At 71.5% G+C, this 51,582-nt stretch carries 49 protein-coding genes (1 of these 49 cut by a window edge); 22 read left to right on the top strand and 27 right to left on the bottom strand.

The genetic code is table 11. The features are described 5' to 3' along the window. Positions 1-211 precede the first annotated feature (211 nt). On the top strand, positions 212-754 hold the full coding sequence (locus AB7F12_RS11255) for a GNAT family N-acetyltransferase (RefSeq protein ID WP_428501455.1): 543 nt from the start codon (positions 212-214) through the stop codon (positions 752-754). 83 nt (positions 755-837) lie between these two features. On the opposite strand, the gene AB7F12_RS11250 is transcribed toward AB7F12_RS11255, so the two are convergent. The 13 genes from AB7F12_RS11250 to AB7F12_RS11190 form a co-directional block, all read right to left on the bottom strand. Next, positions 838-2,799, bottom strand: coding sequence for a flavin-containing monooxygenase (locus AB7F12_RS11250; protein ID WP_428501454.1), 1,962 nt, complete (start codon positions 2,797-2,799; stop codon positions 838-840). 105 nt (positions 2,800-2,904) lie between these two features. Next, positions 2,905-3,507 (bottom strand): TetR/AcrR family transcriptional regulator, encoded by a 603-nt coding sequence (locus AB7F12_RS11245; protein ID WP_428501453.1) that lies wholly within the window; start codon positions 3,505-3,507, stop codon positions 2,905-2,907. A 9-nt stretch (positions 3,508-3,516) separates the two neighbouring features. Next, the gene (locus AB7F12_RS11240) at positions 3,517-5,067 is read right to left on the bottom strand and encodes an AMP-binding protein (protein WP_428501452.1); all 1,551 of its coding nucleotides are present in this window, start codon (positions 5,065-5,067) and stop codon (positions 3,517-3,519) included. A 25-nt stretch (positions 5,068-5,092) separates the two neighbouring features. Next, entirely contained in the window at positions 5,093-5,545 is a 453-nt protein-coding gene (locus AB7F12_RS11235; protein WP_428501451.1) for a MaoC/PaaZ C-terminal domain-containing protein, read from the bottom strand. Then, a complete protein-coding gene (locus AB7F12_RS11230) occupies positions 5,542-6,051 on the bottom strand; it encodes an FAS1-like dehydratase domain-containing protein (RefSeq protein ID WP_428501450.1) in 510 nt (169 codons plus the stop codon). The genes AB7F12_RS11235 and AB7F12_RS11230 overlap by 4 nt, the downstream gene beginning before the upstream one ends. Next, a complete protein-coding gene (locus AB7F12_RS11225; protein ID WP_428501449.1) occupies positions 6,048-7,385 on the bottom strand; it encodes an MmgE/PrpD family protein in 1,338 nt (445 codons plus the stop codon). The genes AB7F12_RS11230 and AB7F12_RS11225 overlap by 4 nt, the downstream gene beginning before the upstream one ends. Before the next feature lie 17 nt (positions 7,386-7,402). Further along, positions 7,403-8,461, bottom strand: a complete 1,059-nt coding sequence (locus AB7F12_RS11220) for a zinc-binding dehydrogenase (protein WP_428501448.1) — start codon at positions 8,459-8,461, stop codon at positions 7,403-7,405. Further along, positions 8,458-9,273 carry an enoyl-CoA hydratase/isomerase family protein gene (locus AB7F12_RS11215; RefSeq protein ID WP_428501447.1) on the bottom strand — a complete coding sequence of 272 codons (816 nt, stop codon included), beginning with the start codon at positions 9,271-9,273 and terminating at the stop codon, positions 8,458-8,460. Before AB7F12_RS11215 ends, AB7F12_RS11220 begins: the two co-directional genes overlap by 4 nt. Next, complete coding sequence (locus AB7F12_RS11210) at positions 9,270-10,136, bottom strand: branched-chain amino acid ABC transporter permease (RefSeq protein WP_428501446.1); 867 nt, start codon at positions 10,134-10,136, stop codon at positions 9,270-9,272. Before AB7F12_RS11210 ends, AB7F12_RS11215 begins: the two co-directional genes overlap by 4 nt. 4 nt (positions 10,137-10,140) lie before the next feature. Then, complete coding sequence (locus AB7F12_RS11205) at positions 10,141-10,848, bottom strand: ABC transporter ATP-binding protein (protein WP_428501445.1); 708 nt, start codon at positions 10,846-10,848, stop codon at positions 10,141-10,143. Then, positions 10,845-11,615: an ABC transporter ATP-binding protein gene (locus AB7F12_RS11200; RefSeq protein ID WP_428501444.1), complete on the bottom strand. Its 771-nt coding sequence runs from the start codon at positions 11,613-11,615 to the stop codon at positions 10,845-10,847. Before AB7F12_RS11200 ends, AB7F12_RS11205 begins: the two co-directional genes overlap by 4 nt. Continuing rightward, the gene (locus AB7F12_RS11195; protein ID WP_428501443.1) at positions 11,612-12,685 is read right to left on the bottom strand and encodes a branched-chain amino acid ABC transporter permease; all 1,074 of its coding nucleotides are present in this window, start codon (positions 12,683-12,685) and stop codon (positions 11,612-11,614) included. The genes AB7F12_RS11200 and AB7F12_RS11195 overlap by 4 nt, the downstream gene beginning before the upstream one ends. 80 nt (positions 12,686-12,765) lie before the next feature. Beyond that, entirely contained in the window at positions 12,766-13,929 is a 1,164-nt protein-coding gene (locus tag AB7F12_RS11190; protein WP_428501442.1) for an ABC transporter substrate-binding protein, read from the bottom strand. 212 nt (positions 13,930-14,141) lie between these two features. Here AB7F12_RS11190 and AB7F12_RS11185 point away from each other — a divergent pair, with 212 nt between their 5' ends. Further along, the gene (locus AB7F12_RS11185; protein ID WP_428501441.1) at positions 14,142-14,828 is read left to right on the top strand and encodes an enoyl-CoA hydratase/isomerase family protein; all 687 of its coding nucleotides are present in this window, start codon (positions 14,142-14,144) and stop codon (positions 14,826-14,828) included. Continuing rightward, on the top strand, positions 14,825-15,472 hold the full coding sequence (locus AB7F12_RS11180) for an enoyl-CoA hydratase/isomerase family protein (RefSeq protein WP_428501440.1): 648 nt from the start codon (positions 14,825-14,827) through the stop codon (positions 15,470-15,472). The genes AB7F12_RS11185 and AB7F12_RS11180 overlap by 4 nt, the downstream gene beginning before the upstream one ends. A gap of 241 nt (positions 15,473-15,713) precedes the next feature. Here the strand turns inward: AB7F12_RS11180 and AB7F12_RS11175 are convergent, their stop codons facing one another. Further along, entirely contained in the window at positions 15,714-16,928 is a 1,215-nt protein-coding gene (locus AB7F12_RS11175; protein WP_428501439.1) for a methionine synthase, read from the bottom strand. Between the two features lie 457 nt (positions 16,929-17,385). On the opposite strand from AB7F12_RS11175, the gene AB7F12_RS11170 reads away from it, so the two are divergent. The 3 genes from AB7F12_RS11170 to AB7F12_RS11160 are packed head-to-tail and all read left to right on the top strand — an operon-like array spanning position 17,386 to position 21,550. Beyond that, the gene (locus AB7F12_RS11170) at positions 17,386-18,651 is read left to right on the top strand and encodes a cytochrome P450 (RefSeq protein ID WP_428501438.1); all 1,266 of its coding nucleotides are present in this window, start codon (positions 17,386-17,388) and stop codon (positions 18,649-18,651) included. Between the two features lie 46 nt (positions 18,652-18,697). Beyond that, positions 18,698-19,828: a 5-methyltetrahydropteroyltriglutamate--homocysteine S-methyltransferase gene (locus AB7F12_RS11165; protein ID WP_428501437.1), complete on the top strand. Its 1,131-nt coding sequence runs from the start codon at positions 18,698-18,700 to the stop codon at positions 19,826-19,828. Between the two features lie 51 nt (positions 19,829-19,879). Beyond that, positions 19,880-21,550 carry an FAD-dependent monooxygenase gene (locus AB7F12_RS11160; protein WP_428516841.1) on the top strand — a complete coding sequence of 557 codons (1,671 nt, stop codon included), beginning with the start codon at positions 19,880-19,882 and terminating at the stop codon, positions 21,548-21,550. An 82-nt stretch (positions 21,551-21,632) separates the two neighbouring features. On the opposite strand, the gene AB7F12_RS11155 is transcribed toward AB7F12_RS11160, so the two are convergent. Both AB7F12_RS11155 and AB7F12_RS11150 read right to left on the bottom strand, forming a co-directional pair. Beyond that, a complete protein-coding gene (locus AB7F12_RS11155) occupies positions 21,633-22,493 on the bottom strand; it encodes a response regulator transcription factor (RefSeq protein ID WP_428502123.1) in 861 nt (286 codons plus the stop codon). A 213-nt stretch (positions 22,494-22,706) separates the two neighbouring features. Continuing rightward, positions 22,707-23,489 carry an IclR family transcriptional regulator gene (locus AB7F12_RS11150; protein ID WP_428502124.1) on the bottom strand — a complete coding sequence of 261 codons (783 nt, stop codon included), beginning with the start codon at positions 23,487-23,489 and terminating at the stop codon, positions 22,707-22,709. A 568-nt stretch (positions 23,490-24,057) separates the two neighbouring features. On the opposite strand from AB7F12_RS11150, the gene AB7F12_RS11145 reads away from it, so the two are divergent. From AB7F12_RS11145 to AB7F12_RS11120, 6 genes are read left to right on the top strand one after another with little or no spacing between them, the layout of a single operon-like run. Then, on the top strand, positions 24,058-25,452 hold the full coding sequence (locus AB7F12_RS11145) for an ABC transporter substrate-binding protein (RefSeq protein WP_428516839.1): 1,395 nt from the start codon (positions 24,058-24,060) through the stop codon (positions 25,450-25,452). Positions 25,453-25,458: 6 nt separating this feature from the next. Beyond that, entirely contained in the window at positions 25,459-26,349 is an 891-nt protein-coding gene (locus AB7F12_RS11140; protein ID WP_428502126.1) for a branched-chain amino acid ABC transporter permease, read from the top strand. A 5-nt stretch (positions 26,350-26,354) separates the two neighbouring features. After that, on the top strand, positions 26,355-28,172 hold the full coding sequence (locus AB7F12_RS11135; RefSeq protein WP_428502127.1) for an ATP-binding cassette domain-containing protein: 1,818 nt from the start codon (positions 26,355-26,357) through the stop codon (positions 28,170-28,172). Then, complete coding sequence (locus AB7F12_RS11130) at positions 28,120-28,824, top strand: ABC transporter ATP-binding protein (protein WP_428502128.1); 705 nt, start codon at positions 28,120-28,122, stop codon at positions 28,822-28,824. The genes AB7F12_RS11135 and AB7F12_RS11130 overlap by 53 nt, the downstream gene beginning before the upstream one ends. Positions 28,825-28,883: 59 nt before the next feature. Continuing rightward, on the top strand, positions 28,884-30,587 hold the full coding sequence (locus tag AB7F12_RS11125; RefSeq protein ID WP_428502129.1) for a GMC family oxidoreductase: 1,704 nt from the start codon (positions 28,884-28,886) through the stop codon (positions 30,585-30,587). Further along, entirely contained in the window at positions 30,577-31,077 is a 501-nt protein-coding gene (locus tag AB7F12_RS11120) for a gluconate 2-dehydrogenase subunit 3 family protein (protein WP_428502130.1), read from the top strand. Before AB7F12_RS11125 ends, AB7F12_RS11120 begins: the two co-directional genes overlap by 11 nt. A 4-nt stretch (positions 31,078-31,081) precedes the next feature. Here the strand turns inward: AB7F12_RS11120 and AB7F12_RS11115 are convergent, their stop codons facing one another. After that, a complete protein-coding gene (locus AB7F12_RS11115) occupies positions 31,082-31,708 on the bottom strand; it encodes a TetR/AcrR family transcriptional regulator (protein ID WP_428502131.1) in 627 nt (208 codons plus the stop codon). A gap of 168 nt (positions 31,709-31,876) precedes the next feature. Between AB7F12_RS11115 and AB7F12_RS11110 the strand changes: the two genes are divergently transcribed. Then, positions 31,877-32,860: a Ku protein gene (locus AB7F12_RS11110; RefSeq protein ID WP_428502132.1), complete on the top strand. Its 984-nt coding sequence runs from the start codon at positions 31,877-31,879 to the stop codon at positions 32,858-32,860. A gap of 126 nt (positions 32,861-32,986) precedes the next feature. Then, positions 32,987-33,997: a Dyp-type peroxidase gene (locus tag AB7F12_RS11105; RefSeq protein ID WP_428516837.1), complete on the top strand. Its 1,011-nt coding sequence runs from the start codon at positions 32,987-32,989 to the stop codon at positions 33,995-33,997. On the opposite strand, the gene AB7F12_RS11100 is transcribed toward AB7F12_RS11105, so the two are convergent. Then, positions 33,994-35,664 (bottom strand): CocE/NonD family hydrolase, encoded by a 1,671-nt coding sequence (locus tag AB7F12_RS11100; RefSeq protein WP_428498240.1) that lies wholly within the window; start codon positions 35,662-35,664, stop codon positions 33,994-33,996. The genes AB7F12_RS11105 and AB7F12_RS11100 overlap by 4 nt on opposite strands. 54 nt (positions 35,665-35,718) lie before the next feature. Next, complete coding sequence (locus AB7F12_RS11095) at positions 35,719-36,249, bottom strand: DUF3558 family protein (RefSeq protein ID WP_428498241.1); 531 nt, start codon at positions 36,247-36,249, stop codon at positions 35,719-35,721. A 677-nt stretch (positions 36,250-36,926) separates the two neighbouring features. On the opposite strand from AB7F12_RS11095, the gene AB7F12_RS11090 reads away from it, so the two are divergent. After that, positions 36,927-37,622 carry an MOSC domain-containing protein gene (locus AB7F12_RS11090; RefSeq protein ID WP_428498242.1) on the top strand — a complete coding sequence of 232 codons (696 nt, stop codon included), beginning with the start codon at positions 36,927-36,929 and terminating at the stop codon, positions 37,620-37,622. 135 nt (positions 37,623-37,757) lie between these two features. Here the strand turns inward: AB7F12_RS11090 and AB7F12_RS11085 are convergent, their stop codons facing one another. Beyond that, positions 37,758-38,411, bottom strand: coding sequence for a maleylpyruvate isomerase family mycothiol-dependent enzyme (locus tag AB7F12_RS11085; protein WP_428498243.1), 654 nt, complete (start codon positions 38,409-38,411; stop codon positions 37,758-37,760). Between the two features lie 212 nt (positions 38,412-38,623). Here AB7F12_RS11085 and AB7F12_RS11080 point away from each other — a divergent pair, with 212 nt between their 5' ends. Next, positions 38,624-39,196 carry a DUF998 domain-containing protein gene (locus AB7F12_RS11080; protein ID WP_428498244.1) on the top strand — a complete coding sequence of 191 codons (573 nt, stop codon included), beginning with the start codon at positions 38,624-38,626 and terminating at the stop codon, positions 39,194-39,196. After that, positions 39,193-40,002: a DUF1707 SHOCT-like domain-containing protein gene (locus AB7F12_RS11075; RefSeq protein ID WP_428498245.1), complete on the top strand. Its 810-nt coding sequence runs from the start codon at positions 39,193-39,195 to the stop codon at positions 40,000-40,002. Before AB7F12_RS11080 ends, AB7F12_RS11075 begins: the two co-directional genes overlap by 4 nt. Positions 40,003-40,082: 80 nt before the next feature. Here AB7F12_RS11075 and AB7F12_RS11070 read toward each other — a convergent pair whose 3' ends face one another. Further along, positions 40,083-40,367 (bottom strand): hypothetical protein, encoded by a 285-nt coding sequence (locus AB7F12_RS11070; protein ID WP_428498246.1) that lies wholly within the window; start codon positions 40,365-40,367, stop codon positions 40,083-40,085. Between the two features lie 171 nt (positions 40,368-40,538). Here AB7F12_RS11070 and AB7F12_RS11065 point away from each other — a divergent pair, with 171 nt between their 5' ends. After that, positions 40,539-41,453 carry a LysR family transcriptional regulator gene (locus AB7F12_RS11065; RefSeq protein WP_428498247.1) on the top strand — a complete coding sequence of 305 codons (915 nt, stop codon included), beginning with the start codon at positions 40,539-40,541 and terminating at the stop codon, positions 41,451-41,453. 52 nt (positions 41,454-41,505) lie between these two features. Continuing rightward, complete coding sequence (locus AB7F12_RS11060) at positions 41,506-42,033, top strand: hypothetical protein (protein ID WP_428498248.1); 528 nt, start codon at positions 41,506-41,508, stop codon at positions 42,031-42,033. Positions 42,034-42,124: 91 nt separating this feature from the next. Here AB7F12_RS11060 and AB7F12_RS11055 read toward each other — a convergent pair whose 3' ends face one another. Beyond that, on the bottom strand, positions 42,125-42,553 hold the full coding sequence (locus AB7F12_RS11055; RefSeq protein ID WP_428498249.1) for a DUF5997 family protein: 429 nt from the start codon (positions 42,551-42,553) through the stop codon (positions 42,125-42,127). Between the two features lie 43 nt (positions 42,554-42,596). Here AB7F12_RS11055 and AB7F12_RS11050 point away from each other — a divergent pair, with 43 nt between their 5' ends. Further along, positions 42,597-43,295, top strand: coding sequence for a LysR substrate-binding domain-containing protein (locus AB7F12_RS11050; protein ID WP_428498250.1), 699 nt, complete (start codon positions 42,597-42,599; stop codon positions 43,293-43,295). Positions 43,296-43,482: 187 nt separating this feature from the next. On the opposite strand, the gene AB7F12_RS11045 is transcribed toward AB7F12_RS11050, so the two are convergent. Both AB7F12_RS11045 and AB7F12_RS11040 read right to left on the bottom strand, forming a co-directional pair. Continuing rightward, positions 43,483-44,745, bottom strand: coding sequence for a dihydrolipoamide acetyltransferase family protein (locus tag AB7F12_RS11045; RefSeq protein WP_428498251.1), 1,263 nt, complete (start codon positions 44,743-44,745; stop codon positions 43,483-43,485). Positions 44,746-44,762: 17 nt separating this feature from the next. After that, positions 44,763-46,844, bottom strand: a complete 2,082-nt coding sequence (locus AB7F12_RS11040) for an alpha-ketoacid dehydrogenase subunit alpha/beta (RefSeq protein WP_428498252.1) — start codon at positions 46,842-46,844, stop codon at positions 44,763-44,765. A gap of 267 nt (positions 46,845-47,111) precedes the next feature. On the opposite strand from AB7F12_RS11040, the gene AB7F12_RS11035 reads away from it, so the two are divergent. Both AB7F12_RS11035 and AB7F12_RS11030 read left to right on the top strand, forming a co-directional pair. Then, positions 47,112-47,687, top strand: coding sequence for a VOC family protein (locus tag AB7F12_RS11035; protein ID WP_428498253.1), 576 nt, complete (start codon positions 47,112-47,114; stop codon positions 47,685-47,687). A gap of 66 nt (positions 47,688-47,753) precedes the next feature. Then, a complete protein-coding gene (locus AB7F12_RS11030) occupies positions 47,754-48,374 on the top strand; it encodes a GntR family transcriptional regulator (protein ID WP_428498254.1) in 621 nt (206 codons plus the stop codon). 5 nt (positions 48,375-48,379) lie between these two features. On the opposite strand, the gene AB7F12_RS11025 is transcribed toward AB7F12_RS11030, so the two are convergent. The 3 genes in view from AB7F12_RS11025 to AB7F12_RS11015 are tightly spaced (at most 28 nt apart) and all read right to left on the bottom strand, a layout consistent with a single transcriptional unit that may run on beyond the window. Then, a complete protein-coding gene (locus AB7F12_RS11025; protein ID WP_428498255.1) occupies positions 48,380-49,756 on the bottom strand; it encodes an NADP-dependent succinic semialdehyde dehydrogenase in 1,377 nt (458 codons plus the stop codon). Between the two features lie 27 nt (positions 49,757-49,783). After that, on the bottom strand, positions 49,784-51,034 hold the full coding sequence (locus AB7F12_RS11020; RefSeq protein WP_428498256.1) for a M24 family metallopeptidase: 1,251 nt from the start codon (positions 51,032-51,034) through the stop codon (positions 49,784-49,786). A 28-nt stretch (positions 51,035-51,062) separates the two neighbouring features. Continuing rightward, positions 51,063-51,582, bottom strand: partial view of an NAD(P)-dependent oxidoreductase gene (locus AB7F12_RS11015; protein WP_428498257.1) — the 3' portion only. Its footprint extends 422 nt past the window's final position; 520 of the gene's 942 nt are visible here — the last part of the coding sequence; its start codon lies off the right edge, out of view — the gene reads right to left on this strand; its stop codon occupies positions 51,063-51,065.

Genomic DNA, 51,582 nt, shown 5'->3' with positions numbered 1-51,582 from the left:
TGGTGGCGAGTGGGCGGATTCCGGCGGAGAAGATGGGGACCCACCGGTTCACCTTCGACCAGATCGACGAGGCCTATGACGTGTTCAAGAACGCCGCGGCCAACCAGGCCCTGAAGGTCGTCATCACGCCCTGACCGGGGGGTGGCCTGCTGCCCGGGCCGGGGACGCGTTCCGGGCATTTCGGTCGACACCGCGACCGGCCGCAGGGACCATGGCCGACGTGGAGATCCGCCCCGAGACCCCCGCCGACCACGACGCCGTCCGCGCCGTCCACCTCGCCGCGTTCGCGCCCCGGGACGGGTCGCCGGCGATCGAGGCCGGCCTGACGGACAGGCTCCGCACCGGCCCCTGGTTCCTGCCGGAGCTGTCCCTCGTCGCCGTCGTGACCGGCGATGGTCGCCCCGGTGACCATCGCCGGTCCCGGGTGGGGCACGTGATCTGCACGCGGGCGCACGTCGGGGACACCGAGGTGCTGGGGCTGGGGCCGATCGGGGTGGCGCCCGGGTTCCAGGGAAACGGGATCGGGAGCGCCCTCGTCACCGCGGCGATCGACGTCGCGCGCGCCCGCGGGGAGCGGCTCATCGGACTCCTCGGGGACCCGGGGTTCTACGGCCGCTTCGGGTTCGTCGACTCCCGCACGGTCGGGATCGACGCCCCCGAACCCGCGTGGGGCGTGCACTTCCAGGTCCTCGCGCTGACCGACGCGCCCGTGACCGGCACGTTCCGCTACGCCGCGCCCTTCGACGAGCTCTGACGCGCACCCGGCCACACCGACCTCGACGTCAGCGTGGTCGCGGCCATGATCGGACCGGGCTCGGGTCGGACTCGGCCCCGTTGTCAGGCCACGCCCTTCGACGGGTGCCGCACCGGGGTGACGAGGTGTTCGTCGAGCGAGGGGCGGCGCGTCATCGTCCAGTAGTCGAGCAGCTTCCAGGGGCTGTTGGTGACGACGCGCCCGTTGGCGTTGCGGTACCAGGTGCTCATGCCGGGGTGGGTCCAGATCATGTTCTCGTGGGCGGCGTCGACGCGGGCGACGTAGTCGTCGCACACCTGCTCGCGCACCTCGACGGCCGCGACGTCGGCGGCGACCATCGCGCGTAGCAGCTCGACGATGTAGTGCACCTGGCACTCGGCGTGGAACATCGTCGAGCCGCCGTGGCCGAGGTTGGTGTTGGGCCCGTACATCAGGAACAGGTTGGGGAAGTCCGGGACCTCGATGCCCAGGTGCGCCCAGGCATCGTCGTCACCCCACCGCTCGCGCAGCGAGGCGCCGGAGCGGCCGCGGATGTCGAGGGGGTGCAGCATCGTGCGGGCGGAGAAGCCCGTGGCGAAGACGAGGACGTCGACGTCGTGGCGGCCGCCGTCGTCGGTGACGACCGTGGACCCGTCGATCGCGGCGACGCCCGAGGTGACGAGTGAGACGTCGTCGCGGCGCAGGGTGGAGAACCAGTCGCAGTCGAGGAGCATCCGCTTGCCGTAGGGCGGGTAGTCGGGCAGCGACTTGGCCACGAGGTCCTCGCGGTCGCCGAGCTGCTCGCGCAGGTAGCGGGTGAAGAACTCGCGGTGCTTGTCGTTGGTCGCGTTGATGGAGCGGTCCTGATGTGACCAGGCGGGGTCGCGCTGCAGCGTCGGGTGCAGCTTGTCCTGGAACATCCACATGAGCCGTAGCCGGTACCAGGGCCGGTAGTACGGGACCTGTTCGAACAGCAGCCGGGTCCGGGGGTCGACCTCGCGCAGGTAGTTCCCGTTGGGCGCCACCCACTGGGGCGAGCGTTGGAAGATGACGACGGACCCGGCCTGCTCGGCGATGGTCGGCACGACCTGCATGGCCGACGCGCCCGTCCCGACGACGCCGACGCGCTTGCCGGCGAGGTCGACCGAGTGGTCCCACTCGGCGGTGTGGAAGGCCGGGCCGGGGAACGTGTCGAGCCCTGGCAGCGCGGGGACGACGGGCCGGTTGAGCTGGCCGACGGAGCTGACGAGCACATCGCTGACGAGCTCGGACTCGACCCCGCCGGAGAGGACACGGACCCGCCACACCGACGCGGCCGCGTCCCAGGTGGCGCCCAGCACCTCGGTCCCGAACCGGATGACCGACCGCAGTCCTTCCTGGTCGGCGACGCGGCGGAGGTAGTCGAGGATCTCGGGCTGCTTGGCGTAGTAGCGGGTCCAGCTCGCCCAGGGCGCGAAGGAGAAGGCGTAGAGGTGGCTCGGGGTGTCGACGCCCGCGCCGGGGTAGTCGTTGTCGAGCCAGGTGCCGCCGACGTCGTCGTTGCGTTCGAGGATGGTGACGTCGACGCCGAGGCGGCGCAGCGCGGTGCCGGCGCAGATGCCGGAGATGCCGGCGCCGATGATCACGACGGAGAGGTCGGCGCCGAGCGGTGGCCCGTCGAAGACGTCGGAGGGCACGAAGCCGGCGTCCGCTGCCATCGACTCGGCGTACTCGGGCGGGACCTGCTCCCCCAGCGACTCGCTGAGCATCGTGATGAGCTCGTCGTCGAGCGGCGGCGGGGTGAGCGTGCCGGTGCCGTCGCGCAGCCCGCGCAGGAGGTCGAGGACGGTGTCGCGGATCTCGGCCTGGATCTCCTCGGGCAGGCCGCCGGTGTCGTTGTCGTTCATCGCGATGGTGCGTGAGGGCCGGTAGGGCGGGGAGAACCAGCGCGGGTCGCCGGTGAGGGTGCGCAGCACGAGCAGCAGCGTGGGGATGTTGCCGGCGACGAGGGCGTCGCGCAGGACGGCGTCGTCGGCGGTGACGGTGGGCAGCCCCACGGGGCCGGTGGCGCGGTGGGTGTCGGGCATCGCGTTCCCCCTCCAACTACTCGACCGACTGGTCGGTCGAGTGATGATGACGAGACAATACCCCGAGGTGGCCGACCGCCCGGGGAGACATGGGGCACACCGGGTTCAGGGCGCGGGACCCGAGCGGGAGGCCGCGATCCCCGACAGGAAGCACCGCCAGAAGCTGACCGCGATCTCGTGCGGCGACGACGACCCGCCCGGGCGGTACCACTGGTAGGCCCAGTTGCAGACGCCGAAGAACGCCAGCGTCGTCAACCGGGTGTCGGTGACCGCGAAGTCCCCCCGGGCCACGCCGCGGACCACGACCTCGTGCACGCGGTCGAAGTACTCGTCGCGGCGCCGCCGGGAACCCAGGTCGTCCTCGACCGGCAGCTCCCGGTGGTGCTCGTAGTAGGCGCGCAGGTTCGCGGGCTCGCGGTCCATCGCGTCCAGATGGTCGGCGACGACCCCGAGCAGGACCGCCGCCGGCGGTGCGCCCGCGTCGATGCGGGCGCACAGCCGGGCGTGCAGGTCGTCGGCCAGGTCGTCGTGGATCCACTGCAGGATGCGCCCCTTGCTGGGGACGTGGTGGTACAGCGTGGGTTTCTTGATCCCCACCGCGGCGGCGATGTCGTCCATCGACGTGTGGTGGTAGCCGCGCTCGTCGAACAGGCGGGCCGCCGCGGTCACGATCTCCCGGCGACGCGACGACACCGGCCCCCCGTCCACGGTGCCGCCCTATCCCTCGCCGCGCAGGAGCTTCTTCTCGATCTTGCCGATCGAGGTCTTGGGCAGCTCGTCACGGATGTCGACGATCGTCGGCACCTTGAACTTCGCGAGCCGGCCGGCGCAGTGCTCCTGGATCGCCTCGACGGTGAGCGTGCTGCCCGCCGCGAGCGCCACGAACGCCTTGACCGCCTCGTCGCGGATCGGGTCGACGACGCCGATCACCGCGGCCTCGACGATCTCGGGATGGTCGAGCAGCACCGACTCGACCTCGACCGTCGACACGTTCTCCCCGGCCCGCTTGATCATGTCCTTGCCGCGGTCGAAGAAGTAGAAGTAGCCCTTGTCGTCGACGTAGGCGTTGTCGCCGGTGTGCAGCCAGCCGTCGACGAGCGTGCGGGCCGTCGCCTCCGGGTCGTTGTGGTAGCCCAGCATCAGCGTGCGGCCGGGCCGGCCCTGCACGACGATCTCGCCCACCTCACCCTGCGCGACCTCGTTGCCCTCGGCGTCGACGAGCTTGACGACGCGGTCGTGCAGCGGCACCCCGATCGACGGCCAGCGCTTGGGCCCGAACACCGGCGCGACGGTCACGAGCGTCATCGCCTCGGACAGCCCGTAGCCGTTGACCAGCTCGACGCCGTAGCGCTTCTCGAAGGTGTCGCGCTCGTCGACGGTGATGTTGAGGGCGTAGAACACGCGACGGACGTCGTGCTCGGCGTCGGTGTCGCGCGGGGGCTGCGCGAGCAGGGTGCGGGCCTGCATCGCGACGAGGCTGATCTGCGTCGCCCTGTGCGCGCGGACCTGGTCCCAGAAGCGGGTGGCCCGGTACTCCTCCAGGATGATCGCGGTGCCGCCGACGGTCAGCGACGACAGCACCGTCAGCGACTGGGCGTTGACGTGGAACACCGGCAGCGACGTCAGGCAGCGCTCCGACGAGTCGAGCAGCAGGGCCCGCGACGAACGCTCGCCGGAGTGCAGCGCGTTGGCGTGGGTGAGCAGCACGCCCTTGGGCCGGGCCGTCGTACCGGAGGTGAAGATCATCTCGACGACGTCGTCGGCGGTGACGCCGTTGTCGGGCGGGGTGGCGCCGGCGAGACGCTGGTCGTCGAGCAGGAGCGTTCCGGACGGCGCCGAGGACGTGCGGGCCATCAGCGTGTGGCGCACCGTCGGGCACTGGGCGACCGCCGCGGCGACGACGTCGGCGAACAGCGGCTGGGTGATCACCGCGACCGACTCCGAGTAGGAGACGACGTGCTGGATCTCCCCCGCCGTGTTCGCGACGTTCGACGGCACGAACACCGCGCCCAGCGTCGCCAGGGCGAACCAGGCCTCGACGACCTCGGGGCTGTTGCGCAGGTGGATCGTCACCCGGTCGCCCTTGCCGACGCCGAGCGCCGCGAGCCCGGCCGCCAGCTCGTCGACGCGCCGTGACATCTCGAGGTAGCTGTACTCGGTGATCGTCCCCTCGGCGTCCTCGTAGACGATCCAGGGCTTCTCCGGGTTGCGCTGCGTGCGCTCGTCGAGCAGGTCGCGCAGGGTCCGGTCGCCGATCAGGTCGTGCACGTGTCCTCCTCGGGAGTGGGCGCGCTCATGCGTCGCACTCCGGTAGCTCTACCGTCGCCCAGCCCGGAGCGCACGTCTCACCACGCTGGTTGGTCTCGGCCAGCTCGCAGTCGACGAGCCGTCCGTTGACGGCGGTGACCGTGCCGGTGACCCGCAGCTCGTCGCCGGGGATCGCGAACTGGCGGTTCTGCCAGCGGAAACGCGTCAGCCGCGACCGCGGTCCCGCCCATTCGACGACGAGCCGCGCCAGGTAGGAGCCGTGCAGGTGCGCGTGCACGAGCGGGCCGGGGTAGCCCTCGGTCGCGGCGTAGGGGGTGTCGAAGTGGATGCGGTGCGGGTTCCAGGTCAGCGCGCTGAACCGGAACAGGGTGATCTCGGTGGGGGTGACGACGAGCTCGCCGACGGTGTCCCCGACCTTGACGTCGCCTGAGAACAACTGGGCGCTCGCGTCGATGATTCGCTCCCTGCGCTCGCTCATCGGGCCAGGAAGCTCTCGTGGCACTCGACGAGCAGCCGCCCGTCGGCCTCCAGGTACCTGCGGTGGACCTCGATCACCAGCAGCGGCCCCGACCGCCCCTCCTTGCGCGTCACCGCCGTCACCTCCGCGTGCATCACGACGTCGAGCCCGGCGACGACGGGTTCGTGGAACGTCAGGTCCTGGCCGCCACCCATGAGCCGCAGCCCGGCGACGTCGATGTCGCCCAGCGGGGTGGTGGAGTTGCCGTCGGCGAGCAGGTCGGACTCGGCGGGCCCGGTGTCCCAGCCGAGCACCGCGGACAGGTAGAGGGGTGCGGCGAGCAGGCCGTCGTACCCGAGGTCCTTCGCCGCCTTCTCATCGGCGTACGCGGGATCCGTGTGCCCCACGACCAGCGAGAACCGTTGCAGCGCACGCTCGTCGAGGACCCCGATCCGGATCTCCTGGACCTTGCCGACGCCCGCGACCGCCCTCTCGTAGGCGGCGTCGATCAGCTCGGCGCTGCTCACGACGTCACCGTCGCCGACACGACGTCGCGGACCGACCGGTTCTCGACGTCGAGCACGGTGTCGACCAGGCCCCCGACGATGTCCGAGGACGGCAGCTCGCCCGCCATCACCTGGATCTGGGCGAGCAGCCCGGCGCGGTCCCAGTTGAAGTCGGCGGCGCCGTCCGCGCTGACGTACTCGACCCGGCCGCCGTCACGCAGGTCGATCTCGAGCTTGAAGGAGCGTGACGCCATCGCCGGGTCGGGGACGACCTCGATGCGCCGGGCCAGGTCGAGCAGCCCGTCGTCGTCGGTGCGCAGCAGGTCCTGCGCGGTGACGGTGCCCTTCTCCAGCGCGACGGCGAGGCAGAACTGGGCGCTCATCAGGGCGTCGCCGGCGCCGCGGAAGGGGCCGGTGGAGTCGGTGCCGGGGTAGGCCGCCTCGCCGGGCGACAGGGTCAGCCGGGCGGCGCCGACCAGTTCGGGGGTCAGCTCGTGCCGGTCCCGGAGGCCGAGCGCGTCGGTGACCGGCGACTGCAGGATCGCGCACACCGGCAACGGCTTGTAGGTGACCTCGCGGACGCGCCAGGTGGAACCGAGGTCGGTGGCCACGGCCGAGAGGTCGGTCTCCTCGCCGAGCAGGGCGCGGTAGAACCCTTGCGCCCCTTCGAACGCGTCGGGTGCACCGGTGCCGCCTGCCGCGGCGAGCCGGGCGGCGAGCAGCCCGTTGCGCGCGCAGAAGCCGACCTGGAAGAGCCACTCCTGGCTGCCCGCGACCCAGGTCTGGTTGGTGCCACCGGCGAGGCTCGTGGCGATGCCGATGGCGTTCGCGGTGGTGGCGGCGTCGAGGCCCAGCAGCCGGGCAGCACCCGCGGCGGCGCCGAGGACGCCGTAGACCCCGGTCGCGCGGAACCCGCGGGGCGTCGTCCGGGGTGCGAAGCCCTGGGAGAGCGCCCCCGCCGTCTCGTACCCGGCGGCGAGCGCGGCCACCAGCTCGGACCCCGGCGCATCCAACGACTCCCCCAGCGCCAGCACGGCCGGGACCAGCGTCGCGCCGACGTGGGTGAGCCCCGGGAAGTAGACGTCGTCCTGCGCGCGGGCGTGAATCGCCGTCGCGTTGACGAACGCCGCGGTGTCGGGCGCGACGGCCTTCCCGGTGCGGAACAGCCGCGCGCCGCTCCCCTGCCCCACGGCGTCGGCGTAGCGGAACGACGCCCCGGTGACGACGTCGTCGGCCAGCGCGACCGCCAGGTTGTGCAGCAGCGTCACCCGGATCTTCTCGACGACGTCGGCCGGCAGCGCGTCGATCGTCAGGCCGCTGGTGAACGCGGCGACGCGTTCGGAGATGGTGCTCACGTGACAGGTCCCCCGATCTAGCGCGTCGGGTCCAGCAACAGCTTGCCGAACACGCCGCGGTCCTCCAGAAGTCGTTGCGCCCCTTCGATCCCGTCGAGGCCGACGGTGTCCTGCACCACGGGCTTGATCTCACCCCGCCCGACGAGCCCCAGGACGTCGACGAGGTCCTGGCGCGACCCCGCGAACGACCCGATCACGGTGTGCTCCTTGACGAACAGGTGCCACAGGTCGAGCGAGACCGTGAAGCCCGAGTGCCCGCCCGAGGTGACGAGCCGGCCGCCACGGGCCATGGCGTGCAGGCTGCCTTCCCAGGTGGCCGCGCCGACGTGCTCGAACACGAGGTCGACGCCGCGCCCGCCGGTCCACGCCCGCACCTGGTCGGCCCACTCGGGGTCGCGGTGGTTGACGACGTGGTCGGCGCCCAGGTCGACGGCGCGGGCCATCTTGTCGGGGCTGCCGGCGGTGGCGATGACGCGCGCACCCGCGAGCCGGGCGATCTGCACGGCGAGCACGCCGATCCCGGCGCCCGCGGCGATGACCAGGACGTCCTCGCCGATCCGGACGTCGGCGCGGCGGCGCAGCATGTGCCAGGCGGTGGGCCCGGTGACGGCGACGGCCGCCGCCGTCGCGTGGTCCATGTGGTCGGGCAGCGGGAGCAGCTGCGCGGCCGGGGCGATCGCGTACTCGGCGTACCCGCCGTGGGTCTGGACGCCGTAGATCCGTCCGCGCAGGCACATGTTGTCGCGCCCGACCCGGCAGAACGCGCACTCCCCGCACGACAGCACGGGATCGACGACGACCCGCTCGCCGCCCCGCCACTTGGTGACGCCCTCGCCGACGGCGGCGACGTCGCCCGCGACCTCGGTGCCCGAGACGTGCGGCAGCGGGACGTCGGCGGGGGTCTTGCCGTCGCGGGTGAGCAGGTCGACCTGGTTGAGCCCGCACGCCCGGACCCGGATCAGCACCTCGCCGGGGCCGGGGGTGGGCACGTCGACCTCGTCGACGACGAGCCGGACGGTGCCGTCGATCTCGCGGAGCCTCGCCGCGCGCATGGTCGCCGGGATCGCGTTGTTCATGAAGAGCCCTTCTTACGGAGCCCGTCCATGTACGCGGCCTTGCGTGAGGCGAACTCCGCCGACTGGAACGTCAGGCCGTTGGACACGGCCTCCATCGCGAGCTGCTCGCGCAGCGGGCTCGTCGCGCCGTTGCGGATCACGAGCTTGAGCATCCGGATCGCGTCCGGGCCCATGGTGTTGAGCTGGGCGACGACCTCGTCGACCCTCTTGACCAGAGCCTCGACACCGTCGTGCACCTCGTTGACCAGTCCCCACGCTTCCCCCACCTCGGCGAGGACGGGCTTGCCCAGCAACGCCATCTGCAGCGTCCGCGACGGGCCGATCGCCTTCTGCGTCAGCCACGACAGCCCGAAGTCCTGCACCACCGCGAGCGTGCCCGGCACCATCCAGAACCGGGCGCCGCGCACGGCGAGCCGCATGTCGCAGGCCATCGCGAGGCCGAACCCGCCGCCGCCGACGGCGTCGCCGTTGACCGCGGCGATCGTCGGGAACGGCAGCTCGTAGAGGCCCGCGATGATGCGGTGCTGCCAGTCGAGCAGCCGCTTGCCGGAGAACACCGTCGACGACTGCTTCTCGTCGAGGGCCTCCATGAAGAACGGCGTCGACAGGTCGACACCCGCGGAGAACAGCCGCCCGCGACCGGTGAGCACCAGGGCGGCGACGTCCTCGTCCGCTCCGATCCCGCCGACGGCGTCGAGCAGCTCCTCGAGCATCACGGGGTCGAGCGCGTTGAGCTTGTCGGGGCGGTCGAGGGTGATGCGGGCGACCGCCCCGTCGCGCTCGACGGAGATCGTCTCGTACTTCTGCGTCATACCTTCACCTTCGCCACCCGGCCGAGCAGCCCGGCCGGGCGGATCACGAGGACCAGGACGAACACCGCGTAGACCAGCGCGGTGCGGAAGTCCGCCGACACGTAGCCGGCGAAGAACGCCTCCAGCAGCCCGAGCACGACCGAGCCGGCGATGGCCGTCCCGATCCGGCCCAGGCCACCGAGGATCGCGCCGACGAAGCCGATCAGCGCGAGGTTGAGCCCCATGTAGGGCGAGAGCGTGAGCAGCGGCGCGGCGAAGATGCCGGCGACCGCGGCGAACACGCCCGAGACCGCGAACAGGATCGTCGTCAGCCGGGCGGTGCGGATGCCCAGCACCTCGGCGGTCTCGGCGTCGGAGAACATGGCGCGCACCGCGGCGCCCCGCTTGCTGCCCAGCACCAGGACGAGCCCGGTGAACAGGACCGCCGACATGACGACGACGGCGAGCTGGTGGGCGGAGATCGACACGGCGCCGAGCTGGAAGACGGTGCGGCCGAACGGCGAGGGGGCCGGCACGTTGACCCCGCCCGCCGAGAGTCTGATGATCTCCTCGAAGACGATCGCCAGCGCGAACGACATGATCACCGCGGCCAGCATCGCCCGTTTCGCGGCCCACTTGTAGAGCAGGTGCCACGACACGACCGACACGAGCGCGCCGACGACGAGCGCGATCAGGATGCGCACCGACTGCGGCAGGCCCGGGAAGTACACGTAGGCCAGGTACCCACCGAGCATGGCCTGGGCACCCAGCGCGAAGTTGACGAAACCCGTCGCCGTGTAGATGACGGCGTAGCCGGTCGCGATCAGGCCGTAGATCGAGCCGGTGACCAGACCTGCGACGATCAGCTGGAGGAGCTTGTCCATACCCTCACACCGCCCCGAAGTAGAGGTGGGCGACCGCGTCCTCGTGCGACATCTCCTCGACCGTGCCGCCGAGCAGGATCTCCCCGCCCGCCATCAGGTATCCCCTGCTGCACAGCGACATCGCGAGCGCGGCGTTCTGTTCGACCATCAGCACCCCGAGCCCGTCGGACACCAGGCCGCGCACGGCCTCGCCGACCTGCTCGTAGATCACCGGGGCCAGGCCGAGCGACATCTCGTCGATGACGAGCAGCCGCGGCTCCTGCACGAGCGCCCGGGCGATCGCGAGCATCTGCTGCTCACCGCCCGACAGCAGCCCGCCGAGCTGGCCGCGGCGCTCACGCAGCCGCGGGAAGCGGTCGAACGCGGAGTCGATGCGCGCGCCGACCCGCTTGCCGCCGACGGCCCGCACCGCGACCTTGAGGTTCTCCCCCACGGTCAGCGGCCCGAACACGTGCCGGCCCTCGGGCACGAGCGCGATCCCGGCGTGCGCCCGCGACCAGGCGGCCTTCGACGCGTGGTCGGTACCGTCCCAGCGGACCGTCCCCGACGTCGGCTTGGTCAGGCCCATGATGCCGCGCAGCGTCGTCGTCTTCCCGGCGCCGTTGGGGCCGACGAGGCACACCGCCTCGCCGACCTCGACGTGGAGGTCGACCCCGCGCACGACGGACACGTCGCCGTAGCCGACCGACAGGTTCTCGACGTCGAGCCTCATGCGGCGCTCCTGCCCAGGTAGGCCGTGATCACCTCGGGCATCACGCGGACCTCCGCGGGCGGGCCCTGCGCGAGGACCGCGCCCTCGGCCAGCACGGTGACCCGGTCGCAGATGCCCATGACCAGCCCGATGTTGTGCTCGATGATCAGGATCGTGTACGCCGCGGCGGAGAGGTCGCGCAGCACCGCTTCGAGCAGGTCGACGTCGGCACCCGACAGCCCGGCCGCGGGCTCGTCGAGCACCAGCAGCCGCGGCTCGGTCGCCAGCGCCCGGGCGATCTCGACCAGCCGGCGCCGCCCGTAGGACAGCTCCCCGACGTGGCGGTGCGCGACGTCGGCCAGCTTGAGCATCTCCAGCAGCTCCGCGCAGCGCACCAGGCTCGCCTTCTCCTCCCGCGACGTGCGCGGGGTGTAGAAGACGTCGTGCGGGAAGCGGTAGCGCAGGTGGCGGTGGCGGCCCGCCATGACGTTGGCCAGCACGTCCTCGTCCTCGAACAGCTGCGAGGTCTGGAACGACCGCGCGATGCCCCGCGAGGCCAGCTTGTGCGACGGCAGGCCCGTCGTCGCCTCGCCCGCGAACTCCACGGTGCCGTCGTCGATCCGGTCGACCCCGGTGAGCATGTTGACCAGCGTCGTCTTGCCCGCACCGTTGGGGCCGATGAGTCCGTGGACCTCCCCCTCGACGACGTCGATCGAGACCGAGTCGACGGCGACGAGGCCGCCGAAGCGCCGGGTCAGGCCCTGCGCGCGCAGCAGTGGCTCGTTCACGAGCGCCCCTTCCGGTTCGTCGTCCGCCGTGAGCCCAGGCGTCGGAACAATGTGGACATCGCCCCGCCGATGCCCTGGGGCAGGAACAGCAGGGTCACGACGACCAGCGCCGCGTAGATCAGCAGCACGTACTCGGAGACGGCCTCGCCGTCGACGGCGCTGCGGAACCAGGTCAGCACGATCGCCGCGACGAGGACGCCCGGCAGGGAGCGCAGCCCACCCACGATGGCGATGGTCAGCACGGTCGTCGTCAGCGTGAGGCCGAAGACCGACGGGTCCAGCACGTAGGCGTAGGCGGTGTAGAGCGAGCCCGCGATCGCGGCGAACGCCCCCGAGAGCCCGAACGCGAGGAACCGGTAGCGCCCGGTGTCGACGCCGATGCTGCGCGCCGCGATCGGGCCCTCGCGGCCGGCCATGAGCGCGCGGCCCAGCCGGCTGCGGCGCATGCTCGTGATCATGACCCCGAAGACGATCACGCAGCCCAGGCCGATCCAGTAGATCAGCAGCGGGTCGTCGAGGGTGAGGCCGAAGAAGTGCAGGTCGAACCCCGCGAGTCCTTGCGCCCCACCGAGATAGTCGATGTTGCGCACCACGTTCTCGCCGACGAACCCGAACGCGAGCGTGGTCAGCGCGAGGTAGAGGTCCGACGCCCGCAGCGTCGCGACGGCCATCAGCAGCCCGACCAGGGCGCCCGCCACCGCGACCAGCGGCAGCGCGATCGCGCCGTCCCAGCCGAGCTTGTCCATGAGCACGACGCCGACGTAGGCGCCGACGCCGAAGAAGCCCGCCTGCCCGAGGCTGAACAGGCCGGCGATGCCCATCAGGAAGTGCAGCGAGACCGCGAGCAACGCGATGATCGCCATGTAGGCGAGGAGGAACTGCTGGGCGCTGTCGATTCCGGCGAACGGCAGCAGCACCGCGACGATCCCGAGCACCACCGGCACGCCCCAGCGCACCCAGCGCGGGGTGACGTGGCGTTCCGCGGTGAAGGCCGGCGGCTGCGGGTCGTCGTCGGGGGGCCCGTCGGGCCGGGTGTCCGGCGTGGCCGGGGTCGTACTGGGGGTGCTCACCGATCCGCCTCCCGGTCGGACGGCCGCGGGCTCTGCCCGCGGCCGTCCTGGTCGGTCCTGCTGAGTCCGTGCCGGTCGGGTCAGCCCAGCGGCCACGCGGTCGTGAACCCGGTGCCGTCCCACTGGCCGATCGTCGAGGTCGTCAGGCCGCGGCGGTTGTCCTTGGTGAACGTCCACGACTTGACCGCCTTGCCCGGCATGTTCGTCAGCGACTCCATGCCCGCGGTGAGGTCGGCGGCCGTGAAGCCCTTGGCCTTCGCCGACTCGGCGACGCCCTTGGTCGCGTCGTAGGCCATGGCCGCGATCCAGCCCGGGTCCTTGATGCCGGCCGCGACGAAGCGCTGCGAGAGCTCGACGGAGTTGGGGTCGGTCGCGTTGTTCGGGAACCACGGCGAGACGATCATGTAGCCCTTGGCGTCGTCACCGGCGAGCTGGATGGCGCCCGAGGCGTCCGCGCCGACCCACTGCCCGGTCACGCCGTTCTCCCGCGACTGACGCAGCAGCTTCGCGACGTCGGCCGGGTCGGAGTCCGACAGCAGGATGTACTTCGGCTTCTTCTGGTTCAGCTCGACCATCACCGGCGTGTAGTCCGCCTGCGACGGGTCGTGGCCGATGTTCGCGACCGGGGTGATCCCCGCGGCGGCCAGACCGTCGGCCTGCTGCTTCGCGCCGCCGTTGCCGAAGTCGGTGTTGGCGTGGACGATCGCGACGGTCTCGCCCGGCTGCAGCTTCGCCTTCACGAAGTCGACGACCGTCTTGTTGTTGACGTCGTTCTGCGCGCTCCAGCGGAAGGTGTTCGTGTACTTGTCGGTGATGTCGGGCAGCACCGCGAACACCGCGTGCGGGGTGTCGGCCCGCTGCGTGACCTCGGCCGCCGGCAGGATGTCGAGGCTGACGACGGGCCCCATGACCAGCGGCATCTTGTCGCTGGTGACCGCGTCACGCGTCTTGGAGACGCAGATCGCCTGCTCGGACTGGCAGTCGTAGAACTTCGGCGCGATGGTGAACGGGTAGTCGCCCGAGGCGTTGAGGTCCTTGACCGCCTCGTTCACCCCGGCCTGCAGCTGCAGGCCGTAGGGCGCGTACTTGCCGGTGATCTCGGCGACGACGGCGAACTCGAGCGTCTTTTCGTCGGCCCCGGACCCACCGGTTCCCGACGACGAACCGCCGTCGCCACAGGCCGTCAGCACGAGCGCGGTCGCAGCCACCACCGCGACGCCCAGCCGGTTTCTCCACCGCGTCATTACGGTCCTCCGGGGGTAGGAAAGAGCACGACCGACTGGTCGGTCGGGTGCTGTGGCCCGAAACTGTAGGGGCAGTCACAAAGACCGTCAAGCACGTGTTCCACCCCCGTCACCCAGCCTTCCGCCACCCCCGCCGAACCACCCTTGACACCACACGCGGCCACGGGACACCCTCTCGACCGACTGGTCGGTCTGCCTTCGGGAAGGATCAGATGCCCGCCGCTCCCACCGTCGCGCGCGACGGCTCCGTCGCCGTCGTCGACCTCGGCGACGCCTCCCTGGAGGCCCTGGTCGACGCCCTGTCAGGACTCCCCTCCGACGTCCGCGCGCTCCTGCTGCGACTCACCGGCACCGGCGGCGACCAGGCCACCGGTCCGACCGGGTCCCGGGACGCCCTCGGCGCCGTCGAGGACCTCCCGCTGCCGACCGTCGCACTCCTCGGTGCCCGCTGCACCGGCCTCGCCCTCGACCTCGCGCTGTGCTGCGACGTCCGCGTCGCCCCCACCGACGTCGTCGTCGCCGCGGCCGCACCCGCCGCCGGCACACTCCCGGCCGGCGGCACCGTCGCCAGGCTCGTCCGCGCCACCGGCCAGGGCGTCGCCCGCGACATGCTGATCACCGGCCGCCCAGTCGCCGCCGCCCAGGCACTCGCCTGGGGCCTGGTCACCCGGCTCTCCCCCACCGCCGAGACCGACGCGCTCGACCTGGCGCGGACCCTCGCCGCCCTCTCCCCCGAAGCCCTCGCCGCCACCAAACGCCTCGCGCTCGGCGCCTCCGAGGACTCCTACGCCGACGGCCTCGCCGCCGAGCTCGCGCTGTGGCGCACCGTCCGCGAGGGCGCCAACGCCCAGGAAGGGCTGTCGGCATTCGCCGACAAGCGGGAGCCGCGGTTCACGTGATCCGCGTCGAGCAGCACGGCGACGTCGCCGAGATCGTCATGGACGCCCCACCCGTCAACGCCTTCGACCGCCCCTTCCTGCAGCGGCTGGGCGAGGCGCTCGGTGGAGTCCCTGACCGGACGCGCGCCGTCGTCGTCAGCAGCGCGGTTCCCCGCATCTTCGCCGCCGGCGGCGACATCCCGTACATGGCCCGCGCCGACCTCGACGACCAGATGTCCTATGTGGAACTGTGCCAGGAGGTCTACGGCGCCTTCGACCACGTCGCAGTCCCGACGATCGCCGCCGTCGACGGCGCCTGCCTCGGCGGCGGGCTGGAGCTGGCACTGTCCTGCGACATCCGCGTCGTCGCTCCGGCGGTCCGGCTCGGGCTGCCCGAGGCCACGCTGGGCATCCTCGCCGGGGGCGGCGCGATCCACCGGATCGTCCGCGCCATCGGCCAGGCCCCGGCCCGCGACATGCTCCTCACCGGGCGGCGGATCACCGGCACCGAGGCCGTCGACATCGGACTGGCGAGTCGCCTCGCCGAGCCCGGCACGGTGACGGCCGCCGCGCTCGCGCTGGCCGCCGGTATCGCGGCGGCGGACCCGGCCGCGGTCGAGGCCGTGACCCGCGCGGCCCGGGCGGTCCTCCCCGTCGGTCCCTAGCCCCGCCCCCTGCACCGCGACGGCGCGACCGAGGCCCGGCCCCACGACGCGCCCACCCGCGCGCAACCCCACTGCTCCCGCAGGCCCCCACGCGGACCCTCAGGTTGCGCGCCACGACCCGGCCGCAACCCCACTGCTCCCGAACGCCCGCCCACGGACCCTCAGGTTGCGCGCCACGATCCTGGCCGCGGACCGAGGTGCACGCCGGGCCCGGGCCGCGGTCTCCGGCGCCAGGCCGCGGTCACCGGCGCCGGGGCGTGCTCCCGGTCAGCTCCGGTCGTGCAGAGGGCCGGGTGCCCCAGAGGGCGTCACTCGCCAGGGCGGCCCCCTCGACGAGCGAGCGCAGCTTGGCCCAGAGCGTCCAGATCGAGACGCGCTGCCGGCCCGCGTACTGGGCGAAGCCGCAGTCGGTGCCGGCCATCACCCGCTCCCGACCGATCAGGCCCGCCAGTCTGATGATCCGCTGCGCGACGAGCTCCGGGTGCTCGACCATCATCGTATGGTGCGTGACCACGCCCGGGACGACGATCTTGTCGTCGGGCAGCGTCACGTCCTCCCAGATCCGCCACTCGTGCTCGTGGGCGGCGTTCGCCTGCTCGATCTGGAGGTAGCGGGCGTTCACCTTCAGGACCAGGTCGATGATGTCGCGCAGCGGCACGTCGTGGGTGTGCGGACCGTGGTTGCTGCCGCTGCAGATGTGGTAGCGCACGCGGTCCTCGGGGATGCCGCGCAGCGCATGGTTGAGCGCTTCCACTCGCGGCTCCGCCCAGCGCCGGTAATCGGAGTCGTCACCACCCTCCAACCTGATCGTCGCGTACCGGTGCCAGAGCACCGCGTCGTCGACGGACACGAGCAGGCCCGCGTCGACGATCCGGCGGTACTCCTCGTGCAGGGCGTCCGCGAACGCCCACATCATCTCGTCCTCGGTCGCGTAGTGCTCGTTCTCGATCCAGTAGATGCTGCCCGGCGCGACGGCGGGCACGAAACCGTCGACGACGTCGTGCATGTCGATCGCCGCCGTCAGGTTGGCGATATCCCGCTCCAGCGGACCGCTGTCGTACGCGATCGGACCCGTGCAGAACCAGGCGGTCCCGCCTTTGTCGGAGTCCTTCTCCTCCCACGGCGCGTAGTTCGTGTAAAGGCTGGTGCTCTGGTGCGCCTCGCGCTCGAGGCCGGCGGGCAGCGTCTGGTCGGCCGCCTGGACCTGCCGGGCCTCGATGCCGCTCACCCGGTCGTAGATGTAGGCGATCCAGCTCGGCTTGCTCATCTCCCCGTCGTTGACGACGTCGAGACCGGCCGCTGCCTGCTTCTCGACCACGTCGGCCACCGCTGCGCGGAGACTCTCGTCGAACGCGGCGCTGTCGTACTCCTTGCCCTGCCACGCGAGCCGGAGCGCCTCGGCCACCTCGGGCGGGCGGATGAGGCTGCCGACGTGGGTGGTGAGTACCCGATCCATGGCTTCGCGCCTCCTGGTGGACGACACCATTTCCTCGTTCGCCCGAGAAAGAGAACTGCACAGCCCGTCTCCACCACCGTTCCCGGTGGCCCACGGGAAACCGACGGGGAAGGGCCGGATCGGGCCGGGGAGGGGTGACTGACAACGCGTGCGTTTCGCCGAGGGGTACGGCGCCCATCGAATACAACACGAGGAACGACGCGGCCGTCAAGAACGATTCCCTCGATGTCGGCGAATGCCCCGACCGGCATCCGGATCGGAGCCATATGCCGTCGGCCACGCACGGATTCGTCGCGAGGTGCCGCACCTGCCCGGACGGGAGGGGAAGTCCTCCCGTTCGGCGGACGCGGCAGTTGTGGGGATCGAAAATGATGGCGGAAGCGCTGGGACGGACCGATGGTCGGTCGGCCCGGCATTCGGATGCCCGTCCCAGGCGCCTCCCCGGAAGGAGCTGCACGTGCCTCAGCCGGAGGTGCACGGATTCAGCTATCCGTCCACCGCGCACGTGGCCTGTCCGTGGCCGGTGCTGTCGCAGATCAGGAACGCCGGCTCGGTGCACCGCGTGGAGTCAGGACGATTTCTGGTGTCGCACTATCGTGACGTCGAGTACGTCCTCAAACGGGATGACCTGTTCTCCGGCCGCACCGAGGAACGCCTACAGCCATTCGACTGGCCGGGCCCGGAAGGTGTGCCGGAGGCATCCCTCGGAAAACGGACCGGGCATGTTCTCAACGTCATCGAACTGGACCCACCTATTCACCAGGAACGCCGGTCACGGATGTTCCGGTTCCTCAAGCCCGCCCGCCTGCGGACCTACCGGCCCTGGATCGAGGACATCGTCGACGAGCTGATCGACGGATTCATCGACGAGGGCCGGGTCGAGTTCATGCACGAGTTCGCCTACCAGCTGCCCACCCGTCTGATCATCCGCATCCTCGGCCTCGGCCCCGACGACTTCGACTGGATGCACGCGTGGGGCCTGATGGAGTGGCGGGGCGGCCGGAAGTTCATGACCGAGGACGAGGTCACGAAACAGGGTGACCCCGCCGAGATCGGCCCCCTGGTCACCGCCGCGATCCTCGATCGCGTAACCGAGCCGCGCGACGACGGGCTCACCGAGATGATCCAGGCCCAGGCCGCCGACGACGGCGCGTTCAACCTCGCCATCGTGCGGGCCGACCTCGGCCAGTTCGTGCGCGCGGGAATCACGACGACCGGCCACCTGCTGTCGAACGCGATGCTGCTGCTGGTCCGCCACGACGAGTTGCGCGACCTCGTCGTGCACGACCCGGCCAGGATCCGGTTGCTGATCGAGGAGGTACTGCGACTGGAGTCACCACTGCAGTGGGTTCCGCGGGTCGCGCGGCGCGACACCGAGCTCGGCGGGGTGCCCATCCCCGAGGGCTCCTACCTGATCGTGATGCTGCAGTCGGCCAACCGGGACGAGGCGAGATGGGGTGACGACGCGGCCGCGCTCGATCCCGGGCGCCGCTCGGCGGTCGACCATCTCGCCTTCGGCAAGGGCTCCCATTTCTGCCTGGGTGCGCCGTTGGGCCGCCTGGAGTCACAGGTCGCCTTCACGAAGCTGTTCTCCCGCATGACGAACATCCGGGTGGCCCCGGGTACGGGGCCGACCCGCCACCAGAGCCCGACGTTCCGCGGGCTGACCGAGCTCCGGCTCGAGTTCGACCGGATGCCGGCGACCGCGCCGTCCCAGACGTGAGCCGGCACTCCCTGCGGAGGGCCGGCGCGAGCCGAGAGGTTGCACCATGAGCACGGGAACGACTGCCGGGGCGAGCAGGCCACCGTTCCGGGCCGACCACGTCGGCAGCCTGCTGCGCCCGGCCGCGGTGCGCGACGCGCGTGCCGGGCGGGTCGCCGGCGAGATCAGCGCCGCGGAGCTGCGGAGCGTCGAGGACCACGAGATCCGGCGCGTCATCGAGAAGCAGCGCAGCGTGGGGCTGCAGGCGGCCACCGACGGCGAGTTCCGCCGTTCGTGGTGGCACCTGGACTTCCTCTGGGGGCTCGACGGCGTCGAGCGCTACGTCACGGACTCCGGCGTCAAGTTCGCCGCGACCAACACCCGCAGCGAAGGCCTCAAGGTCACCGGGAAGGTCGGCCTGTCCGGCACGCATCCGATGGTGGATCACTTCAGGTTCGTGCAGGAGCACGCCGCGGGTGTCGTTCCGAAGATCACCATCCCGGCACCGTCCGCGATCTACGGCCGTCCGATCACCATCCCGATCGACCGCGACGTCTATCCCGATCTCGACGAGTTCTTCGCCGATGTCGGCAGGGCCTACCGCACCGTGGTCGGCCAGTTCGTCGCAGCGGGCTGCCGCTACCTGCAGCTCGACGAGGTCTTCATCGCCATGCTGTGCGACACCGACTACGTGCGGGCGATGGTGGAACGGGGCGACGACCCGGACAAGCTGGCCGTCCTCTACGGCGACCTCATCAACGAGGCGATCGCCGACGTGCCGCCGGACATGACGATCACGATGCATCTGTGTCGCGGGAACTACAAGTCGACCTTCATGGGTGCCGGCAGCTACGACGCGGTGCAGGAGGTCCTGTTCGACCGGATCCGGGTCAACGGGTACTTCATGGAGTACGACGACGCGCGCTCCGGCACGTTCGCCCCGCTGCGGCTGCTGCCGAAGGACAAGAGGGTGGTGCTCGGCATCATGACCACCAAGTCCGGGCGGCTGGAGGGCAAGGACGAGCTGAAGCGGCGCATCGACGACGCGGCGAAGTACGCGCCGCAGGACCAGCTCTGCATCTCCGGCCAATGTGGATTCGCCTCGACCGAGGAGGGGAACATCCTCTCCGAGGACGAGCAGTGGGCGAAGCTGGCCCGCCTCGTCGAGGTCGCGGACGAGGTATGGAACCGGGCGTGAGGCCGCCCGTGGCCACAGCGACGAAATAGGGGCGATGTGTCGAACCGCAGGATGTCAACGACGCCCGTGGCCATCGTCGGCGGCGGCCCCGTCGGGTTGCTGCTGGCGCTGTTCCTGGACCGTCTCGGGGTCGGGTCGACCGTCTTCAACACCGAGCAGACGACCCGGTGGCACCCGAAGGGGAACGGGCAGAACTCGCGGACGATGGAGCACTACCGGACGCTCGGAGTCGTCGACGACATACGCGCGTTGGGTGTCCCGGCAGACCATCCGTTCGACCATGCGGTGCTGACGAGGCTCAGCGGCCACGAGATCTTCCGGTTCCGGCGCCCGAGCCAGGCCGAGCGGCTCGCCACCCGCCGGACCGGCCCGTCGACGGACCAGTACGTCGAGCCGATGTACCACGTCAACCAGATGTACGCCGAGCGCGTGCTGCACCGGCACGCCGCGCAACGCCCGAACATCACGTTGCGGTTCGGGTGGCACGTCGACGACGTCGCCCAGGACGTCGACGGGGTCACGCTGCGGGCCCACGAGGTGGACACGGGGACCGAAGGGACGTGGCGCGCGCAGTACGCGGCGGGCTGCGACGGGGCGCGGGGCGTGACCCGTAGGTCGCTCGGGGTCCGGTACGAGGGCGACGTGCGGGAGACCGACTACTTCGCCGGGCTCGTCTACTCGGTCCACATGCGCATCCCCGACCTCGTGCCGCGGTTCCTCGCCGACCGCAGGGCGTGGGCGTACTGGCTCATCAACGACGACGCCGCCGGAATGATCATCTCGCTCGACGGCGAGGACGAGTTCATGATGCTGGCCAAGCCCAACCGGGATGCCGGCCGACTGGACCGCGCGGAGGTCCGGCGGTGGATGCAGCGCTGCATCGGCGCGGACATTCCCGTCGAGATCGTCAACTACCAGCCGTGGACCGCCGGTGCGGCCCTGGTCGCCGAGCGCTACGTCGTGGACCGCATCGCACTGGCCGGGGACTCGGCCCACCTGTTCACCCCCACCGGCGGGTTCGGCATGAGTACCGGACTCGACGACACCTCGAACCTCGGCTGGAAGCTGGCCGCGCTCGTCGCCGGGTGGGGTGGGCCGGGGCTGCTCCGCTCCTACGAGGCCGAGCGCAAGCCGATCGGCTACCGCAACACCGGGGCGGCCCGCAAGATCGCGATGTCGTGGCACGCGCCGGAGGCGACCCCCCACCTCGAGGACGACTCCCCCGTCGGTGCGGCGCAGCGACGCGCCGCCGCGCAGTCCTCGTTCGTGAAGAACAACCATTTCTTCCGCGACGAGGAGGTCGACGCGACCGGCGTGCAGCTCGGCGCACGCTACGACGGCTCGCCGCTCATCGTCGACGACGGCCCGCCGCCGGCGGACGACCTCGACGTGTACGTCCCCTGCGGGGAGCCGGGCGGCCGCGCGCCGCATCTGTGGCTGGACGAGCAGCGCGGGCACGGGAGCTCGCTGTTCGATCGCCTGGGCACGTGGTTCACGTTGCTGCGCTTCGACGAGTCGATCGACACCCTGCCCCTGCGCCGGGCCGCTGCGGCGCGCGGCGTCCCCCTGGCCGTGCTGGACGTCTCGCAGCCCGAGGCCGTGGGTCTTTACGGCCGCCGGCTCGCGCTGATCCGTCCGGATCAGTACGTCGCCTGGCGCGGGGACGACCTGCCCCCGGATCCCGACGCACTCATCGCGAGGGTGACCGGCCACGGCGGATGACGCGGGGGTGGACCGCCCGGGTGCACGGGCCGCCCACCCCACGCGCGACCGGCCCACCGCACCCGGGGCGGGCGGGTCCGGCTCAGCCGCGGACGAGCGAGGGGCGCTCCCGGTGCAGCGTCATCCGCAGGTAGCGCGAGGAGGCCTCGGCGCGGTTCGCCGCGCCGAGCTTGCGCAGGATGTTCTTGACGTGGAACTTCACGGTGCCCTCCGAGAGGACCAGCGCGCGGGCGATGCCCGCGTTGGTGTCGCCGCGCGCGATCAGGTCGAGCACGTCGATCTCCCGCCGGGTGAGCACGTCGCGCAGGCCCTCCAGATCGCCCGGGGGCTCCGGCCGACGCGGCACCGGGTCGCCGCCGTCGTCGGTGAGGGTGATCGTGCGCTCGTAGCCCGCCTCGGCCGAGACGACGATCCGCTGCAGCACCTGGCGCTGGGTGCGGAGCCGGTGCCGCAGGACGGCCCGCTCGAACACGAGCGCGAAGGACAGCGCGAACGACTCGAGGTTGTCCGCGTCGACGTCCTCGACGTCGCGGCCACCCCGTAGGCGGCAGCCGTGCAGGAAGCCGATCACCTGGCCGTCGACGGCGACCGGTGCGGCGACGTAGCTGCTCCAGCCGAGCGCGTGCCCGTACCCGCGCCGGTCCGACACGATCCGGGCGCTTGCGCGCCGGACGAGCTCGGCCTCGGCCAGCGGACGCGCCAGCGCAACCGGCTTCGCCCGCAGCGCCTCGAGCAGCGCGCGCTCGGCGGTGTCTCCGACCGGGGCGTGCAGGTGTTCGGGGATCAGCTCGCCGTGGCGCACCGTGGACAGCAGCACCCGGTCGAGGTCGAGCTCGGCCGCCGCGATGCCGGGTGCCTGGGCCCGGACCTCCCCCGGTGACCTGAGCTCCCCGAGCCGGCGGAGGGCGGCCGCGGGCTCGGCCCTGACGGGGGTCTCGCTCATCAACGCACTCATGGTGAACGGATCTCCTCGGTCGTGTCGGCAGGGCCGATGTCCGGCAACCCACGGGCGTGACCCGCCCGGCTGGACCGCCGCAGCCCTGCACCGCTGGGCGCAGGCAGGTTGGGCCGCAACGGATCGATGCCGACCATGGGTCCTCCCGGCGCTGGGTGACCATGAGGATGCGAGGTGTGGGTGGCCGGCAGAAGGCCGATCTCATTGAATGAGAGGGTTCTTGGCCGCGCCTGCCGGACGCGCGCCGAGTCCGCGGGCGATCCCGCGTGCCGAGGCACGCAGCACCGGGATCCACGCGAACGCCTGGCCGTCGTTGGGCACGATCACCGACAGCGCCGCGACCACCGCGTCCCTCGCGTCACGGATCGGCACCGCGATGCCGGACGCGTCCGGGTGGACATGACCGTTGGTGACGATGTAACCGTCGCGCCGGATGCCTGCCAGCACGCGTCGCAGATGTTCCTGGTCGGTCAGCGTGTGGGCGGTCAGACGTTCACGGGCACCGGCCAGCATGCGCTCCTGGAGCTCGGGCGGCCCGAAGGCGACGAGGACGAGACCGGAGGCCGAGACGTGCAGCGGCAGCCGGCCCGCGATCGGCGTGACGTTGACGACCGCGACCGGCGCCGACAGCCGTTCCAGGAAGAGCACCTCGGCGCCGTCGACCACCCCCAGCTGAACGTGGTGGCCGACAACGGCGTGCAGGTCCTCGAGGTAGGGCATCGCCGCCTCGCGCAGGGCCAGCGTCGGCGAGGCCCGCTGCGCGAGCTCCCACATCCGCATACCCACCAGGACCCGTCCGTCCGCCGTCCTGGTGAGCAGCCCGTGGCTGACCAGCTCGGCGACCAGCCTCGACGCGGTGGCGATGTGCAGGCCGGACAGGCGGGAGAGCTCGGTGACCGTCAACGCCCGGCGGCTCGACGTGAACGCCTCGAAGATCCGCACCACGCGGGAGATCACCGACTCACCCGACCCGGTTCGCGACACGGAGGCAGTATCCGGTAGATCCCGTCACGGTCGGTCCATCCGGCTGTCCGGCGTTCGACCGGATCGTCCGGAGCGGGCGTCGTGCTCCCGGCGCGTCGCCCGGCCGGCTCCCGCCGGCCGGGCGGCCCCTGCTCACGTGCACTGAATCCGAAAAGCACCCGACGAGGCGGGCGAACAGCTGCGTCGTCGAACGCGGACCCGGGATTTCGGCGTCGGCGGAATCGGAGGTGTTCGCTCCGCTCGAGCAACGGATCGCCCGCCAGGAAACGCACCGACTGATTTCGCCCGGCGGCGTTCGTGGCCGCCGCCGGGACCGCACGACACGATTGGGCCGAGTTCGGACGTATTCTGTTCGGTGACGACTCTCGACGCCAGCCCTGCATCGATATCATCGAGCCCGGCGCCATTAGTCGGCGACGACCGAACGAGAGGTATTTCCCTCCCCTCCGGGTAGGTCCGGGCCGGCGGAACTACTGGCGCCAGGCCTGGTGGGACCAGTACTCCGAATGGTCGACCGGCGGGGCTTCCCGCGGCTCACCAACGCCACTGAAGCGCATCTCGCGTGCAGATGTCCGTTCTTGACAGCTCTGGGCGCTCTGGTGTTGTATTCGCGGTGAGCCGCCCACTGCGTGCCGGAACGTTGTCCGTGGTCCACGCCCGAGACGCGTTTCAAGCAGATTCTTGCAGATTTCCGAAATGGCCTCCCCGCCACTCGTCTCGACAGTTTCGCCGGGCGCGAAACGGTATTGAAAATGTCTCAAAGGAGAGACTCATGAGATTCGCTGCGAGGTCGTCGCTTCGATCCGTCGCACTTCTGTGTGCGATAGGTCTGGTCGCCGGATGCGGCGGGGACAGCGGATCGACCGGAGGCGGGAGCGACGCGTCCACCACCACCATCAAGGTGGGCATGACGATCGAGGACTCCGGCACGCTCGGCGTGTTCGGCCGGGCGATCAAGCAGGGCGCCGTCATCGCCACCGAGGAGCTCAACGAGGCGGACTACCTCGGGTCGGCGACGCTGGACCTCGACATCCAGGACAACCGCGGGGACAAGGCCACGGCCGTGTCGCAGTACAAGGCGTTCGAGGCATCGGACGTGGTCGGTGTCCTGTGCTGCGTGGTCGGCACCACGGCGGGTGCGCTCAAGCCGCTCGCGACGGCCGGTGGGATGCCCACGGTGATGACCTCCGCCGCGTCGAAGGGCCTGCCCGAACTGCCGAACTTCGTCCGGGTGTCCTACGACGCCGCCGCTCCCGGCGGCCTCTACAGCCAGACCGTCGACGCCGCAGCCGCACTGTGGCAGCCCAAGCGCGCCGTCATGGTGCTGGCCAACGACAGCCCGACGCTGGCCGACCCCGCGGTCCTCGAGGTGTGGCACGCCGCCCTGGCCAGGAACGGCATCGAGCTCGTGTCCACGGTCAACACACTGACCACCGACAAGGACTTCGCCGGCGCGGCGACGAAGGTGCTCGACCTGAAGCCCGACGTGGTGCTGGTCAACGTCCAGGCCAACTCGGGCCCGCTCCTGCTGCGCGCCCTGCAGCAGCAGGGCTACACCGGTCACAAGATCGGCAACTACTCGATGGCGCTGCCGTCGCTGTACGACATCGGCGGTCCGGCGCTCGAGGGGCTGACCTTCGCCGCCCAGTACTCGCCCGTGTTCGACAACCCGATGTCGAAGGAGTTCGTCCGCCGTTACGTGGCCAAGTACAACGAGCAGCCCGACTTCTTCTCCGTGTCCGGTTACAACGGCATGCGGTTCATGGCCCAGGCCGTCAAGGACGCCGGGGTCACCACCGATCGCAAGGCGATCGCGGACGCGATGAGCAAGATCACGACGCTGGAGACACCCGCGGGCACGTTCGAGATGCGCGACGGCGATGCGCACTTCACCGGCAAGGCGACGATCGTCACGTGGAACAAGGACGGCACGGTGAGCCTGGTCGCCGAGCCGGGGCGCTGAGCGGACATGCAGGTCTTCTTCCAGCAGGTGGTGAACGGGCTCGGTCAGGGGGTGCTGATCGGCCTGTTCGCGATCGGGTTCGGACTCGTCTTCTCCAAGCTGGGGATCCTGAACGTGGCCCACGGCACCTTCGCGACGTGGGGAGCACTGATCGCCTTCTACGCCGCGACCGGCCTCGGCGTGCCGCTGTGGCTGGCCGTCGCCGTGGGGGTCGTGGGTGCCGGGCTCGTCGGCGTCCTGGTCGACGTGCTGTGCTTCCAACCGCTGCGCGGGCGCGGCTCGCAGATGATGATCGGCACGTTGATCACGAGCATCGGCGTCTGGATCGTCTCGCTCAGCCTGGCCCAGGAGCTCGTCGGCGTCCACGGCAACGGCTACCCCGCGACGTTGCTGCCGGAGTGGAGTGTCAGCGTGTTCGGTGTCCTGATCCTCGCCAGCACGTTCATCAACGTTTGTGTCGCGGTCGTCGTGGTCGTGGCGATCTGGGTGCTGCTGAACCGGACCGGGTTCGGCGCCGCCGTGCGCGCGATCGGGCATGACGCACGCTCCGTCGCCGTCGTCGGCGTCAACCCGCGGCTGACGATCATCGGGACGGCCTTTCTCGCCGCGGGCGTCGCCGGGCTCGCCGGCGGGCTCGCCGGCATCACGTCGAACGACATCTCGTTCAACGTCGGTGAGACGCTCCTGCTGGCCGGCTTCGCCGCGGTCGTGCTCGGCGGCGTCGGCAGCATCGGCGGAGCGATGCTCGGCGGCATCACCATCGGGGTGGTGCAGGTGCTCAGCGCCCAGTACGTCTCGTCGGCCTTCCGTGACGCCATCACCTTCGGCGTCCTGCTCGCGGTGCTCATCATCCGGCCGCAAGGCCTGTTCAACCAGCTCGAAGCGAACCGGGCGTAGCGACCATGAACCTCGCCTCCTGGCTGTCGATGCTGCAGTTCGGCATCGTGTACGCGCTGTTCGCCCTGTCGCTGTACGCCTCGTTGTCCACCGGGGTGCTCAGTGTCGCCCCGATCAGCTCGGGCGCGATCGGCGGTTTCCTGCTCGCGGCGCTCGCGGCCGGGACCGGCGTTCCGGCGTTCGTGGTCCTGGTCGCGGGCGGTGTCGCCGGCGGGGCGTTCGGCTACCTGCTGTCGTACCTGTTCGGGCGGCTCAACGGCCACTACCTCGCGATGGCGACGATCGCGCTGCTCCTCATCACCAACGTGTTGGTGCTGAACGCGACGCCGTTCACCGGTGGGGTCAACGGCATCGCGGTCCCGCAGTGGTACGGCTGGGGCTACCTGGTGGGCACGCTGGCGCTCTTCGCCTACGTGTTCGCGCGGATGCGCGGCTCGCGGCTGGGACTCGCTGCCGCGGTGGTGCGTGAGGACCCGCTGGTCGCTGCCGGGATCGGGATCAACCCGGCCGCCATCCAGCGGATCGGGTTCCTGCTCGGCGGCCTGCTCGGCGGGGTGGCGGGTGTGCTGCTCGCCAACCTGCTGCGCTACATCGACCCGTCGACGTTCTACGTCCATCTGGCGTTCGTGTCGCTCGCCGCCGTGGTGCTCGGCGGCGCCTACCGGTGGCCCGGCGCGATCATCGGTGGGCTGGTGTTCACGGCGCTGCCGCAGATGCTCGACCGCCTGGTGCCGTCGAGCGTCGTGCAGATCATCTACGGCATCCTGATCATCGTCATCATGATCTTCCTCCCGAAGGGCCTCTACGACCCGGCCCTGTGGAGGCGGGCCACGGGTCTACTGCCCTCGCGCAAGGCCCCGGCCGAGCCTGCGGGCGTCGCGCCGACCGCCCCGTCGCCGGCAGCCCCGCCGCCGGCCGCCCCGTCACCGGTCGCCCCGTCGCCGGTTGAGGACGCCGTCCGGGCGCCGCGAGCCGACACCACGAGCCCCGCACCGACGGCGGACGACGACGTCGCGGCCGTCGAGACCCATGGGGTCACGAAGGTCTTCGGCGGGCTCAACGCGGTGGACGACTTCACCGTGCGGGTGCCGCGCGGCTCGATCTTCGGCGTCCTGGGGCCGAACGGCGCGGGCAAGACCACCGTGATCAACCTGCTGAGCGGAGTGCTACCGGTCGACAGCGGCGAGATCACGCTGTTCGGAACCGAGGTGACCGGACAGCCGGCGTACGAACGGGCGCGGCGCGGGTTGGCCCGCACCTACCAGAACATCCGGCTCTCACCCGGCCTGACGACGCTCGAGACGATAATGGCGGGTGGCTTCGTCCGGGGCAGCGCAGGCCTGCTCTCGATCGTCGCCGCCACCCCCGCGGAGCGCCGGGAGCGCCGCGAGCTCGCGGAGCAGGCGCGCGAGCTGATGTCCGCGGTCGGACTCACGACCCCGCCCGAGCTACACGCCGAGACCCTGTCCTACGGCGACCAGCGCCGGGTCGAGATCGCGCGGGCACTGGCGTCGCGACCGTCGGTCCTGCTGCTCGACGAGCCCACCGCCGGGATGAACTACACCGAGGCCTCGGCGGTCGGGGACCTGCTGCGCGAGATCGTCGCCCAAGGCATGACGGTGATCCTGATCGAGCACAACATGCGCCTGGTCATCGACTACTGCGACAGCTGCGTGGTCATGCAGTCGGGGCGGCTGCTGGCCGAGGGCGATCCTGCCGAGTGCCTGGCCGGCGCCGACGTGCAAGAGGCGTACTTCGGAAGGAGGGGCGATGCTGAGCGTGTCCAGGCTCTCCGTTTCCTACGGGCCGATCCAAGCAGTTAGGGAGATCGACCTCGACGTCCCCGACGGCCACTTCGTGTCGCTCATCGGCGCGAACGGTGCGGGCAAGTCCTCGGCTCTCAACGCCGTCGCCGGCCTGATCCGCCCGAAGGGCGGCCGGGTGCTGCTCGACGGCGAGGACGTCACCGGGATCCCAGCGCACAAGCTCGTCCGCCGAGGCGTCGCCATCGTCCCGGAGGGACGCATGGTCGCCGCGCCGCTGACCGTGTACGAGAACCTCCGCCAGTGTCGAGCAGCCGGCGGACGCACGGCCGCGCAGTTCGAGCAGGAGCTCCAGTCGGTCTACGACATGTTCCCGGTCCTCCGCAGCCGCCGTCACCAGCCGGCCGGGCTGCTCAGCGGCGGCGAACAGCAGATGCTGGCGATCGCGCGCGGGGTGCTGACCAACCCCCGGGTCCTGCTCCTCGACGAACCGTCGATGGGGCTGGCACCTGCAGTGATCGACGTGGTGTTCAACGCACTGCTGGAGATCCACCACGCGGGACAGACGATCCTGCTCGTCGAGCAGAACGCGGAACTGGCCCTGGAGATCTGCGACTACGCCGCGGTCCTGCAGCGGGGCGAGATCGTCGCCAGGGGGACCCCGGCCGAGCTGCGCGGCACCAACGAGGTGGTCTGGGCACTGCTGGGCTGAGACGACGGAGCCGGCCCACGGTACGGGCCGGCGACCCGGTGGAGGAGGAACGGAGGACCGTGGTCGCGCGAGCCAGGGAGACCGACGTCGTCGTCATCGGGCTCGGTGGGATGGGCGGAATCGCCGCGCACGTGCTCACCCGGGCCGGGATCCGGGTCGTGGGACTGGAGGCCGGGCCGCACCGTCCCGCATCGCAGATGACGTTCGACGAGATCCGCAACGACGTGCGGGAGTGGATGGCGGAACCGAAGGCCAGGCACGAGGTCCCTACGTGGCGCGAGCGCGAGTCCGACGTCGCGGGACCGTCCCCGTGGCCGATGCTGATGGCCAACGGGGTGGGCGGGGCCACCGTCCACTACGAGTGCGTCAGCCTGCGGTTCCACCCGTGGGACTTCCGGCCGCTGAGCAACATCGTCGAGCGCTACGGGGCCGCCGCGATCCCGGAGGGCGCGACGCCCGCCGACTGGCCCCTCGACTACGACGACCTGGCTCCGTACTACGACGCCACGGAGCGCGCACTCGGCGTGAGCGGGCTGGCCGGGCGTGTCAGGGACAGCGTGCAGCCCGGCGGCGACATTTTCGAAGCCCCTCGCACGCGTGACTACCCGATGCGCCCCTTGCGCCGCAGCGGCTGGAACGAGCTGATGCAGACCGCGGCCGAGGAGCTGGGCTGGCATCCGTTCCCGGCGCCCGCGGCGATCAACTCGGAGCCGCGTGACGGGCGCGGCGAATGCACCTTCTGCGGGTTCTGCCGGTGCAACGGCTGCCACGTCGACGCCAAGGGCTCGACGGCCACGACCGTGATCCCCCGGGCCGAGCAGACCGGCCTGTTGGCGATCGAGACGGACGCGCGGGTCGTCGCGATCGAGGTCGGTGCCGACGGCCTCGCGGCCGGCGTGCGCTACGTCCAGGGCGGGGTCGAGCGCTTCCAGTCCGCGCGTGTGGTCCTGCTCGCGACGTTCACCTACGAGAACACGCGACTACTGCTGCTGTCCCGGTCCGCGGCGTTCCCGAACGGGATCGCCAACAACGGCGGTCAGGTCGGCCGCAACTACATGGCGCACATCAACGCGTACGCGTTCGGGCTGTTCGCCGGGCGCAACCTCAACCTGTTCAACGGGACGATGGCCCAAGGGGTCTGCGTCAACGACTGGAACGCCGACCACTTCGACCACACCGGCCTCGGGTTCGTCGGGGGAGGCATGCTGTCGGCGTGGGGTGAGCTCAAGCCGATCGGTGTGGCGGCAGGGCGGGCGGTGCCCCCGGGAGTCCCCCGCTGGGGCGGCGCCTGGAAGCGCTGGCTCGCCGCCCACGCCCGGTCGGTGGGCGGCGCCTCGTCGCAGTTCGACTCGCTGCCCTACGAGACGAACCATCTCGATCTCGACCCGGTGGTCCGCGACCCGCACGGCCTGCCGGTCGTGCGCGTCACCCACCGCGTGCACGAGAACGAGCGGCGTGGCGGCGAGTTCCACGCAGAGAAGCTGCAGCAGTGGCTCCGGCGCGCGGGCGCGACCGAGACCTGGGCCGTGACCGACCAGGTCGAGGGCCGGCACGCCTACGGCGGTACCCGGATGGGCCACGATCCGCAGACCTCGGTGGTCGACGCGTTCGGCATGGCACACGAGGTTCCCAACCTCGGGGTCCTCGGCGCCTCGGTCTTCCCGTCCGCCGGCGGGTACAACCCGACGCTGACCGCTCAGGCGCTCAGCTGGCGCACCGCCGAGCACATCGTCGGGAACTGGGGGTCCGTCCGTGAGCGATGACGCGGTCGACGCGAACGGGCGACCCGCGGCCGTCGGCCTGACCCCGACCGAGCTGGCGATCCTCGACGCCGTCACGGAGCGCCTGATCCCCGGCGACGAGACCGGCCCGGGCGCGGCCGAGGCGCTCGTCGTGCGCTACATCGACCGGGCCCTGCGCACGGCGTACGCGTCCCTGCTCGACGACTACCGCCGGGGTCTCGCCGCGGCCGACCGCCACGCCCGGTCGTGTTCCGGTGCCGGGTTCGCGGACCTCCCGGACGCCGAGCAGGACGCGGTGCTCGGGGCGCTCGAGGCCGGCGAGGCCGGGCCGTCGGCCCGCGCGTTCTTCGCACTGGTCCGCCGGCACACCATCGAGGGAATGTTCGGCGACCCGTCGTGGGGTGGCAACGCCGACGGTGTGGGCTGGCGGCTGCTGGGCTACCACCCGCCCCGCGCGACGTGGAGCGCCGCCGAGCAGGCGGTCGAGACGATCGCCACCAGGCCGGAGTGAGGCCTCAGCCGCCGAGCTGGTCGGCGTGACCCTCCAGGACCTGGGGACCGGTGGCGATGCCGGACATGAAGATCTGCCAGAAGTAGCGGGCGATGGCCTGGTGGGTGAGCGGGCCGCCGGGGCGGTACCACTGGTAGGCCCAGTTGCACATGCCGAAGAAGGCGAACGTCGTCAGACCGGGGTTCTCGACGCGGAACTCGCCGGCGGCCGCCCCCTCCTCGATCAGCTGCCGGACCGTCTGGGTGTAGCGGTCGCGCATCTCCCGGGCGACGCGCCCCTCCTCCCCCGGGATCTCGCGGTGGTGTTCGAAGTAGACACGAAGGTGCCCGGGGCGCGTCTCGAGCAGGCCGAGGATGTCGTCCATGACGCCGAGCAGGATCTCCGGGCGCGGCAGCTCGTCGGCCACGCGCCGCTGCAACCGGTCGGTGAGGTCGTGGACGAGCTCGTCGTGGATCCAGATGACGATCTGGGTCTTGCTCTGCACGTGGTGGTAGAGGGTGGGCTTCTTGATCCCCACCGCCGCGGCGATGTCGTCCATCGACGTGGCGTGGTAGCCCCGCTCGTCGAAAAGCCGGGCGGCCGCCGCGACGATCTCGGCCCGCCGGGCCGTACCCTGGGGCGCCGCCTTCATGGGTCCCCTCCTTCACTCGCTCGGACCAGCGAGGATAGCCGACGACACGACCGTCCGGTCGGTCGGTCGCGACGTCCCGCAGGATCGGGCCCGCGCGCGACGGGTACACCGCGGGCGCCGCGGGTACGGACATCCCGGACGCCGACACAGCACCCGAGGAGGCCCGGCATGGCACGCGCGATCTGGACCGGCTCGATCACGTTCGGACTGGTGTCGATCCCCGTCGGCCTGCACACGGCGACCGGCGACCACACCGTCCACTTCCACCAGTTCGAACGCGGCACCTCCGACCGCGTCCGCAACAAGCGCGTCAACGAACGTACCGGCGACGAGGTCGACTACGACGACATCGTCAAGGGGGCCGACATCGGCGACGGCGAACACGTCGTCATCGACCCCGAGGAGCTCGACGCCATCGCCCCCGGCCGCTCGCGCAACCTGGAGATCAGCGACTTCGTCGAGCTCGCCGACATCGACCCCGTCTGGTACCAGCGCACCTACCGGCTCGCGCCCACGGAGGAGCAGTACGCCCGCCCCTACGCGCTGCTGCGCCGCGCCATGACGGAGACCGGCCGTGCCGGCGTCGGCACGTTCGTGATGCGCGGCAAGGAGTACCTCGCCGCGGTGCGGCCCGACGGCGACCTGCTCGTCCTGCAGACACTGTTCTTCGCCGACGAGGTGCGCGACCCCGACGACCTCGACGTGCCCGGGCGCGTCCAGGTCAAGGGCAGAGAGCTGCAGATGGCCACGAGCCTGATCGACTCCATGAGCACCGACTGGGACCCCACGCGCTACCGCGACACCTACCGCGACCGCGTCGAGAAGCTCGTCGACGACAAGAAGGCCGGCAACGAGACCGTCGTCGAGGCCGAGCCACCGGATGCGACGGAGATGTCGGACCTGCTCGCGGCGCTGGAGCGCAGCGTCGAGCAGGCGCGGCGACGCAAGCCCGGTGGTGGGTCGTCGACGGCGAGGAACGGGTCGGCATCGAAGAAGAAGACCTCGGGCCGGAAACGGGCGACACGACGTGCGGTCGATCTCGACACCGCGACCAAGTCCGAGCTCACCGCCCTCGCCAGGAAGCTCGACGTCCCCGGCCGCTCGTCCATGACCCGCGACGAGCTCGCCGCGGCGGTGCGCAAGGCCTCCTGAGCCGCCGGCAGGACGGTCGGGTGTCTCATAAGTCGGCAATCCGTTGCGGGATCGACGTGTGCGTCGAGAAGATCGGCTGCTGCCGTCGGGACGACCCCGTCGGCCGGTCGACGATCGGAGACACGCGTGCCGGTGGACCCCCAGCCGCAGGCGGTGCTCGCGCCGCTCACGGAGAGCGCGGTGTTCCTCACCCTGACCGTCGTCGACGGCGGCGAACAGGCCGTCCGCGACCTGCTGCCCGAGCTCGCCGGGATCGTCCGCTCCGTGGGCTTCCGGCTGCCCGACGAAGGACTGACCTGCATCATCGGCCTCGGCTCCGAGCTGTGGGACCGGACGTTCGACGGCCCACGCCCCGCCGCCCTGCACGCCTTCCGCGAGGTCGTCGGCGCACGCCACCACGCCCCGTCGACCCCCGGCGACCTGTTCCTGCACGTGCGCGCCCTGCGCCTCTACCCGTGCTTCGAACTGGCGCGACTCGTCCGCGAGCGGCTCGGCGGCGCCGTCGAGGTGACCGACGAGGTGCACGGTTTCCGCTACTTCGACCGCCGCGACCTGCTCGGGTTCGTGGACGGCACCGAGAACCCCACGGGCGCCGACGCGGCCGCGGCCGTCCTGATCGGCGACGAGGACCCGGACTTCGCGGGCGGCTCCTACGTCATGACGCAGAAGTACCTGCACGACCTGGGCGGGTGGCAGGCGCAAAGCGTCGAGGAGCGCGAGCACGCCGTCGGACGGCGGATGCTCGACGACGTCGAGCTCGACGAGGCCACCCAGCCGCCGGACTCGCACGTGGCGCTGACCCAGATCGTCGAGGAGGACGGGACCGAGCGGGAGATCCTGCGCGACAACATGCCCTTCGGATCGATCGCCCGCGGCGAGTACGGGACGTACTTCATCGGCTACGCCGCGGACCCCGACATCCCCGAACGCATGCTGCGCAGGATGTTCGTCGGCGAGCCGGTGGGCAGCACCGACCGGCTGCTGGAGTTCTCGACGGCCGTCACCGGCACCCTGTTCTTCGTGCCGTCGGCGGCGATGCTCGACGACCCGCCGCCCGCCCGCGCCGCCGCCGACCCCGGCGAGCCGGCCCCCGCGCGCGGTGACCTCGGAATCGGGGACCTCCGCAGCGCCCGCTAACCGACGACCGGAAGGACGACGCGGGAGCGGCCGTCGACGGGGAGTGTTCTCGCCGACGGGCGCAGGGTCGAGCCGGTGGCGGCGGGCTCGCCGGAGCCGAGGTTGCGGGCCAGGCGCGGGTGCGCGCCGCCGGAGAGCTGCAGCCGCACCCGGTGCCCGGGGCCGAAGCGGTGGGCGGTGCCGGCGAGCTCGACGCGCACGACCTGCTCGCGGTCGGCGTCGGTGAGGCGGACGAAGCCGTCGGTGACGTTGAACGACCGGTCGCGGGTGTCGACGTCGCAGATCCTGACGAAGAGGTCGGCGTGCGGGTTGTCGCTGCGGTGGGCGAGCTCGACGACGATCGTCCCGGCGACCTCCAGGGTCTGGGCCAGCGGTTCCCCGGTGAAGGTGACGACGTCGGCGCGTTCCTCCAGGGGCCCGTTGTCGACGACGCCGGCGGTCTTGCCGTCGAGGAGCGGCCCGCCGAGCGCGGGGGTGGGGTCGGTGGGGTCGTAGGTGAAGGTGACGGGCGCGGCGGGCCGGGTGGGAGCCGTCGCGGCCAATCCGCGGCCGGGCTCGACGTGCAGGGTCTGCGGCGTGGTGGGTGGGGGCCAGTCCTCGGAGCCGCGCCAGCCGGCGTCGGCACCGGTGACGTAGACGCGCACGGGCGTCGGGCGGCCTTCGGGGCGGCCCGCCATCCGGGCGCCGAGGAAGTCGATCGCCTCCTGGGTGACGCGCCCGCCACCGCGCGCGGCAGCGTCGGTATGGGTCCAGGGCCCCACCGTGAGGGCGACGTCGAGACCGCGTCCGTGCAGGTGGGACCACTGGTCGAGGGTCTGGCGGATGAAGATGTCCTGCCACCCGCCGACGAGCAGGACCGGCGTCCGGACGCGGTCGAGCGCGGCGGAGAGCTGCATCGGCTGCCAGAACGGGTCGGTGGGGTCGGGGCGTGAGGCCCAGTCGCGATACCAGGGGGCCTGCCCGGCGAGCAGGGTCTCGCCGGACGCGACGAGCGGGACGCCGTCCATGGCCGTGCGCTGCCTGCGCTGGGTGGAGCGTTCCCGCAGCAGCCGCTGCAGGAGGGTGCCCTCCTCCTGGTGGGCGACCATGTCGCTCCAGCCGAGGAAGTCGGCCAGCGAGAACGACCCGATGCCGTGGGCGGAGCGGTTGAAGTCGTGCGGGCCGACGACGATCACGGATGCCGCGAGCTCGGGCGGCGGGTCCATGAGCAGCGCCCACTGCGTGAAGCCGAGGTAGGACAGGCCGAGCGTCGCGAAGCTGCCGGTGAACCACGGCTGCTCGCGCATCCAGGCGACGGTGTCCTGGCCGTCCTCGATCTCGCGGCGCATCGGCTCGAACGCCCCGCCGGACCCGAACGTCCCGCGCACGCTCTGCAGCAGGACCTGCCAGCCGCGGGCCGCGTAGACGCGGGCGAAGGCGAGGCTGTTGAGCGTGGTGCGGCCGTAGGGGCCGCGGACGAGGATCGTGCCGAGGGGGGCGGAGTCGGCGGGGGTGTAGAGGTCGCCGATCAGGTCGATGCCGTCGCGCATGGGTGCGCGCAGGCCGTCGGTGACGGTGTAGTCGCCGCCGGGCGGGAGCTTCCAGACGCGGTCGATCACCTTGTCGGCGAACCGCATCCCGCGCCCCGGCCGTTCGGCCACCTGTTCCGTTGCGACCGTCGTGGTCATCCGGCGCCTCCCATGGGTCTCGGCTCCCGGCCCGACGCTAGCCGAACCGGTGGGTCAGAGCGCGGCCTTGACCTTGTTCGCGACGCCGGCTGCCTTCTGCTGGTCCTGCGCGCCGCTGTTGGTGGCGACCTGCACCTCGCAGAGCCGCTCGTCGGCGACGAACTGGACGACCCCGCCGGACAGGCCGCGCATGCCGTCGGACAGCGGGGTGACGGTGCCGCGTTCGGGCTGGGCGGCGGGCAGGGTTCCGCCGGGGGCGGTGCCGGAGCCACCGACGCTGACGGTCACCGAGTAGTAGTTCTCCTGGTTCTCCCAGGTGCAGCCACCGGCGTCGCCGGGGATGGTCTCGGCCCTGCCCTCGACGGTCGTGCCGATGATCGCCTGTACGTCGGCCGGCTGGAGCAGGGCGCAGGCGTCGACGGGAGTCCCGCCGCTGTCGACGAGCGCACTGGCGGTGGCCTTCGCGGCGTCGAGGTCGGTGCCGGTGCCGGTGCCCGGGGTGGAGCCGGCGCAGGCGGACATCGCGAACGCGAGGGCGAGGGCGGCCAGGGGTGCGACGAGCCGGGCACGGCGGGACGTGGACATGGGTCGCTCCTGGTGTGCGGGGCGGCCGGCGTCGCGCCGGACCGGTGTCGGGGGCTGCCCGGTCAGTCGTTCGCGACGCCGTGAACGTTATGGCCCGGCGATGTCCCGACCCGGGCGGCGCGCCGAGCACCGCGCACGCTGCGAGCAGCACGGACACCGGCGGGTTGCTACCGAACGTCCGACGGGTAGGGCCCCCGGCCCAGAGGCGGGAGCGGTCGCGACGGTCGCCGGCGCGGAGGCGACCCCGTTGAGCCGCGCGTGGTGCGCGGCGGCCCAGCGGTCGCTGACGGCGGGGGCCTGCAGCGGTGGCACGGTTGCGCGGGTCACGCCCGCCGTCACCCGGGATCGCCGGTTCGGCGGGGTGGCATGACCGCCCGTCCGGCCGATGCCCATCGCACGTCCGGTCGGCGAGGATCACCGAAAAGGGACAGAACGGGTCGGGGGGACGACGCCATGGCGGCCGCCTGGAGCGGTGCGCCGGCCGTGCGGGCGGGCGACGCCGCCGCCCCGGCGGCCCGCGACCCGACGAGCCGGGAGGCCGCCACGGCGCTCTCCGGCACCCGGCGAGACCGTCGAGCACCGCCTGGGCACCGTGTAGAAAAAGGGTCGGAGTCCGGTCGCACCGCGAACCGCGCGCGGCACCCGGCGAGTCCTGACAGATCGGGAGGAGACGCGCGATGCGAGTGCTGACCGTGTCCGTGGGTACCGTGAACACGTTGCGCTGGAACGGACGCACCATGCCGTCCGCCATCGCCAAGGTGCCCGTCGCCGGGCCCGTGGAGGTGGGCGGGAGCGGGCTCGTCGGCGACCGGCAGGCCGACCGGAAGAACCACGGCGGCCCCGACAAGGCGGTCCTGCTCTACCCCGGTGAGCACTACCGGGCCTGGGACCATCTGCCCGACGACGCCGACCGCCCGGCATTCGGCGAGAACCTGACCCTGCACGGTGTCCTCGAGTCCGACGCCGTGATCGGGGCCGTGTACCTCGTCGGCACCGCGATGCTGCAGGTGACCCAGCCCCGCCGCCCCTGCTACAAGCTCGCGGCCCACCACGGGATCCGCGACATGGCGGTCCGGGTGCAGGACACGGGCCGTACCGGCTTCTACGCCCGCGTGCTGCGCTCCGGCCAGGTTCGCGGCGGCGACGTCGTCGAGGCGGTGAGCGTGCCCGAGCACGGCATCACCGCGGCCGACGTGCACCGCGTGCTGAACGTCGAGCGTGACGACCTGCCCGCCGCTCGACGTCTGCTCGCCACTCCCGGGCTGCTGCCGGAGTCGTGGGCGGCCCTCCTGCGCCGGCGGCTCGACGGCCGGCTCGAGGACGAGTCCAGGCGGCTGCACGGCCGCGCCCCGCGGGACACCTCCGGGGAGTAGCGCCTCGCCGCCCGGTCGCCCTGACCCGGCCCTTGCCGCTGGGACCGCCCCGCGCTTGGATTCCCGGCGACGGCCGACCGGTCGGTCCTCAACGCCGTCGAGTTCCGCGGCCGTGCCGTCCGTTCCCGTCGGCAGTCACAGCCGCGCCGCGACGACGTCGACACCCGGCCCTGCCAGCCCCGCCAGCCCGGACCGCCGTCCCGACGCGACGAGCAGGAGGTCGACGTCCGCGCCGCGCACCTCGGCACCCTCGCCGTGGGTCCAGCCGGAGTCCGACGACACCAGCCGCACCCCGGCCAACCGCTTCGGCCCGCCCATCAGCTTGTTGGCGGCGACGTGGTCCAGGCTCGCGGTCACGACCTCCGGTGGCGACGCGTACGGCACGCCGAGCGGCCGGGAGATGTCCTGGCCGTGGATCACGAGGTCCATCAGCGGGTCCATGGGGCTGCTGCCGGGGAACCGTCGCGACGACCCGGCACTCTCCCGCAGCTGCGCGACGAGCTGGCCGGTGGTGAACGCCGCCGCCCGGCGTGCGGCGAGGTCGACCTCCATCCGGTCGAAGGAGCCCCGGGCCCGGATCGCGGCACCGAGCAGCAGAGGAACCGTCAGCCGGGTGGTGGTCGTCAGGTGGGCGAGGACGTCACGGACCGTCCACTCCGTGCACAACGACCGGGACGCGAGCTGGGCGTCGGTGAGTACGGCGACATGGTCGGCGAGACGACGACGTTCGGCGGACACCGCGGCGTCGACGACGTCACGGGGCAGCGCGACCGGGGATGCGGGGCTCATGCCGGTCAGACCGCACCGCGACGGGGAACTCATCGGCCCCGGACCGGACATTCTGCAAGATCGAGGATTCGGCCATCCGGTCGGGCCGGGCCCGGCGCGGGGCGCGCCGACGGCTGAACCGGGCCACCGCAATGCGGTCTCGCGAGGGACTTGCGCATATCCTCAGCCGGTCTCGAAAGGCTGGTATGTCTCCTTCGCGCCGGGCTACGACGATGCCCTTCCTGGCGGTGACGATCGTCGCGGCGATCGTCGACCTGGTGGTGCTCGCGGTGTTCCACATCGCGCGCCCGGACGTCGACCCGTTGACACGCCCGACCAGTGAGTACGCCCTGGGCGCGTACGGGGCGGCGGCGGGGGTGGCGACGGGGATCGTCGGTCTCGGCGCGCTCGCGCTCGCCTGGGCGGTGCGGGCGCAGACGCGACCGGCGGCGATCGTGCTGGCGCTGTTCGGCGCGGCGAAGGTGGCGCAGGCGTTCTTCCCGATCGACCCTCCCGGCGTGGAGACGGCGGCCGGGTTGACCCACAACGTCCTCGGCAACGTCGCGTTCTTCGCGCTGCCCCTGGCCGCGGTCCTCGCCGTCCGGGCGCTCGCGCCGCGATGGCGGTGGGCGCCGCTCGCCGCGGCAGGACTCGTCGTCGCGGTCGTGGCGGTCCTCGCGGCCGACCTGCACGGGGCGTTCGGCGTGGCGCAGCGGATCTACCTCGTCGGGTGTTCGCTGTGGATGCTCGCGGTGGCTGCCGTGGGCATCGCGAACCTGCCCTACCGCAGCCGGAGCACGTCGTGAGCGGGGGCGTGCGGCGGGCGACCAGGGCCCGCGACGCCGACCGGTCGGCGACCTGCGCGATCCTCGACAGCGCACTCGTCGACGGGCAGCTCGACACGGTCGAGCACCGCGAACGCATCGCGGCGGCGATGACGGCGACCACGCTCGCCGAGCTCGCAGCCCTCACCACCGACCTGCAGACGCCGACCCGGGCGCCGGTGGTCGCGGCGCGTCCGCCGCGCAGCGGGCCAGGGCCGCGGGTGTACCTGGCGGGTGTCGCGCTCGTGCTGTGCGTGGGTCTCGTCGTGACGATGTGCGGGCTCGCGAGCGCGCGGCCGGAGGTGTCGACGCCGCCCGGTGCCGCGGGTGCCGTGGCGTCCACGGACACGGACCTTTTCTCGGCGGCGGGCTGGCAGGCGATGCTCGCGTGGCTGCGCTTCCAGCACGGTGGGACCGTCGTCGTCGGCGCGACCGTCTACCCGACGTACGCGGTGATCGAGGTCCTCGAGCCCGACGACGCCCGGCACACCCGCCGCGTGCTGTATCCGCCGCGCTCCACCAGGAGCGACATCACGGGCAACCGGAAGCTCGACGGCCCGCTCGTCGACCTGGCCGGCGTCGACGACGGCGCTGTGCGCGCGCTGCTGGCCACCGCCCCGGAGCGGCTGAACGTCAGCAACCCGACGTCGAGATATGTGCTGTTCGGCTTCCCGACCCGGCCCGTCGACCAGATCGGCGTCTACGTCTCCAACGACCACAAGCAGAGCGGCATGCTCACCGCGACGGTCCGCGGCGAGGTGCTGTCGGTCTCCCCCGTCGAGGGCTGAGCAACCGTCGCCGCCGGGCGCGGACACGACGATGCGCGTCCGGGCGGGTGGCCCGGACGCGCATCTCGGGTGGTGCTGGATCAGCTGCTGTAGGACCAGTCGTCGTTCTTGCCGCCGTAGCCGCCGTCCCACTTGTCGTCGCACTTGTCGTACTTGCTGTCGCAGTCGTCGTACTTGTCGTACTTGCTGTCGCAGTCCTCGTACTTCGAGTACTTGTCGTCGCAGTCGTTCCACTTGTCCTTGCCGCCGTAGCCGTCCCACTTGTCGTTGTCCCACTTGTCGTTCTTGCCGCCGCCGTAGCCGCCCCACTTGTCGTTGTCCCACTTGTCGTCGTAGGACTTGGAGGGGCAGGTGCTCTTGAACATCTGGGGGCTCCTTCTCGGTTCGTGGTGTTCCTTCGCTGAGAAGAACTTTGCCCGTTTGCTGCCCGGATGTGGATCGAGTGCACCCCCGGATCCGGAGGGGTGAACCCCCCGCCCGGACGGGGGGTGCGCAATCCGACGCCCCGGGCTCCGCCCCCGGCATAGGCTGCCCGCGTGCAGTACGACCTCGTCGACCTCCGGTTGTTCCTGCACGTCGTCGCTGCGGGCTCGATCACGGCCGGCGCCCGCCGGAGCGCGCTGAGTCTGCCGTCGGCGAGCGCGCGTATCCGCGCGCTGGAGCGGCACGCCGGAGTCGAGCTGCTGGTCAGGGGCCGGCGGGGAGTCCGACCGACACCTGCCGGGACGGTCCTGGCCCGGCACGCGCGCGAGGTGCTGGACCGGACTGCGCGCCTCGACGGGGCGATCGCCTCGTTCGCCCGGCCGCCCGGGGTGCCGCTGTCGCTGCTGGCGGGCAGTTCGGCGATGCACGATCTCGTCCCGCGCGCGGTGACGTCGTTCCTGCTGGCCAACCCCGATCTCGACGTCGACGTCGACGAGCGCCGCAGCGTCGTCACCGCCCGGATGCTGCTCGACGGGGAGGCCGACCTCGGTGTCGTCATCGAGCACGCGGCCACGGATGCGGGGCTCGCCGCGGAGCCGCTGTGCGACGACTCGCTCGTCGTGATCTGCCGCGCCGGCGGGGTGCTCACGGGCCGGCGGTCGCTGACCTACGCCGAGGTCGTGGAGCACCCGATGGTCGGGCTCCAGGCGGGGGCACCACTGCAGGTCGCGATGACGCTGGACGTCGGCCCCACCGGCCCCGTGGCGCGGCACCGGACCCGCGCGATGGACCTGCGGACCGTCGTCGCGCTGGTGGCGGCGGGAGCCGGGTCGGCGATAGTGCCGCGCCGGGCGGCGGGCGGGCGCGGCGGGGACCTCGACGTCTGCGAGCTGCGCGAGCCGTGGGCGCAGCGACGGTTGACGTTGTGCCGGGGCGCCGCGGTCGACCCGTCGTCGCCGACGGCGGCCGCGGTCGACGAGCTGGCCCGACACGTCCGCGACGCAGCCTCTCGGTCGGACAGAGGCTGACGCTGCACATTGCGCATTGTGGGGCGGGCACCGGATCGCGGACGCTGGCAGCGTGGAACAGACCAGCCCCGATGCCGACGTCGTGGAGCGCGCCCTTGCCAAGGCACGGCGCGTCGTCGTCCCGGTGCTGGCGGTGCTGCTCGTCGTCGCCGCGATCACGGCCGGCGCGCTCCACCAGAACGACGTGGCCGCGCGGTACGGCCTCCGCGTCGAGGTCGCGACGATCGTCGCCACCGCGCCGGCGACCGGGACCGCCACGGTGACCTGGGCCGGGGCCGACGGCGTGGTCGGGCTGGGGACGGTGCCGTCGACCGGCGACCTGCAGGTGGGGTCGTCGACGCACGTCGTGCTCGACCCGGGCGGGCGGCTCACGACGGCCGCGGTTCCGGCGGAGGCCCGGACCGCCGGGGTCGTCCGCTCGGCGGAGCTCCTGGCCGGCGGCGGCGCACTCCTGCTCCTGCTGTTCGCCGGCCTCCGCCACGCCGGCCGGGTCCGCGCTGCGCGGCGGGTCGACGACGAGTGGCGCGCCGCCGAACTGCGCTGGCGCACGGGGGCCGCCCCCGCGGAGGACGGTCAGTAGCTCGTGTCCCGGTACTGCCACGTCAGTACGGCGGCGGTCACCGCCTCACGCCGCGGACGTGCCCGCCCGGGCGGCCGACGCGCGGGTCCGCTCACCCCCGCCCGGGTCGGCGCGCCACCTCCGCGGACCCGGCCGCCTTGAGCCGGGCCTGTTCGCGGTCGGCCTTCAGGCGGGCCTCCTCGCGCTGTGCCTCGGCCCGGATGATGCGCTCGCGGCGCAACCACTCCGGCACCTCCTCCTTCAACGCCGCGATCTGGGCGGTCGTGAGCGGCTCGGTGATCTCGGCGCGGGCCAGTCCGGAGATCGACACACCCAGCCGGTCGGCGACGACAGGTCGCGGATGCGGGCCGTTGGCCCGCAGCTCACGCAGCCACTCCGGCGGATCGGCCTGCAGCGCGTCGAGCTCCTCGCGCGAGACCATCCCGTCGCGGAACTCGGCGGGCGCCGCCTCGAGATGGATGCCGAGCTTCTTCGCCGCCGTCGCGGGCTTCATCGTCTGGACCGACCTCTGGCGTGCCATACGCCCAGGATATCGGGGTCGTGGGGCCGGATAACCTGGGCCGGTGAGTGCCCCCGCCTCCTTCCGGCTCGGCTACGTCCCCGGTGTCACCCCGGGCAAGTGGGCGCGGATCTGGGCCGACCGCCGGCCGCACGTGCCCCTGGAGCTGGTCGCGGCGACCACGGCCGAGGCGGTCGACCGGATCCGGGCCGGCGGGCTCGACGCCGGCCTCGTCCGGCTGCCGATCGACCGGTCCGGGCTGCACGCGATCCCGCTCTACACCGAGACCACCGTCGTCGTCGTTCCCAAGGACCACCTGCTCACCGCGGCCGAGGAGACCACTGCCGCGGACCTGGCCGCCGAGGCCGTGCTCCGGCCGCAGGACGACACCCTCGACTGGCCCGACGGGCCGCCGGGCCGGGCCGCCGCGTACGAGCCCCCCACGACCGCCGACGCCGTCGAGCTCGTCGCCGCGGGCGTCGGCGTCCTGGTCGTGCCCCAGTCGCTCGCCCGCCTGCACCACCGCCGGGACCTCACCTACCGGCCGCTCGTCGACGCGCCCGGGTCCCGCGTCGCCCTCACCTGGCCGGACGCGGAGAACACGGAGCTGATGGAGGAGTTCATCGGGATCGTCCGCGGGCGCACGGTCAACAGCACCCGCACCCCGGCGGCGAAGGCCGACCCGGCCGGGCGCGACGGCCGCCCCTCGAAGAAGCCCGCCGCCCGCCGCACCCCGCCCCGCCGCGGCACCCGCCGCCGCTGAACCCACGCCGACCCCGGCACCCCCCGCGGCGGCGGCCCGCGCCTGCGCCCCCGCGGCGGTGAGGGCGCGCGGACTCGTCAGCGCAGTTCCACAGTGAACAGCGACAGCAGGTGTCAGAACCCGGCGGCCCTCGTACTCGGTGAACCGGAGTCCGGGCGGTCTCCCGGGATCGACGTCTCCCTCTCGCTCATACGAGAAGGACGAAGGGCTGCTCCAGCGTCTCGACGAACTTCTGCATCCACTGCCCGGCGATCGCTCCGTCGACGGCGCGGTGGTCGACGGAGAGCACCACCCGAAGCACGGTGGCCGAGCGGACCGAACCGTCCTCGCCGACGATCGGTTGCTTGCGCCCGGCACCGACCGCCAGGATGGCCGACTGCGGAGGGTTGATGATCGCGACGAACTCCTCGACCCCGTAGGGGCCGAGGTTGCTGATCGTCATCGTTCCGCCCTCGAGCTCGGCCTGGCCGAGCCGGCCCGCGTTCGCGCGGGTCACGAGGTCCTTGGCCTGCGCCGAGAGCGTGCTGATCGAGGCGGAGTCCACACCCCGCAGCACCGGGGTGACGAGCCCTCGGTCCGACGCGATCGCGACGCCGATGTCGACGCTGTGGTACTGCAGCAGGGCGTCGTCCGACCAGACCACGTTCATGTCCGGAACAGCTCGATGGGCCCGGGCCGCAGCCTTGAGGAGCAGGTCGTTCACCGAGACGCGGGTCGGCGCCACCTGGTTGAGCGAGGCGCGCAGCTCGAGGAGCGCGTCGATCCGGGCGGTGCCGCGAAGGTAGAAGTGCGGAATCTGCTCTTTGCTCGCAGTCAGCCGTCGGGCGATCGCGCGACGCATCCGCGTGTGTTCCACCCTGGTGACGGTCGCGGGACCGAGCTCGGGCGCCGGTTCGGCCACTCGTGTCGGCTTCGCGGCGGGCTCGGGCGCGGGCGATGCCGCCAGCAGCTTCTCGACGTCGCGGCGCACGATACGGCCGTGGGGTCCGCTGCCTGCGACCTCGGTGAGGTCGAGGCCGTTGTCTGCGGCCAGCTTGCGCACCAGCGGGCTCATGAAGACCCGCCGGGGGGCGCTCGGCGCCTCCGTGTGCGGACGCGCATCGGGACGCGGCCCCACCTCCGGCGCCCCGCTCGCTGCAGAGGGCAACGGCGTGGGCAACAGCGCGACGCCGAGTTCGGCAAGGACGCCGGCGATGTCGTCGATGTCCTCGTCGGGCTCGGCAAGGACCGCGAGGGGCGTCCCCACCGACACGGTCGCACCGTCGGCCACCAGTGAACGAACGAGCTTGGCGTCGGAGTCGGCCTCCAGGTCGACCGCGGCCTTCTCGGTCTCGATCACGGCGATCGTGTCGCCGGCAGCGAACGGTGTGTTCTCGCCGACCAGCCAGTGCGAGAGCACGGCCTCGGTCGTGCCTGCGGCCACTTCGGGCATGGTGAGCAGCGTTGCCATGATGTCCTTCCCGGGAGTCAGGCGCCGCGGCGGTAGTGGGCGAGGGCTGCGGCGACCTCTGCGACACCTGCGATGGCAGCGCGCTCGAGGACCTTCGAGATGCTGGGCGAGGCTTCGCCGCCATGGACCCGCATGACCGGAGAGTCGAGCCAGTCGAACAGCCGACGCTGGATCTCGTCGGCGAGCCACGACCCGTACGACGTCCCGATCGCGCCCTGCTCGACGATCAGCACGTTGTTGGTCCGCCGCACACTGGCCTCGATCGTCTCCCAGTCCAGACTCGCCCGGTCGAGCCAGCGCAGGTCGATCACATCAGCCGACACGCCGGTCTCGTCGACGGCGTCCAACACCTGCCGCACCATGCCGAGATAGCTGAGGACTGTGACGTCGTCGCCGGTTCGGCGCACCGCTGCGCGGCCGATCTCGATGCAGTAGTCGTGGTCGTCGACGGGGATCCGACCCGGGATCGGGTACAACTCGACGTGCTCGATGACGACGACCGGATCCTCGCACCGCAGGGCCGTGTTCATCAGTCCGATGTAGTCGAACGGGGTGGACGGAGCGACCACGCGGAGGCCGGGTGCCGTGGCGAGGATGCCGGCCGGGTCCATCGAGTGTTGTGAGCCGTACCCGGTGCCGGTCGCGACCTTGGTGCGCAGCACGAACGGCACGGCGGCGTCGCCGCCGAACATGTGCCGGACCTTGGCGACCTGATTGAAGAGCTGGTCGGCCGCGACCCACATGAAGTCCGCGTACATGAGCTCGACGATGGGGCGGTACCGGCCGTCGATGGCGACGCCGCCTGCCAGACCTACGAAGGCGTTCTCGCTGATCGGGGTGCCCAGCACCCGGTCCGGAGCGACGTCGAGGGCGTCCCGGGTGGCGCCGTTGGTCCCGCCCCGCAGCCGATGGACGTCCTCCCCCATGACCACGACCCGCGCATCCTCGGCCATGCGGCGGCCGATCACGCCGCTCACTCCCTTGATGAAGGTCGTGTCGGCCACCGCACCGCGGTAGGTGTCCTCCTCCTCGTAGCGGGCTCCGTCCATCTCGGACAGGTCGCCGCGGACACCGACGTCGACGAACTCCGGGCTGGGCCACTGGTCGGCACGGATCCGCCGCTCGCCGGGCTTGCCGCCACTGACGGGCTCGAGGAGGGAGCCGCAGATCTCGTCGAGCACCTCGACGAACTCCGCGGTGGCCGTGGCGATCTGCGACGTGGTCGCCAGACCGCGTCGGACCACGTGCCGCTGCACATGATCGAGCGGGTCCCGCTCGCGCCAGCTCTGCTCCTCCTCCTTCGTCCGGTAGCCGAACGCGCTGCCCGGGTACGCACCGTTCTGGTGGTGGAACCGATAGAGGTCGGCCTCGACGATGGTGGGACCGTCGCCTGCGCGCATGTGATCGACCGCCTCGGTCATCGCCAGGTGCACCGCGAGGGTGTCCATGCCGTCGACACGCCAGCTGGGGATGTTGAAGGCCAGCCCTCGCGCCGACAGCCGCGGCTCGGCGGTGGCCTCGGAGACGCTGGTCGACACCGCGTACTGGTTGTTCTCGATGAAGAAGCAGACCGGGAGCTTCCACGCCGCGGCGAGGTTCATCGTCTCCAGGACCGATCCGATGTTGACGGCGCCGTCGCCGAAGTAGGTCACCGACACCGCGTCGGTCCCGGCCGCCCGGTTGGACCATGCGAAGCCGGCCGCCTGGGGCACACCACCACCGACGATCGCATTGGTACCCATGGCGCCGGCGGGACTCCACCGGAGGTGCATCGAGCCGCCACGGCCTCGGCCGTAGCCCCTCGCGAGCCCGCAGATCTCGGCGAGCGTGCTCTCCAGCACGGTCCGAACGTCGTCGGTGACCTTGAGCAGTGCACCGTGGGCGGAGCCGGCGACGTGCCCGAAGGCCTTGGCGAGGAACTGGTGGTGTCCACGGTGACTGCCGTTGACCTGGTCGTCGCTGCGCAGCGAGAACACCGATCCCACTGCACCGCCCTCCTGGCCGATGCTGGCGTGTGCGGGTCCGTGGATGAGGCCCTGGCCGGCGAGTTCGAGGACCCGCTCCTCGAACGTGCGGATCCAGATGAGCCAGCTGAGCATCCCGAGCAGCAGGTCGCCCTCCGCGGAGTCCCAATCCTCCGCGGTGGATTCGACGGATCGCCAGGACGAGCCGGGAGAGAGAACACGATGTCTGGGCACAAGGACCCCCTCGGGGTATGGGCGAAAGATGTCGCTGACACAGCAACACGAGCAATAGGATCCTATCGACTCGCGCACGACATTCCTAGCTGCATCGATCTCCGGCCGACCGCCTCGTCTGGCCTACATAGGATACTATCGAACGGCCAATCCAGGAGGAGAGCGACTGTGACCGAATCAGTACCTGCTGCGACGTCCGGTCCCGAGGAGCCCGTCGCGTCGCACTCCGGACTGCCGGGTCTCACCGGGCTCGATCACGTCGGGTTCACCGTCCCGGATCTCGACGAGGCACGGGCGTTCCTCGTCGACGTCCTGGGCTGCGAGTACCTCTACGAGCTCGGTCCGTTCCAGGACCCGGCAGGCACCTGGATGACCGATCACCTGGCCGTCCCCGCCACTGCCGTGATGCGCAACCAGTGGTACCGCTGCGGGGATCGAGCGGTCTTCGAGGTGTTCCACTACGAGACGCCGGACCAGGTTCCGCAGCCGCCGCGCAACAGTGACATCGGGGGTCATCACGTGGCGCTCTACGTGCACGACATGGCTGCCGCGGTGGCGCACCTGCACCGACACGACGTGGAGGTGCTGGGCGCGCCGACCGTCAGTACCGGTCCGCATCTCGGACAGCGGTGGGTCTACTTCCGGGCGCCGTGGGGGATGCAGTTCGAACTGGTGTCCTACCCCTCGGGCAAGGCGTGGTTCCTCGACCGGGGCGCCGGCGGTGGGACGGGCGCCGGGCACTGACACGGACCTGGGATAGTGGTCGATGTGGCGTCGAGTGGGGGCCGGCCCGGCAGGACCGGCCGTCAGGTGGCCGACGCCTTGCGCGACGACATCCTCGCAGCTCGGCTTGCGCCCGGCGAGCGCATCGTGCAGGAGGAGGTCGCCGAGCGGTTCGGGGTGAGCCGGATCCCGGTGCGCGAGGGACTGCGCATGCTCGAGGCGGACGGGCTCGTCGTACTCAGGTCCAGCAGCGGAGCGTGGGTCGCCACGATGACGGCGAAGGACTGTGCCATCGCCTACCAGATCCGCGAGCGCCTCGAGCCGATGGTGCTGGCGGAGAGCATGCCCCGGCTCACCGAGGCCCAGCTCGTCAGGCTCGAGGAGCTCCAGCGGGCGATCGAGGCCAACGACGACGTCGAGGAGTTCCTCCGGCTGGACCGGGCCTTCCACTGGACCATGTACGAGGGCAACACCGTCGAGGAGCTGCGTCGCATCGTCGGCCGGTACTGGGATGTCACCCAGCACTACCGTCGTGCCTTCGCCAGGCTCGGCCGCTCCCGGGGCTGGGTGATCGACGCCGAGCACCGGCTGCTGCTGCAGGCCCTGCGCGACGGCGATGTCGTCACCGCACAACACGTGCTCGTGGGCCACATCCAGCGCACCCGGCTCGAGTTGCTGCGCCATCCACAGCTGTTCGATCCCGAGTGACCGCTTCACGCCTGCCAGATCGTCTTGAGGTTGCAGAACTCGCGGATTCCCGCGGCTGAGAGCTCCCGGCCGTACCCGGAGTCCTTGACGCCGCCGAAGGGCAGCTGTGGGTACGAGACCGACATGCCGTTGACGAAGACCGCGCCAACCTCCAGATCCGAGGTGAACCGCCGCTGCTCGTCAGCGTCCTCCGTCCAGACGCTGGAACTGAGCCCGTACGTGGTGCTGTTGGCCAGCACCACCGCGTCGTCGGTGTCGCGCACCCGGTACACCGTGGCGACCGGGCCGAACGCCTCCTCCGAGTGGAGCCGCATCGCGGGGGTGACCCCCTCGAGCACGGTCGGTGGGTAGAACCAGCCCGGTCCGTCCGGCACGACCCCGCCCGTCAGCACCCGGGCGCCCTTGCCGACCGCGTCCTCGACCAACTCGACGAGATCGGTGCGACCGCCCTGCGTCGCGATCGGACCCACGTCGGTCGACGTCTCCATGGGATCACCGACGGTCAGTGCGGCCATCTGCTCGACGAAGGCCGCGACGAACCGGTCGTACACCGCGTCGTGCACCAGGAAGCGCTTCGCCGCGATGCACGACTGGCCGTTGTTCGACGTGCGGGCGAGGGCGCCTACGCGAGCCGCGTGGGCGACGTCGGCGGACGGCATGACGATGAAGGGGTCCGAACCGCCGAGTTCCAGCACCGCCTTCTTCGTATGGCGACCGGCCACCGCAGCGACCGCGCGACCGGCCCCCTCGGATCCCGTGAGTGTGACGGCCTTGACCCGGCGGTCGGCGAGCACGCCCTCCACGTCGCGGGCGCTGATCAGAAGGGTCGAGAAGGATCCTTGCGGGAAGCCACCGCGGGTGAACAGGGTGTCGAGGTAGAGCGCCGCCTGCGGCACGTTGGAGGCGTGCTTGAGCAGCCCCGCGTTGCCGGCCATCAATGCGGGTGCGGCGAACCGGACGACCTGCCACAGCGGGTAGTTCCACGGCATGACGGCGAGGACGACCCCGAGCGGCTCGTAGCGGGCGAGCGCGCGTGACGCACCGACGGCGCCGGGATCCGCGAGCAGCTCGTCGGCGAGGAACCGGTGCGCATGCCGAGCGTAGAAGCGCATGCTCGCCACGCACTTGCGCACCTCGGCCCGGGCCGACTCCAGAGTCTTGCCCATCTCGGTCGTGAGCAATGGAGCGACGAGCTCCAGCTCGCTCTCGAGCAGGTCGGCCGTGGCGCACATCCATGCGGCCCGCTGGGTGAAGCTCGTCCGCCGCAGCCTGTCGACCGCGTCATGGGCGCGAGCGACCCGCTGCTCGGTCTCCTCGGGCGAGTAGGGATCGAACGTCTTCTCCACGAGGCCGGTCGACGGGTTGGTCGTCGAGATGCTCATCTGTCCTCCTGATCGAGTCGGCCCTGGTCAGTACGGGTTGGCGACGACGAGGTCCTCGGCCGGGAAGAGGGTCAGCAGTCGTGTCCCCTCTTCGGTGACCACGACCTCCTCCTCGATGCGCGCCGCCGATCGGCCGTCGGTGGCAGGGCAGTAGGTCTCGAGGGCGAAGACCATGCCCGGCCGCAGCTCGACCGGTTCTTCCATGCTGTTGAGCCGGGAGATGATGGGCCGCTCGTGCAGGCCCAGCCCGAGGCCGTGCCCGAACTGCAGACCGAATGCGGCGAGCTCGTCGGGGAACCCGAAGTCCTGGGCCCGGGGCCACACGGACGCGACCTGGTCGGTCGTCACCCCGGGACCGATCGCCTCGATCGACGCGTCCATCCACTCGCGGGCCCGCGCGTATGCGTCGCGCTGCGCGGACGTCGCGCGCCCTACCGCAAGGGTGCGGTAGTAGCAGGTCCGGTACCCGTTGTAGCTGTGGATGATGTCGAAGAACGCCTGGTCGCCAGGTCGGATGATCCGGTCGGTGAAGTTGTGCGGATGCGGGTTGCACCGCTCCCCCGAAATCGCGTTGATCGCCTCGACCTGGTCCGATCCCATCTCGTAGAGCCGTTTCGCGGCCAACGCGACGATCTCGTTCTCCCGCACCCCGGGGCGCAGCGCCTCGACGATGTCGTGATAGACGCCGTCGACCATTGCTGCGGCCTGCGAGAGCAGCATGAGCTCATCGGGGTTCTTGATGCTGCGCGCATCGAGCATCCGCTGCTGGGCGTCGACCACCTTCAGGCCCTGCCGCTGCATCTCGAACAGGAACGCCGGCTCGACGATGTCCAGGCCCACGGGGGCGTCGGCCAGGCCGGCGTCGGTGAGGATGCCCTTGATCTCGCGTACGGCGGACTCCATGAGACCTGCCGACGGCGCAACCGCACCGCGCAGGCCCAGCATGCCCGGCAGGCACTGCTCGTCGGGCAACCAGTTCGAGTGGATCTGGTGGTGGCGCACGGCCGACCCGAAGTCCCAGAGCCACGGCTGCGGGGTCGAGCGCGTCAGCAGCGCGTACCTGGTCATCTTGTCCCCGAGCGCACCGCCGATCCAGGTCTGGGTCGTGTACCGGATGTTGTAGAAGTCGAAGAGGAGGAACGCGCCGCACTCGCTGGCCTCGAGCGCCTGCCGCGCCCGGCCCAGCCGGTACTCGCGCAGCCGGGGGAAGTCGACCCGCTCCTCGTAGTCGACCCCCATGTGCCCATGGGCCGGCGGGGGCGGCAGCAGCACGGTCACGAGCAGCTCCGGTGGTCGTCGTCGAGGATCAAAAGTCCAGCTCCGGATCGACCTGGAGACCTTCGTCGACGGACACGTCCTCGGGCTTCAGCGTCATGCCGGATGCAGCGGCCTGCAGATCCAGGAGGATGGCGAAGTCCTCCTCGGTACGACCGCTGCCCACGCTGGCCTGCACGAGGGCGGCGGTGAGCGCCGCCAGCGGCATCGGCACGTCCAGCGCCCTTGCGGCAGCCAGCCCGAGGTCGAAGTCCTTGCGCAGCAGGACCGGGGTGAACGTCGGCGTGTAGTCGAGGTTGACGAACGCCGGCGTCTTGTACCTGGTGAAGACGGAGCCCATGACGCTGTTGTTGAGGAACTCGAGGAACGCGTTCCGGGACACCCCGCCCTTCTCGGCGAGCACGGTGATCTCGGCCATGCACTGCGTGACCACGCCCAGCATCAGGTTGTGGGCGATCTTCACCAGACGTGCCGTCTCGCCCTCACCGACGTACGTCGCGCCCGAGCCGATCGTCTCCAGCAGCGGACGAACCCGGTCGAACAGCTCCTCA

The sequence above is a fragment of the Pseudonocardia sp. genome, from assembly GCF_050250275.1.
In the GTDB taxonomy this organism is placed as follows: domain Bacteria; phylum Actinomycetota; class Actinomycetes; order Mycobacteriales; family Pseudonocardiaceae; genus Pseudonocardia.
The sequence above is the reverse complement of the archived record's forward strand: the minus strand, read 5'-3'. Positions and strand labels throughout refer to the sequence as shown.

What these genes read in the sequence shown, in the direction of transcription:
- AB7F12_RS11255 (WP_428501455.1), top strand. Translation starts at nt 212, where the DNA reads ATGGCCGACGTGGAGATCCGCCCCGAGACCCCCGCCGACCACGACGCC.
- AB7F12_RS11250 (WP_428501454.1), bottom strand. Translation starts at nt 2,799, where the DNA reads ATGCCCGACACCCACCGCGCCACCGGCCCCGTGGGGCTGCCCACCGTC.
- AB7F12_RS11235 (WP_428501451.1), bottom strand. Translation starts at nt 5,545, where the DNA reads ATGAGCGAGCGCAGGGAGCGAATCATCGACGCGAGCGCCCAGTTGTTC.
- AB7F12_RS11220 (WP_428501448.1), bottom strand. Translation starts at nt 8,461, where the DNA reads ATGAACAACGCGATCCCGGCGACCATGCGCGCGGCGAGGCTCCGCGAG.
- AB7F12_RS11215 (WP_428501447.1), bottom strand. Translation starts at nt 9,273, where the DNA reads ATGACGCAGAAGTACGAGACGATCTCCGTCGAGCGCGACGGGGCGGTC.
- AB7F12_RS11210 (WP_428501446.1), bottom strand. Translation starts at nt 10,136, where the DNA reads ATGGACAAGCTCCTCCAGCTGATCGTCGCAGGTCTGGTCACCGGCTCG.
- AB7F12_RS11205 (WP_428501445.1), bottom strand. Translation starts at nt 10,848, where the DNA reads ATGAGGCTCGACGTCGAGAACCTGTCGGTCGGCTACGGCGACGTGTCC.
- AB7F12_RS11190 (WP_428501442.1), bottom strand. Translation starts at nt 13,929, where the DNA reads ATGACGCGGTGGAGAAACCGGCTGGGCGTCGCGGTGGTGGCTGCGACC.
- AB7F12_RS11185 (WP_428501441.1), top strand. Translation starts at nt 14,142, where the DNA reads ATGCCCGCCGCTCCCACCGTCGCGCGCGACGGCTCCGTCGCCGTCGTC.
- AB7F12_RS11175 (WP_428501439.1), bottom strand. Translation starts at nt 16,928, where the DNA reads ATGGATCGGGTACTCACCACCCACGTCGGCAGCCTCATCCGCCCGCCC.
- AB7F12_RS11165 (WP_428501437.1), top strand. Translation starts at nt 18,698, where the DNA reads ATGAGCACGGGAACGACTGCCGGGGCGAGCAGGCCACCGTTCCGGGCC.
- AB7F12_RS11160 (WP_428516841.1), top strand. Translation starts at nt 19,880, where the DNA reads ATGTCAACGACGCCCGTGGCCATCGTCGGCGGCGGCCCCGTCGGGTTG.
- AB7F12_RS11155 (WP_428502123.1), bottom strand. Translation starts at nt 22,493, where the DNA reads ATGAGCGAGACCCCCGTCAGGGCCGAGCCCGCGGCCGCCCTCCGCCGG.
- AB7F12_RS11145 (WP_428516839.1), top strand. Translation starts at nt 24,058, where the DNA reads ATGTCCGTTCTTGACAGCTCTGGGCGCTCTGGTGTTGTATTCGCGGTG.
- AB7F12_RS11140 (WP_428502126.1), top strand. Translation starts at nt 25,459, where the DNA reads ATGCAGGTCTTCTTCCAGCAGGTGGTGAACGGGCTCGGTCAGGGGGTG.
- AB7F12_RS11135 (WP_428502127.1), top strand. Translation starts at nt 26,355, where the DNA reads ATGAACCTCGCCTCCTGGCTGTCGATGCTGCAGTTCGGCATCGTGTAC.
- AB7F12_RS11130 (WP_428502128.1), top strand. Translation starts at nt 28,120, where the DNA reads ATGCTGAGCGTGTCCAGGCTCTCCGTTTCCTACGGGCCGATCCAAGCA.
- AB7F12_RS11115 (WP_428502131.1), bottom strand. Translation starts at nt 31,708, where the DNA reads ATGAAGGCGGCGCCCCAGGGTACGGCCCGGCGGGCCGAGATCGTCGCG.
- AB7F12_RS11110 (WP_428502132.1), top strand. Translation starts at nt 31,877, where the DNA reads ATGGCACGCGCGATCTGGACCGGCTCGATCACGTTCGGACTGGTGTCG.
- AB7F12_RS11100 (WP_428498240.1), bottom strand. Translation starts at nt 35,664, where the DNA reads ATGACCACGACGGTCGCAACGGAACAGGTGGCCGAACGGCCGGGGCGC.
- AB7F12_RS11095 (WP_428498241.1), bottom strand. Translation starts at nt 36,249, where the DNA reads ATGTCCACGTCCCGCCGTGCCCGGCTCGTCGCACCCCTGGCCGCCCTC.
- AB7F12_RS11090 (WP_428498242.1), top strand. Translation starts at nt 36,927, where the DNA reads ATGCGAGTGCTGACCGTGTCCGTGGGTACCGTGAACACGTTGCGCTGG.
- AB7F12_RS11085 (WP_428498243.1), bottom strand. Translation starts at nt 38,411, where the DNA reads ATGAGCCCCGCATCCCCGGTCGCGCTGCCCCGTGACGTCGTCGACGCC.
- AB7F12_RS11080 (WP_428498244.1), top strand. Translation starts at nt 38,624, where the DNA reads ATGCCCTTCCTGGCGGTGACGATCGTCGCGGCGATCGTCGACCTGGTG.
- AB7F12_RS11070 (WP_428498246.1), bottom strand. Translation starts at nt 40,367, where the DNA reads ATGTTCAAGAGCACCTGCCCCTCCAAGTCCTACGACGACAAGTGGGAC.
- AB7F12_RS11055 (WP_428498249.1), bottom strand. Translation starts at nt 42,553, where the DNA reads ATGGCACGCCAGAGGTCGGTCCAGACGATGAAGCCCGCGACGGCGGCG.
- AB7F12_RS11045 (WP_428498251.1), bottom strand. Translation starts at nt 44,745, where the DNA reads ATGGCAACGCTGCTCACCATGCCCGAAGTGGCCGCAGGCACGACCGAG.
- AB7F12_RS11040 (WP_428498252.1), bottom strand. Translation starts at nt 46,844, where the DNA reads ATGCTCAGCTGGCTCATCTGGATCCGCACGTTCGAGGAGCGGGTCCTC.
- AB7F12_RS11025 (WP_428498255.1), bottom strand. Translation starts at nt 49,756, where the DNA reads ATGAGCATCTCGACGACCAACCCGTCGACCGGCCTCGTGGAGAAGACG.